The 56,247-nt window shown below is 66.0% G+C and carries 49 protein-coding genes (1 of these 49 cut by a window edge); 22 read left to right on the top strand and 27 right to left on the bottom strand.

Going from position 1 to position 56,247, the window contains the following annotated elements; genetic code table 11:
- Window positions 1-76 precede the first annotated feature (76 nt).
- Both EWM57_RS21080 and EWM57_RS05800 read right to left on the bottom strand, forming a co-directional pair.
- On the bottom strand, window positions 77-706 hold the full coding sequence (locus EWM57_RS21080; RefSeq protein WP_165370426.1) for a hypothetical protein: 630 nt from the start codon (window positions 704-706) through the stop codon (window positions 77-79).
- A gap of 61 nt (window positions 707-767) precedes the next feature.
- On the bottom strand, window positions 768-1,187 hold the full coding sequence (locus EWM57_RS05800; protein ID WP_129920199.1) for a DUF3060 domain-containing protein: 420 nt from the start codon (window positions 1,185-1,187) through the stop codon (window positions 768-770).
- Between the two features lie 145 nt (window positions 1,188-1,332).
- Here EWM57_RS05800 and EWM57_RS21525 point away from each other — a divergent pair, with 145 nt between their 5' ends.
- The 6 genes from EWM57_RS21525 (at window position 1,333) to EWM57_RS05775 (ending at window position 6,966) form a co-directional block, all read left to right on the top strand.
- Entirely contained in the window at window positions 1,333-2,055 is a 723-nt protein-coding gene (locus tag EWM57_RS21525) for a type IIL restriction-modification enzyme MmeI (protein ID WP_242509993.1), read from the top strand.
- Window positions 2,056-2,061: 6 nt separating this feature from the next.
- Window positions 2,062-4,818: a class I SAM-dependent DNA methyltransferase gene (locus tag EWM57_RS05795; RefSeq protein ID WP_242509992.1), complete on the top strand. Its 2,757-nt coding sequence runs from the start codon at window positions 2,062-2,064 to the stop codon at window positions 4,816-4,818.
- A gap of 117 nt (window positions 4,819-4,935) precedes the next feature.
- Window positions 4,936-5,151 carry a hypothetical protein gene (locus EWM57_RS05790; RefSeq protein WP_129920198.1) on the top strand — a complete coding sequence of 72 codons (216 nt, stop codon included), beginning with the start codon at window positions 4,936-4,938 and terminating at the stop codon, window positions 5,149-5,151.
- Window positions 5,152-5,263: 112 nt separating this feature from the next.
- A complete protein-coding gene (locus tag EWM57_RS05785) occupies window positions 5,264-5,629 on the top strand; it encodes a hypothetical protein (protein ID WP_129920197.1) in 366 nt (121 codons plus the stop codon).
- A 130-nt stretch (window positions 5,630-5,759) separates the two neighbouring features.
- Window positions 5,760-6,401, top strand: a complete 642-nt coding sequence (locus tag EWM57_RS05780) for a helix-turn-helix transcriptional regulator (RefSeq protein ID WP_129920196.1) — start codon at window positions 5,760-5,762, stop codon at window positions 6,399-6,401.
- Window positions 6,402-6,600: 199 nt separating this feature from the next.
- Window positions 6,601-6,966 (top strand): hypothetical protein, encoded by a 366-nt coding sequence (locus EWM57_RS05775; protein ID WP_129920195.1) that lies wholly within the window; start codon window positions 6,601-6,603, stop codon window positions 6,964-6,966.
- Between the two features lie 121 nt (window positions 6,967-7,087).
- Here the strand turns inward: EWM57_RS05775 and EWM57_RS05770 are convergent, their stop codons facing one another.
- Window positions 7,088-7,573 carry an META domain-containing protein gene (locus EWM57_RS05770; RefSeq protein ID WP_129920194.1) on the bottom strand — a complete coding sequence of 162 codons (486 nt, stop codon included), beginning with the start codon at window positions 7,571-7,573 and terminating at the stop codon, window positions 7,088-7,090.
- A 144-nt stretch (window positions 7,574-7,717) separates the two neighbouring features.
- Between EWM57_RS05770 and EWM57_RS05765 the strand changes: the two genes are divergently transcribed.
- A complete protein-coding gene (locus tag EWM57_RS05765) occupies window positions 7,718-8,140 on the top strand; it encodes a pyridoxamine 5'-phosphate oxidase family protein (RefSeq protein ID WP_129920193.1) in 423 nt (140 codons plus the stop codon).
- A gap of 313 nt (window positions 8,141-8,453) precedes the next feature.
- Here the strand turns inward: EWM57_RS05765 and EWM57_RS05760 are convergent, their stop codons facing one another.
- The 4 genes from EWM57_RS05760 to EWM57_RS05745 form a co-directional block, all read right to left on the bottom strand.
- The gene (locus EWM57_RS05760; protein WP_129920192.1) at window positions 8,454-9,104 is read right to left on the bottom strand and encodes a zinc ribbon domain-containing protein; all 651 of its coding nucleotides are present in this window, start codon (window positions 9,102-9,104) and stop codon (window positions 8,454-8,456) included.
- Between the two features lie 223 nt (window positions 9,105-9,327).
- Window positions 9,328-10,728, bottom strand: coding sequence for an RtcB family protein (locus EWM57_RS05755; RefSeq protein ID WP_129920191.1), 1,401 nt, complete (start codon window positions 10,726-10,728; stop codon window positions 9,328-9,330).
- 1,382 nt (window positions 10,729-12,110) lie between these two features.
- Window positions 12,111-13,637, bottom strand: coding sequence for a TROVE domain-containing protein (locus EWM57_RS05750; RefSeq protein ID WP_129920190.1), 1,527 nt, complete (start codon window positions 13,635-13,637; stop codon window positions 12,111-12,113).
- Between the two features lie 59 nt (window positions 13,638-13,696).
- Entirely contained in the window at window positions 13,697-14,998 is a 1,302-nt protein-coding gene (locus EWM57_RS05745; protein ID WP_129920189.1) for a PcfJ domain-containing protein, read from the bottom strand.
- Between the two features lie 877 nt (window positions 14,999-15,875).
- Between EWM57_RS05745 and EWM57_RS05740 the strand changes: the two genes are divergently transcribed.
- Both EWM57_RS05740 and EWM57_RS05735 read left to right on the top strand, forming a co-directional pair.
- Window positions 15,876-16,778 carry a histone deacetylase family protein gene (locus EWM57_RS05740; RefSeq protein ID WP_129920188.1) on the top strand — a complete coding sequence of 301 codons (903 nt, stop codon included), beginning with the start codon at window positions 15,876-15,878 and terminating at the stop codon, window positions 16,776-16,778.
- A gap of 44 nt (window positions 16,779-16,822) precedes the next feature.
- Window positions 16,823-17,797 carry a hypothetical protein gene (locus EWM57_RS05735; RefSeq protein WP_129920187.1) on the top strand — a complete coding sequence of 325 codons (975 nt, stop codon included), beginning with the start codon at window positions 16,823-16,825 and terminating at the stop codon, window positions 17,795-17,797.
- 87 nt (window positions 17,798-17,884) lie between these two features.
- On the opposite strand, the gene EWM57_RS05730 is transcribed toward EWM57_RS05735, so the two are convergent.
- Complete coding sequence (locus tag EWM57_RS05730) at window positions 17,885-18,349, bottom strand: hypothetical protein (protein WP_207218270.1); 465 nt, start codon at window positions 18,347-18,349, stop codon at window positions 17,885-17,887.
- Window positions 18,350-18,423: 74 nt separating this feature from the next.
- Complete coding sequence (locus EWM57_RS05725; protein WP_129920185.1) at window positions 18,424-19,332, bottom strand: alpha/beta fold hydrolase; 909 nt, start codon at window positions 19,330-19,332, stop codon at window positions 18,424-18,426.
- Window positions 19,333-19,525: 193 nt separating this feature from the next.
- Between EWM57_RS05725 and EWM57_RS05720 the strand changes: the two genes are divergently transcribed.
- Window positions 19,526-21,637: an ExeM/NucH family extracellular endonuclease gene (locus EWM57_RS05720; RefSeq protein ID WP_129920184.1), complete on the top strand. Its 2,112-nt coding sequence runs from the start codon at window positions 19,526-19,528 to the stop codon at window positions 21,635-21,637.
- 69 nt (window positions 21,638-21,706) lie between these two features.
- Here the strand turns inward: EWM57_RS05720 and EWM57_RS05715 are convergent, their stop codons facing one another.
- Together EWM57_RS05715 and EWM57_RS05710 are read right to left on the bottom strand one after the other, a co-directional pair.
- Window positions 21,707-22,018: a hypothetical protein gene (locus tag EWM57_RS05715; protein ID WP_129920183.1), complete on the bottom strand. Its 312-nt coding sequence runs from the start codon at window positions 22,016-22,018 to the stop codon at window positions 21,707-21,709.
- Complete coding sequence (locus EWM57_RS05710; protein WP_129920182.1) at window positions 22,015-22,401, bottom strand: hypothetical protein; 387 nt, start codon at window positions 22,399-22,401, stop codon at window positions 22,015-22,017. Before EWM57_RS05710 ends, EWM57_RS05715 begins: the two co-directional genes overlap by 4 nt.
- A 639-nt stretch (window positions 22,402-23,040) precedes the next feature.
- Between EWM57_RS05710 and EWM57_RS05705 the strand changes: the two genes are divergently transcribed.
- The 4 genes from EWM57_RS05705 (at window position 23,041) to EWM57_RS05690 (ending at window position 27,748) form a co-directional block, all read left to right on the top strand.
- The gene (locus EWM57_RS05705; RefSeq protein WP_129920181.1) at window positions 23,041-24,579 is read left to right on the top strand and encodes a SulP family inorganic anion transporter; all 1,539 of its coding nucleotides are present in this window, start codon (window positions 23,041-23,043) and stop codon (window positions 24,577-24,579) included.
- Window positions 24,580-24,666: 87 nt separating this feature from the next.
- Window positions 24,667-25,584 (top strand): pirin family protein, encoded by a 918-nt coding sequence (locus EWM57_RS05700; RefSeq protein ID WP_129920180.1) that lies wholly within the window; start codon window positions 24,667-24,669, stop codon window positions 25,582-25,584.
- 135 nt (window positions 25,585-25,719) lie between these two features.
- A complete protein-coding gene (locus EWM57_RS05695) occupies window positions 25,720-26,499 on the top strand; it encodes an oxygenase MpaB family protein (RefSeq protein ID WP_129920179.1) in 780 nt (259 codons plus the stop codon).
- 397 nt (window positions 26,500-26,896) lie between these two features.
- Window positions 26,897-27,748: a universal stress protein gene (locus EWM57_RS05690; RefSeq protein ID WP_129920178.1), complete on the top strand. Its 852-nt coding sequence runs from the start codon at window positions 26,897-26,899 to the stop codon at window positions 27,746-27,748.
- A gap of 111 nt (window positions 27,749-27,859) precedes the next feature.
- Here EWM57_RS05690 and EWM57_RS05685 read toward each other — a convergent pair whose 3' ends face one another.
- Window positions 27,860-29,461, bottom strand: coding sequence for a protein adenylyltransferase SelO (locus EWM57_RS05685; protein WP_129920177.1), 1,602 nt, complete (start codon window positions 29,459-29,461; stop codon window positions 27,860-27,862).
- Between the two features lie 283 nt (window positions 29,462-29,744).
- Here EWM57_RS05685 and EWM57_RS05680 point away from each other — a divergent pair, with 283 nt between their 5' ends.
- Window positions 29,745-32,399 (top strand): PAS domain-containing protein, encoded by a 2,655-nt coding sequence (locus tag EWM57_RS05680; RefSeq protein WP_129920176.1) that lies wholly within the window; start codon window positions 29,745-29,747, stop codon window positions 32,397-32,399.
- Between the two features lie 85 nt (window positions 32,400-32,484).
- Here EWM57_RS05680 and EWM57_RS05675 read toward each other — a convergent pair whose 3' ends face one another.
- From EWM57_RS05675 to EWM57_RS05640, 8 genes are all read right to left on the bottom strand, one after another.
- The gene (locus EWM57_RS05675; protein WP_129920175.1) at window positions 32,485-33,087 is read right to left on the bottom strand and encodes a hypothetical protein; all 603 of its coding nucleotides are present in this window, start codon (window positions 33,085-33,087) and stop codon (window positions 32,485-32,487) included.
- Window positions 33,088-33,164: 77 nt separating this feature from the next.
- On the bottom strand, window positions 33,165-33,587 hold the full coding sequence (locus EWM57_RS05670) for an STAS/SEC14 domain-containing protein (RefSeq protein WP_129920174.1): 423 nt from the start codon (window positions 33,585-33,587) through the stop codon (window positions 33,165-33,167).
- Between the two features lie 272 nt (window positions 33,588-33,859).
- On the bottom strand, window positions 33,860-34,591 hold the full coding sequence (locus EWM57_RS05665; protein ID WP_129920173.1) for a hypothetical protein: 732 nt from the start codon (window positions 34,589-34,591) through the stop codon (window positions 33,860-33,862).
- A gap of 49 nt (window positions 34,592-34,640) precedes the next feature.
- On the bottom strand, window positions 34,641-34,793 hold the full coding sequence (locus EWM57_RS05660) for a hypothetical protein (RefSeq protein WP_242509991.1): 153 nt from the start codon (window positions 34,791-34,793) through the stop codon (window positions 34,641-34,643).
- Window positions 34,794-34,827: 34 nt separating this feature from the next.
- Complete coding sequence (locus EWM57_RS05655) at window positions 34,828-35,607, bottom strand: hypothetical protein (protein ID WP_129920171.1); 780 nt, start codon at window positions 35,605-35,607, stop codon at window positions 34,828-34,830.
- Between the two features lie 21 nt (window positions 35,608-35,628).
- Window positions 35,629-36,579, bottom strand: a complete 951-nt coding sequence (locus EWM57_RS05650; RefSeq protein ID WP_129920170.1) for a hypothetical protein — start codon at window positions 36,577-36,579, stop codon at window positions 35,629-35,631.
- Complete coding sequence (locus EWM57_RS05645) at window positions 36,576-37,274, bottom strand: hypothetical protein (RefSeq protein ID WP_129920169.1); 699 nt, start codon at window positions 37,272-37,274, stop codon at window positions 36,576-36,578. The genes EWM57_RS05650 and EWM57_RS05645 overlap by 4 nt, the downstream gene beginning before the upstream one ends.
- A complete protein-coding gene (locus EWM57_RS05640; protein ID WP_129920168.1) occupies window positions 37,271-37,816 on the bottom strand; it encodes an RNA polymerase sigma factor in 546 nt (181 codons plus the stop codon). Before EWM57_RS05640 ends, EWM57_RS05645 begins: the two co-directional genes overlap by 4 nt.
- Before the next feature lie 380 nt (window positions 37,817-38,196).
- On the opposite strand from EWM57_RS05640, the gene EWM57_RS05635 reads away from it, so the two are divergent.
- A complete protein-coding gene (locus EWM57_RS05635) occupies window positions 38,197-41,532 on the top strand; it encodes an AsmA-like C-terminal region-containing protein (RefSeq protein ID WP_129920167.1) in 3,336 nt (1,111 codons plus the stop codon).
- A gap of 98 nt (window positions 41,533-41,630) precedes the next feature.
- Here the strand turns inward: EWM57_RS05635 and EWM57_RS05630 are convergent, their stop codons facing one another.
- Window positions 41,631-42,008: a cupin domain-containing protein gene (locus tag EWM57_RS05630; protein ID WP_129920166.1), complete on the bottom strand. Its 378-nt coding sequence runs from the start codon at window positions 42,006-42,008 to the stop codon at window positions 41,631-41,633.
- Window positions 42,009-42,168: 160 nt separating this feature from the next.
- On the opposite strand from EWM57_RS05630, the gene EWM57_RS05625 reads away from it, so the two are divergent.
- On the top strand, window positions 42,169-43,131 hold the full coding sequence (locus tag EWM57_RS05625) for a helix-turn-helix transcriptional regulator (protein ID WP_129920165.1): 963 nt from the start codon (window positions 42,169-42,171) through the stop codon (window positions 43,129-43,131).
- A gap of 116 nt (window positions 43,132-43,247) precedes the next feature.
- Window positions 43,248-43,766 (top strand): DinB family protein, encoded by a 519-nt coding sequence (locus EWM57_RS05620; protein WP_129920164.1) that lies wholly within the window; start codon window positions 43,248-43,250, stop codon window positions 43,764-43,766.
- 558 nt (window positions 43,767-44,324) lie between these two features.
- Here the strand turns inward: EWM57_RS05620 and EWM57_RS05615 are convergent.
- Window positions 44,325-44,639, bottom strand: coding sequence for a hypothetical protein (locus tag EWM57_RS05615; protein WP_129920163.1), 315 nt, complete (start codon window positions 44,637-44,639; stop codon window positions 44,325-44,327).
- A 223-nt stretch (window positions 44,640-44,862) separates the two neighbouring features.
- Here EWM57_RS05615 and EWM57_RS05610 point away from each other — a divergent pair, with 223 nt between their 5' ends.
- Window positions 44,863-45,888 (top strand): zinc dependent phospholipase C family protein, encoded by a 1,026-nt coding sequence (locus EWM57_RS05610; RefSeq protein WP_165370425.1) that lies wholly within the window; start codon window positions 44,863-44,865, stop codon window positions 45,886-45,888.
- A gap of 187 nt (window positions 45,889-46,075) precedes the next feature.
- Here the strand turns inward: EWM57_RS05610 and EWM57_RS05605 are convergent, their stop codons facing one another.
- Entirely contained in the window at window positions 46,076-46,762 is a 687-nt protein-coding gene (locus EWM57_RS05605) for a response regulator transcription factor (RefSeq protein ID WP_129920161.1), read from the bottom strand.
- Between the two features lie 9 nt (window positions 46,763-46,771).
- Window positions 46,772-48,157, bottom strand: a complete 1,386-nt coding sequence (locus EWM57_RS05600) for a sensor histidine kinase (protein ID WP_129920160.1) — start codon at window positions 48,155-48,157, stop codon at window positions 46,772-46,774.
- Window positions 48,158-48,337: 180 nt separating this feature from the next.
- Here EWM57_RS05600 and EWM57_RS05595 point away from each other — a divergent pair, with 180 nt between their 5' ends.
- Window positions 48,338-51,328, top strand: a complete 2,991-nt coding sequence (locus EWM57_RS05595; RefSeq protein WP_129920159.1) for a glycosyltransferase family 117 protein — start codon at window positions 48,338-48,340, stop codon at window positions 51,326-51,328.
- Between the two features lie 90 nt (window positions 51,329-51,418).
- Here the strand turns inward: EWM57_RS05595 and asnA are convergent, their stop codons facing one another.
- From asnA to EWM57_RS05580, 3 genes are all read right to left on the bottom strand, one after another.
- Entirely contained in the window at window positions 51,419-52,426 is a 1,008-nt protein-coding gene (gene asnA, locus EWM57_RS05590; protein WP_129920158.1) for an aspartate--ammonia ligase, read from the bottom strand.
- A gap of 463 nt (window positions 52,427-52,889) precedes the next feature.
- A complete protein-coding gene (locus EWM57_RS05585; protein WP_129920157.1) occupies window positions 52,890-53,597 on the bottom strand; it encodes a PD-(D/E)XK nuclease-like domain-containing protein in 708 nt (235 codons plus the stop codon).
- Window positions 53,598-53,798: 201 nt separating this feature from the next.
- Window positions 53,799-54,812, bottom strand: a complete 1,014-nt coding sequence (locus EWM57_RS05580) for a S41 family peptidase (RefSeq protein ID WP_165370424.1) — start codon at window positions 54,810-54,812, stop codon at window positions 53,799-53,801.
- Between the two features lie 208 nt (window positions 54,813-55,020).
- Here EWM57_RS05580 and EWM57_RS05575 point away from each other — a divergent pair, with 208 nt between their 5' ends.
- Window positions 55,021-55,731: a M48 family metallopeptidase gene (locus tag EWM57_RS05575; protein WP_129920155.1), complete on the top strand. Its 711-nt coding sequence runs from the start codon at window positions 55,021-55,023 to the stop codon at window positions 55,729-55,731.
- Between the two features lie 98 nt (window positions 55,732-55,829).
- Window positions 55,830-56,247 carry the 5' portion of a 3' terminal RNA ribose 2'-O-methyltransferase Hen1 gene (locus EWM57_RS05570; protein WP_129920154.1) on the top strand. The gene runs 998 nt beyond the window's last position, so 418 of the gene's 1,416 nt are visible here — the first part of the coding sequence; the start codon lies at window positions 55,830-55,832; its stop codon lies beyond the right edge, outside the window.

Below are 56,247 nucleotides of genomic sequence, written 5' to 3'. Positions count from 1 at the left end.
GGTGGTAGATACGGGTCACGAAGGTACGCTACGGCCTCCACAAACCACGCCGACGCGGACCTAGCGGCTCGTGCCTTTACTCCTGCTCCGGGCGGTCCACGTCGGTGAGCTGGCCCTTGTTGCGCATGATGGTCAGGTCGAGCTGGGTGAGGGTGAAGGGCTCCTTGCTGTACTTGTCGGTTTGGTTGAGCTCCTCGAGTGGGTGCCGGTCGTCGATGTCGTAGTTGTTGGCCACCAGCTCCACGGTGTTGCCGTGGGCGGCCACCACCTTCAGCAGGGAGTAGCGCCGGGCCGTGTCGCTGTCGTGGACGGTGTAGACGTCGCCGGCCCGGGGCGCGGCCAGGAACGTGGCGCTGTCCTGGTCGTGGCGGCGGCCGGCCACCAGGGCTACCACCAGGCCCAGGGCCAGCACCACCAGGCCCGACCACTGCCACCAGGGCGCCGTGGTGTGCTGGCGCAGCAGCTCGGCGGCCTGCTTGAGCTCGGCGGCTTCGGCGGGCAGCTCCTTTTCGGCCCAGGTCCCCTTGCAGTGCGCGCAGTGGGCCACGGCGGGCTTGCTAAACGGGAACAGAGGTACCCAGTACACGTGGGCGTAGCGGCTGAACACGTTCAGCCACATCTGGTCGGTGGTGGAGCAGGCGGGGCAGGTCAGGCCGGGGGCGGCCTCGGTGCGCCGCAGCGTGGCCTTGGTTCCGTAAATAATCATGGGGAAAGAGGAGGATGGCGACTAAAGGGTGGAAAGCAGAAAGGAACAGCCCGTCTACCGGCTATTCGGCCTTAAGGATACGGTTACCGGTGCCCACGTTGCTGATTTCCGGCTTGGTGCCGCGCCAGGTCACGGTGTTGTTGCTGCCAATCAGGCTGATGGAAGTCACGTTTTCCAGGCTCACCCGGTTGTCGGCGCCCATGACGGTGGCCTCCCCGCAGCGGCCGGTGAAGGTGGCTTGGTTGGCGTTGCCCACCACCTGCACGTCCTGCCCGGTACAGGCCCGGGTCTGCACGGTTTTGTCGCCCGTAATGACGATTTCCCCGTCGCTGTCGACCACCACGGCCCCGTGCTTGTTGCCGGCCTCGATGGTGGTGTGCGTTTCCTGGTCGGCCTCGTCGGGGGCGTTGGAGAAGCAGGCGCCCAGGGCCGGGGCGAGGACAACGGCCAGGGCCAGCCGGGCAAGTGGGTAGCGGTTCATCGGCAGGTGGTATGGAGGGGCGAAACGGCAACAAGGTAGCAGCTTCGCGCCAAGCCGAGGCCGGCCCGCCGTCTTTTCTGGGCTCCGTACCGTCCCGGCTGCTTATCTTCCCCACCGCTAACTATCTATCCTAGCTACTTCCCCCTTGACTTACTCCGACTTCGAAGCCCGCTGGCAGAAATCCGGCGGCGCCGAGCGGGCCAACTACGGCCTGTTTCTGCAAGACCTCTGCGACCTGCTCGGCGTACCCCGCCCCGACCCCACCACCGACTCCCCCGCCCAGGACCAGTACGTGCTGGAGCGCGCCGTGCAGTTCCAGGACGGGGCCAAGAAGAGCACCGGCCGCATCGACCTGTATAAGCGCGGCTGCTTTATCCTGGAAACCAAGCAGGGCACCGACTCGGCCGACGCCCAGCAGAAAGCCCAGCAGGCCGACCGCGCCGAGCTGGGCCTCCCCGCCGAAAAGCGCCGCAAGGGCCACGCCCTGCGCGGCAGCGTGAAGTGGGAGCAGATGATGCAGGCCGCCCGCCAGCAGGCCCTGGGCTACGTGCGCGCCCTGCCCGCCGACGAGCCCCGGCCCCTGTTTGTGCTGGTCGTGGACGTGGGCTACTGCCTCGACGTGTACTCGAACTTCGCCGGGGTCGGCGACTCCTTCGTGCCCTTCCCCGACCAGGCCCGCTTCCGCCTGCCGCTTTCGGCCCTGGCCGACGAGGGCACCCGCGCCCTGCTGCGCGGCATCTGGCTGGAGCCCCGGGAGCTGGACCCCAGCCGCCGCGCCGCCCGCGTCACGCGGGAGCTGGCCGGCTACCTGGCCGGCGTGAGTGCCCAGCTCGAGCGGGCCGGGCACGCGCCCGAGGTGGTGGCCTAGTTCCTGATGCGCTGCCTGTTCACGATGTTCTCCGAGGACGTGGGGCTGATTCCCAAGACGAGCTTCACGGGTATGCTGCGCACCTACTCCACCCCCGAGATGCGCGAGTTTCTGCCCGATGCCCTGAGCGGCCTCTGGCATACGATGGATACCGGCGGCTTCTCCCCCGACCTCAAGGCCCGGCTGCGGCGCTTCAACGGCAAGCTCTTCCACGACGCCACCGCCCTGCCCCTCACCCCCGACCAGATGGCCCTGCTGCTCAAAGCCGCCGAAGCCGACTGGACCGAGGTGGAGCCCGCCATCTTCGGCACCCTGCTGGAGCGCGCCCTCGACCCCCGGGAGCGGCACAGCCTGGGCGCCCACTACACCCCGCGCCGCTACGTGGAGCGCCTGGTGCTGCCCACCGTGCTCGAACCCCTGCGCCGGGAGTGGACGGCCGCCCAGGCCGCCAGCGCCCGCCGCCTCGACGAAGGCCAGCCCCGGGAAGCCCGCCAGGAGCTGGTGCGCTTCCTCACCCGCCTCACCGGGCTGCGCATCCTCGACCCCGCCTGCGGCTCCGGCAACTTCCTCTACGTCACGCTGGAGCACCTCAAGCGCCTGGAGGGCGAGGTATTGGCCGCCATCAACGCCTTCGGCCACACCGGCCTGCTCGACCTGGGCGGGGGCACCACCGTCTCGCCCCGGCAGCTGCTGGGCCTGGAGCTGAACCCGCGCGCGGCGGCCATTGCCGACGTGGTGCTGCGCATCGGCTACCTGCAATGGCACCTGCGCACCCACGGCATCACCCAGCTCTCCGAGCCCCTGCTCGACGAGTACCAGAACATCCGCCAGCAGGACGCCGCCCTGCGCCACGACCCGCCCACGCCCCGCCTCGACGCCCACGGCCAGCCCGTTACGCGCTGGGACGGCACTACCCGCCTGCACCCCGCCACCGGCCAGCCCGTGCCCGACGAAACCGCCCGCACCCCCGTGCTCGACTACCCCAACCCCCGCCCCGCCGAGTGGCCCGAAGCTGATTTCATCGTGGGCAACCCGCCGTTTGTGGGGCCGGCCCGCATGCGCGACGCCCTCGGTGACGGCTACACCGAAGCCCTGCGCAAAGCCTACAAGGGCAAGGTGCCCGACTCGGCCGATTTGGTGATGTACTGGTGGTACAACGCCGCGGCCGCCGTGCAGCGCGGCCCCGCCGAGCGGTTCGGCTTCATCACCACCAACAGCCTCAAGCAAACCTTCAACCGCCGCGTGATGCAGCCCTTCCTGGAAGGCGACCCGGCCCCGCTCACCCTCACCTTCGCCATTCCCGACCACCCCTGGGTCGATGCCGCCGAAGGAGCCGCCGTGCGCATCGCCATGACGGTAGCCGAACGCACCCTCACCGTAGCCGCGCCCGGCCAGCTCTGGATTCTGAAAACGGAATCCGTAGCGGAAGGCGACGAAGCGGCGGAAGTGACTTTTGAGGAACAGAAAGGCTTGATTCTTTCTGACTTGTCGATTGGTGCTGCACTGGATAGTGCTAATGCGTTGAAAAGCAATGATGGTTTATCTAATAGAGGTGTCCAGTTGTATGGCGCTGGCTTCATTCTAACGAAAGAGGAAGCAGCAGCATTTCAAAATGCCCATACAGACAGTGTAATCCGACCCTACTTAAACGGCCGTGATTTAGCTGGTAATTCTAGAGGTGCATTAGTTATAGACTTCTTCGGATTAAATGAAGGAGAAGCATTAGAGAAACACCCTTCGGTTTTCCAGCATATTTTAGAGAGAGTAAAACCCGAGCGTGACCTAAGCAAGGAGCCTCGTGTTAAAGCAAATTGGTGGCTTCACGGAAGAACGAGGGACGACCTTAGGGCTGCATTAGCTGGGCTTCAACGATACATAGCAACTATTGAAACATCAAAGCACCGGTTCTTTCAATTTATTGATGGGCAGGTATTACCTGACAATCGGCTAGTAGTCGTTGCACTAGACGATGCTTACTATTTGGGCGTATTGATGAGCCGTTTTCATACAGTTTGGGCTGCTGCTACTGGAGGAAGAATGGGCGTCGGGAATGACCTCATCTACAACAAAACCCGCTGCTTCGACCCGTTCCCCTTCCCCGCCGCCACGCCCGCGCAGCAGGCCCGCATCCGGGAGCTGGCCGAGCAGCTCGACGCCCACCGCAAGCGCCAGCAAACCCAGCACCCCGGCCTCACCCTCACCGACCTCTACACCGTGGTGGAGAAGCTGCGCGCCGCCCAGCCCTTGTCGGCCAAAGACCAGACCGTGAACCAGCAGGGCCTGGCCTCCGTGGTCCTCAGCCTGCACCAGCAGCTCGACGCGGCCGTGGCCGAAGCCTACGGCTGGCCCCCCGCCCTGCCCGACGCCGATATCCTCACCCGCCTGGTCCGCCTCAACCACGAGCGCGCCGCCGAGGAAGCCGCCGGCACCGTCCGCTACCTGCGCCCCGCCTACCAGGCCCCCGACACCGTGCAAACCAGCATCGCCCTGGCCGAGCAGGCCGCCAAGCCCGCAAAAGGGAAGTCGGCTGGCTCCCCCTCTCTTCCGGAGAGGGGGACGGGGGGTGAGGCACCCTTCCCCACCGAGCTGGCCCAGCAGATGCAGACCCTGCGCGACGCCCTCCAGCAGGCCGGCCAGCCCCTGACCGCCGCCCAGGTCGCCGCCCGCTTCAAGCGCCTCAAAGCCGACAAGGTGGAGCCCCTGCTGGCCACCCTGGCCGCCCTGAGCCTGATTCGCCTCACGCCCGAGGGCTACGCCGCATAAGGGACGCATACTTGCGTCTCGTCGTGCGCATTACCGATTTACTGTAGGCACCACCCTACTAGCATTACTATGCTTAAGTGATTGCCCAAAAGATTTTTCTATTACTGAGTTGAAAGAATGAACAACAAGAAAAAAGCTGCTCAGGTCTTATGGACGGGTAGCATCTTCTCCCTAATTACACTCTTTGTTGTTACCCGAACTGGCGGTCTTGTGGTGTTTGATGAGCACACAGCCCACGTCGGGGACACCATTGGCGGCATCCTGGGCCCAGCTCTTAACCTGACCGGCTTACTGGTACTCTATATATTCTCTGCGGGAGCAATTCGTAGCTAGCCGTGACCAGCGCCGTGGGCAACAGAAGGAAGCTTCCTACAACATAGCCCTGCGCCTGGTAGACGAAATCCGTTCCTCATGGAATGATATCCGTCAGAATCTCGAACACCTATTGCAGGAAGAAGACCAGCTTAGCTTGCTGGACCCCGACGCCTTTGACTACATGGAAGAAACGGAAGACACGCAAGAACGCTGGTTCGCACTTCAGGACCTACGGGCTAGTCTCAGCTTTTTTGAGGCTTTCCAAAACAACGCATCACCTCTGCCCCCTAGACTGCATCGCGCCATTCTAGGCATGTTCCGGGCCGTCTATTTCATGCCCTTGCGGCGGCTGCTTCATGCCAACTTCGAACAGCTAGCTTACGATGCGGACGAATATCGAAATGTGCATGGACAGCCTCCTCACTCCTCACCGTTGCGCAACGAAATAGCACGTCAATTGGCCTTGTTCGACAGTGTACAGCCAGCAGCGGAGTAGTCGCAGTTCAGGAAATACAACACGATTCCCTCTGGGTATCTTGAAGGGAATGTGAAATAAAACTTCAATTCCCCTTCAGCGTTGAAGGGAATCTGAAATATTTTTTCACATTCCCTTCAACCAGCTAGCTATGGCCCATGCCCTGCGCAACTCCATTCCCTCAACCAGCCTCTCGATGGCCGTGCGGAAGCACTTTGGGCTTACCCAGGCGGAGCTGGGCCGCTACCTGGGAGTAAGCGAGCAGCACATCGGCAATATAGAGGCAGGCCGCCGTACCACCACGCCCCAGGGCACCCTGCGCCTGGCCCGGCTGGCCCGCCTGCTGCCCCCGCCGGAGGGCGTGGGGTCGGCGGCGCCGGCCGAAGCCTACGCCCCGCCCGCCGTGCCCACCCGGTTGTTTGGCCCCGAGCAGGCCCTGCCCGGTCCGCTGGCGGCGGCGGCCCTGTTGAAGCGGCAGCGGCAGTGCAGCCGCCGCATCGGGCTGCTGCGGCGCGACCTGCACGTGCTCGGCCAGCGGGCCACCGCGCACGAGCGTCGGCGCTGGGCCCTGGCCGTGCTGCCGACGGCCCTCACGGCAGCGCCTACCGACCCGGCGACGCCCGCCGAGCTGGCGCACCTGGAGCACTGGCTGACTGAGCTGGCCGCCACCCTCCCCCCGGCCCCCGCCCTACGGCCCGATACCGCCACGGCCCTGGCCCTGCTGCTGGTGCGGCTGGCGGCCGTGGAAGCCGAGGCCGCCACCCTGGCCCAGCTGCTGACCAAGGCTGCCTGAGGCCCCCGGATCAAGCGCCGATCGGGGTTGTCTAAACTATTCAGGCCCTTCGGCATACAGGCTACCGGATATGTTAGTAACTATCGAGCAGCTTGGTCGCGGCGCGAAGGCCGGGCGGTTGTTTCTCTTCACTTTCTAACCACTACTACCAATGGCTTATCCCGTTCAATTATTGACTTCCGTCGCCTAGTGCGACACCTTGCTGGAAGCAGCCCAACAGGAGCTGCGCGACCTGCGCGTGCGCGAAACCGTGCTGAGTGCCCAGGGCGAGCGAACCAGCGAAAATGCCACCGACACCACCGCCGACCTGGCGGCCCAGGCGGCCATTATCAGTGCCCTCACCCCGGTCGTGGCCACGCTGCCCACCGGGAGCCGGGCGCGCATCAACACCGAGGCCGACCTGCGCCGCGCCACCCAGCGCCACCAAAATCTGACGGCCAGCCAGCAGCTGCGCGGCCCCGTGGCGGCCCTGAACCGGGCCCTCGACCTGCGGCAGGTGCAAGTCCAGATTGCCGAAATCAACTCCTTCGTAACGGAAGTCACGGCCAGCAAAGCGGCCCTGTAGCCTTCCGAGTACGCTTACCGCTACCACTCCTATTGCTATAAGCCTTCCCCTGCGCCGGGGGAAGGCTTTATTTTTTTGTCCTGCTCCCCCGTTTCCCGCGGAACCGCCGGCAGCGTGCGGCCTACTCCCCGGCCGTGGCCTGGAGCGTGGCCAGGGGCACTTCCCGGGTATCGGCGGCGTAGAGGCTCAGCGTATTGCCCTGAATGCGGTAGCGCTGGGCCTGGTTCAGGGCCCGCATGAAGGCGCCCTCCGTGGCCAGGTCGGGGCAGGCGCTGCGGGTCGTGACCAGGGGTCCCAGCCGCAGCCGTCCTTCGGCCGCCAGGGTGTAGGGGCCCGAGAAGCGGTTGCAGGCCGCTCGCCCCTCGGCCCGGGCCCGGCCGTCGCGCAGCACCAGGAAGGGACGCTGCTCGGTGGCCGGGGCGGGCTGCCCGTCCAGCTCGCGCAGCTCCCAGCGCACGTTGCGCAGCGGAGCACTGGTGGGCACGGGTCGGTCGGCCGAGTTGGCGGTGGAGCCCGCGTTGGGCCGCTCACTCAAATCGTAGCTGCAGGCCGGAGCAAGCAGCAGCAAAGCGGCGGCGGCCGCAGGGAGGCGAAAGGCAAGGGGCATGGCGACGGGCGTTGGCGTGAGGGGTGGCAGTGACTACTCCCCGGCTGTACGCAGCCGGGCCGGATTGGTGGCGCGGGCGCAGCGTCGGCTCAACCAAGCCCCCGGGGCTGCGTACCTCCCGTATTCCCCACCAACTCCGCTCCGATGCCCACCAAAACCCTCGCCGACATTGCCGCCAAGCTGGCCAAGCTTGACATTGCCATGCTCACCACCCAAACCAGCCGCGGGCAGTTCAGCAGCCGCCCCATGAGCAACAACGGGGACGTGACCTACGACGGCAACTCCTACTTCTTCACCTACGACGGCTCCCGCACCGTCCACGACATCGAGCAGAACCCCCACGTGGGGCTCACCTTCGAGGGGCCCAAGCGCCTGTACGTGTCGGTGGCCGGCACCGCCACGCTCATTCGCCACAAGCCCACCCTGCAGAAGCACTGGGTGCCCGACGTGGAGCGCTGGTACAAGGACGGCATCGACACGCCCGGCATCGTGCTGGTACGGGTGCAGGCCCGCTACATCAAGTACTGGCAGGACGAGGACGAAGGCGAGCTGCACCTGCCCGGCTAGTCCGGCAGCCGGCCCCAGCCTTCGCTCCGGCCGGGACATCGTTCTGCCGTGCAGCCGCTCATGACGGGCGGCGCGAAGCTATCCGTCCCGGACAATGCGCTAAGCCTGGTCAAACTAAAAAGCCCCGACGTCAGGACAACGTCGGGGCTTTTCGCTTAAAAGGAGTCTTCTACACTTGAGAGGACGGATTGCTTCGGCTTCGCCTCGCAATGACAGAACCGGATAGGGCCGGCTAAGGTCGGACAGGAGCAGACCGGGCCGCCAGAACGACAACTCACCATTTCACCATTTCACAAGTTCACCATCTCACCACCTACTGCTGCTTGCCGCAGCCGGCGCAGAACTTCTGGTCGGCTTTCACGCTGGTGCCGCAGTCGGCGCAGAACTTGTCTTTGACCTGGGCCGTGACGTTGGGCGTACCGCAGGTAGGACAGAACTTCTGGTCGGGCCCGAGCTTGGCCTGGCAGTTCTTGCACTGGCTGATGCTGCCGCGGCCGATGAAGTCGAGGTCCTGGGTGTAGTCCTGGGCGCGGGTTTTGGTGTAGATCTGCTCCCGGGCGGCCTGGGCCTGCTGGGAGGCCAACTCCTCGTGCTCGTCGGGGGCGCAGTCTTCGCAGAGGCCGGCCTTGCCGTTCCAGCACACGTCGGGGCACACCCAGTGCCCGCAGCGGGTGCACTGTTTGAAGAACTGCTTGCCTTCGAGCACGGCGCTTTTCAGGGCCTCGTCGTGGGCCGGGCCGCCCACGGCGCGCTGCATCTGGTAGGCCGCGTTGCCCGCGTCGTGAAACATGCCCCCAAACAGGCTGCCGGCCGCATTGAGCAGGCTCGTGGCCATGCCCATCTTGTTGATCTGAAACCGCGACATGTGGCCGTTGTGGCACTTGTCGCAGTAGAACTTGAACTGGAAGCCCTTGTCGGTGGACAGGTCGTCGTGGTTGGCCACAAACTGAATCATGTTACTCATAGCGCGGCGGGTGGGTTGGTTCAGGCCCTAAAAGTAGTGGTTCTGCATATGCGGGCGGCGTTATATAGAAAAAACACCCGCCGGAAAGCCCGACGGGTGTTTGGGGTAAGGGTGTAGAGACGCATACCTGCGTCTCAATCGTTGAACGATAAACGGGGCAATGCCGGGGCCGGCCGGCACGGACGACGAGACGCAAGGTTGCGTCCCTACAGCCGCGCTGACCTTATGCCCCGTCCATGCGCACGATTTTCGGGGTGAAGGAGCCGAGCACGTCCACCAGCTCCCGCTGGCTCTGCATCACGGCGTGAATGTCCTTGTAGGCCATGGGCGCCTCATCGACGCCCCCGCCCTGCAAGGCCACGTCGTGGGCCTTCAGGTACTGCCGCACCTGGGCTTCGCTGAGCTCCTGCTTGGCCCGGGTGCGCGACATCAGCCGCCCGGCCCCGTGCGAGGCCGACCCGAGCGACTCCGCCACGCCCCGCCCCCGAACGATAAAGCCGGGGGCCGTCATCGAGCCGGGGATGATGCCCAGCACGCTCGCCCCGGCCGGGGTAGCGCCCTTGCGGTGCACAATCACCTCCCGGCCGTCCTGCAGGCGCTCTTTCCAGGCGAAGTTGTGGTGGTTTTCCACTTTCGCCAATGGCCGTTCCCCGAGGGCCTTGGCCAGGCGCTGGTGGATGTGCTCGTGGCAGGCCGAGGCGTAGTCGCCGGCCAGGGTCATGGCCGCCCAGTACTCCTGCCCCAGCTCCCCGTCGAGGCCGAGCCAGGCCAGGTGCTTGGCTTCGGCGGGCAGCTGGCAGTTTTCCATGGCCAGCTTGGTGTAGTGGTTGGCCACCGAGGCGCCCAGGCCCCGGGAGCCGGAGTGCGAAAGCAGCCCCACGTACTGACCCACCGCCAAACCCATTTCATTCGAGGGGTCGGTGATATCCACGATACCGAACTCCACGAAGTGGTTGCCGGAGCCCGAAGTGCCAATCTGCTCGGCGGCCGTTGCCTGCTTGTTGCGCAGGAAGGGCACGTCGCGGAAGGTGTCACTCTCCAGCACTTCGTGGGTGAGCTTTTTGCCCCGGTCGAAGCCGGTACGGTTGCCGAAGCGGGTGTTGTCGAGCAGCAGCTTCTGGAGCTCCTGCACCCGCTGCCCGATAAACTTGGGCGGCAAAGCAAACACCGACAGCGCCATCCGGCAGCCGATGTCGACGCCCACGGCGTAGGGAATCACGGCGTTGTCCGTCGCCAGCACGCCCCCGATGGGCAGGCCGTAGCCGTGGTGGGCGTCGGGCATCAGCGCCCCGGCCACCGTCACGGGCAGCTTCATGGCCGTATCCATCTGGTGCAGGGCCCCGGGCTCGATGTGCTCGGCCCCGTAGAGGGCGTAGGGTTTGCGGGCCACCAGCTCGAGGTGGCGGGAAGGCGGGGGCAGCAGGGCCGCCGCCACGTGGCTCCAGTCGAGGTGGGTGGCGTACTCCTGGGGGGCGGCCAGCAGGCGCTGGAGCAACGCCAGCTGGTCGGAGTGAGAGAGTTTTTTCAGGTGCTTGCGCTGGAGCTGCGCCAGGGCAAGGCCGATGGCGCGGCCTTCGGGGAAGCCGAGCTGCCGAAGGTCGTTGCCGCGTAGTTGATTGGCCATAAAAAGCGTGGTCCTGAGGACCGTTGAGTTCATTGAAAGAAGAAAGACGGCCTCTTGCAAGGCGGCGGCACCCAGATTCCGGTGCCGCCGCCGGCCGCGTTGTTAAGTGAAAAAAGCGTTGCCAAAGCGCGCAAACGGGTAATTAGGCGGGAAGCCTTCGGATGTTGAGTTCTAAGTAAGACTCCCCCACGACACCGTTTACGGCCCGGCCCCCGCGTGGGCAACCAGGCGGGCCGCCACCATTACACTGCGCCCTAACCCCTAGGCTACTGCCCTTGCGGCAGGTGGGATTCGAACCCACGACCTCAGTATCCCGAAGGAAGGCGACCCTACGGCACCACGCAGGAAAACAAAGCTGCCTACCGGGGCAACGGGCGGAGGGCGACGCCCGGGGACCAGGCCCCGGGGTGCGGGAGTTGAACCCGCTCGGCTCCGCAGCGGAGCCTCACCGAAGTAGCGCCGTCCGACGGCACCCGGTAAGCAGTTGTAACAGCTCGTTGGGGCAACAAAGCGCCCAGCCCGTTATCCTGCTCTAACCAGCTGAGCTACCGCCGGCTTGACCACCGACGGGAGGGATTCGAACCCCCGACCCGGGCATTAACAGTGCGAAGTAAGGCTGAGCTACGGCACCCAACGAGGTATTCTCTGTTCCGTTCGGGGCAACCAGCGAAGCGCCCCACCCCCTGGCGCAGCCACCTTCCACCACTCGCCGCCGCTCACCAGCAGCGCGGTAGACAAGGGTCCCCGTCAGTAAGGTTCGAAGGATTGCGCCCCTACGGCACCCGAACAGAACAGTAGATCAATTCCACCGGGGTAAAAAGAGGAAAGCGCGTGCTCTACCAAGCTGAGCTGCCGGCACCGGCCGCCAGGACCGGTGCCCGCCAGGATTCGAACCCGTAACCCGAAGGAACGCTTCCCGACGACACCCGGCGGGAGTTTTTTGCAACAGCTCCACTCGTCGAGCGAGGGCAACAGGCGCCGGGCGTCGTCTGGGCTACCCGAAGGCAGCCCAGCGGGACTCGAACCCAGGCCGGACAGTCCGCAGACCACCGGCTTCACCAAGCGAAGGAACGCCCGGCTACGGCACCACGCCAAAGAGCGGGCTATTACAATCAGAAAAGGGCAACGGGCGGGCGGCGAAGTGTTTTCGTCATCCGCCCCCGGAAGGCCGGATGCGGGACTCGAACCCGCGCGATACCGCCGCCGAAGCAGCAGTAACCGAAAACGTTAACCACGAAGTATCGCCAGCCTACGGCACCTTTCCCGGTGTTTTCCCCAAGTGGCCGGAGGCAGGCCCAGCCCGATTGGCTGGGCATTTAGGCCCCCGACCTTGGGGTGATGAATGGTGAATAAAATGAAGTAGACAGTCCGGTAGCGAAGCCCTACGCCAGCTCGATTTTCCCGATTTCGGTCAGGGCCGAGCCGCCGTTTTCCAGGGCCGCCAGCACGTCGAACACTTTGTCGGACCAGCCGGCAATCAGGGCCGCGCCGTGGCCCTCGCGCACTTCGACGGGCGCGGCGCCGTGGCCGGCCAGATCGAAGAGGTAGAGCCGGGCCCGGGGCGCCACCGTGCGGCGGTAGTCAATCCAGGCCTGAGCCAGAGTGCCACCGTCGCCAGTGCTGTTCCAGAGCTGGCAGTCGGTGAAAATCATGACCTTATCCACCACCTCGCGGCGGCGCAGCAGGTCCTGAATCACCAGGTAGCCGTTGGTGCTGTAGCCGACCTCGCCTTCGCGGCGGTAGAACTCCTGCACGTTGTGCAGCACCCGGCCCCGGGGCAGGCTGACGCGCTTCCAGGTGTCGCCGAACATACCGGTGGTCACGTGGCCGCAGCGGCTTTGCAGCAGCATGCCCAGCACCAGGCCCACGTCGTAGAGCAGCACCTTGCTGCGGGCCGATACGGGCGTCTGCATCGAGCCCGACACGTCGCAGGCCACCACCACCCGGGTATCGAGGCCGAAGCCCCGCAGGTTGGCGGCGCTGTGTCCGATGGCCGTTTCTAGCGCCTCGAGCACCACCGCTACGTAGCCCGACTGCACCAGCAGCACCTCGCGGTACGCGGCCAGGAAGCGGAAGGGCAGCTGCTTGGCCCGGGCCACCGCCCCGGCATCGGCCAGGGTGGCGCACACCCGCTCCACCGCCCGGGCCGATACGTCGGCTTCGAGGATGTTGCGCAGGTTGCGCAGCAGGGCCATGTAGCCCAGCTTGCCCGAGCCGATGAGCGTTTCCCAGGCCGTGCGGAAGGCCGCGGTGCGGGCCTGGGCCGAAGCAAACTGCTGCTGCCCCAGGGCCGACAGCTCGGTTTCCCAGGTGTAGGGCGTGGGCAGCGTACCCTGCACGAGCTGGTCGAACAGATGCTGCTGCTCCGCGCTTTTCGCGGTGGGGTGCACTAAGAACAGCGCGTCGCGGAGGCGCACCCGGCCGGCGCGGTCGTACTTGGCCAGCTGGTAGCCGTCGAAGTTGTTGAACGACCGGGCCAGGCCTTTCTGCACCTGCTTGGAGAGGCGGCCCAGGGTTTTCACCCCGTCCCGCTCGTTGGCCTGGGCGTAGTAGGCCAGCAATTCGGTGATTTCATCGGCGCGCTGCACCACCCGGGCCACGAGGCGGCTCACCAGGCTGGTGCCGCGGTGGCGGCGGGCCAGCTCCACGGTGAGCACCAGGGGCACGGTGCGCAGGTAGAGCTGCTCCCGGGCGTAGACGGCCAGCCGGGCCACAAATTCGGGGTCGTTGCGAGCCACCAGCTCCCGCAAACGGAGCAGGCGGGCATCGGCCGTTTCGTAGAACTGGTCGCTGAGGGCCGCCGTGGCGACGGCCGCGTAGAGCTCCAGCTGGGGCGTGAGGGTATAGGCTACCGCCCCCTCGTGGTTGAGAACGGTCTTGGCTTTGCGGAAAGTAAAGTTGAAGCGCATGCGGTGGGAAGGGTGAGGTGGTGAAACAATGAGTTATTCAATTGGCCGCGGCGGGCGCTTTAGCCCAGCAAGTGCTTGGGCACGAGCAGGCGGTGGTCGGCGGCCCAGCGTTGAATCCAGGCGCCTTCCTCGTCGTTGGGGCGGCGGTTAAACACGCCCCGGGCCTGCACCACGGTGCGGTTGGCCTGCACTTCCAGCGTTACCCGACGCAGACCGTTGAGCGTGAGCGAGAAGATGCCGCTGCGGCCGCGCCGACAGGAGTCGAGGTAAGACGCCACGCAGTGCCGCAGCCCCCGCCCCTCCTCAACCAGGTCGCCGTAGGTGCGCAGCTGGGTGATGCGCACCGGGCACTGGTGCCCCCCGCTGAAGTCGGGCACCGGCAGCGGCGCCCAAGTGGTGGCCAGCGTGAGGCTGGGCTCAGCCGGCCGGTGGGCCGCCTGACTTAGCTGCCGGTGCCACTGCGCCGTCTGGATCAGAAGGCTGCTCATGGAGCGGCCCTTCAGCGAGAAGCCCGGCTGGGCCGGCTCGTCGCCGAAACCCACCGTCCGCTTCTGGTGAATCCAGTCGCACACGGGGCCCAGCTGGTAGGGGTCTACCATGGGGGCGGCGGCAAAGAAATCCACGACCCGCAGCCAGAATTCGTCGTCGCGGCCCAGGCAGCGGCCCAGGCGGGAGTCGAGCACCGGCCCGAGCCAGGCCAGCTGCCCGCGGGCGGCGAGCTGGGCGTAGCGCAGGGCCTGCAGGAAGGTGTAGCCGGCCGGGGCGAGGCGCAGGTAGTGCTCGACCCGGCGGCTGAGCGGCACCGGCAGCCCCGGGAAAGTGCGCAGGGCTTGTCCCCGGCCCAAATACACGGTCAGGTCCGCAATGCTGAGCCCGTCGCGGAGGCGGCCGGCGGTCCAGGAGTTGAGCACCCAGGCCGGCACGTCGTGGTAGTGGTCGAACAGGTGGCGCACCAGGCTTTCCAGCTGCCGAAACGGGTTGCGGCTGCGGGGCTGCCAGTCGGCCAGCTCCCGGCAGCGCCGGGGCAGATTGCGGGCCACGGCCGCCAACGCCGGGGCCAGCTCGGGTCGCCAGAGCAGTTCGGTGCGCTTGGCGGCCAGGCCGCGCAGCAGCCCGGCGCACTGCTGGCGCACCGGCTCTTGCTGCTCGTGCAGGCAGTGGCGGTAAAATACCGTCAGCACCGAGTTGTCGCCGAGCTGGGCTTCGAGGGCGGGCAGGGAACCGCGCAGGGCGAGCAGGTAATCGACTTGCTGGGGCAGCGACCAGCGGCGCCAGTCAAGACGCCTGGCCGCCGAGAGAACTATGCGGGCTTGCTGGGCTTGCCAGGCCGCGTGGGATAGGGGTTTGAGGCGGTTGGCCATCGGTGGGGGTGCCCCTGGCGGGGGCGGTTACCGAGTGAAGAAACGGGGCTGGCGGAGGCAGCCGAAAGAGGCGGGTGAAGCAGGAGGCGGAAGCTTTCGTACATAGCAGCGTTATTTTTGAGCGGATGTATTAATTTACAACGACGACAAACTGAATTAATTTTATCTATTTAATAATTATCAAAAAGACGTAGTTTTTCCACGACGCCGAAAATTATTTTTCAGCGAATAAATACTATGAAAAAGGCCCGGCATCTGGGGAGAGCCGGGCCTTTTTCACGAATGCGTCACGAGGAATCTACCTACGCGAATCGTTCGACAAAAAATCCCGGCCGTACCCGTTCCACTCCCGGCATATTGGCCGTTTGGGCAGTGGGTGGGCATAAGAGCAGTCCTGGAGGCGGAGCATGGCCGAAGGGAATAAGGGGCTGAAAAACAAACCACCCGAACCTTCTGGAGTTCGGGTGGCGGAAGTATCAGGGAAAAACCTGAGCTACTTAGCTATACCGAACCAGGACCGAAGCCCGCGGCTTCATATCCTCTTGTTTGCTGGTGTAGTTAAAGTGGCGTAGCATGGTTTGGGGTGTTGTTCTGTGGTTGAGTGATGCAAATATGGAGGGACTTTTTGTATCCACCAAATAAGTTCGAAAAATATTTTAATTATTTTATTGTTTAGAATAATTCAACGCAACCAATGCATTGTTTTAACTAGCTTATGCATTCCTTGATTCAGCAATTATCCCTTTAATCCCGGCAGCTATTATTGTGCTCTACTACGCTTGAAACGTTTCTTTTGGTGAAACCACGCCGGCTCCGTCAGCCGCCGTTTCCGCCCGCAGCTCGTAGAGGGGGCGTATTGTTGCCGCTTCTTTGACCCATGCCTTGCCTTGCCACTTCCGCCCGCTACACCCTCGAGCTGCCCACCGGTCACCGCTTCCCCATTGCCAAGTACGAGCTGATTCGGGAGCAGCTGCTCTGGCAAGGCGTGGCCCCGGCCCAGGATTTCTACGACCCCGGCCTGTGCGCCGAAGCCGACGTGCTGCGGGTGCACACGGCCGACTACTGGCGCAAGGTGCGCGACCAGCAGCTCTCAGTGGCGGAAGTGCGGCGGCTGGGCTTACCCCAGAGTGAGCGACTGGTGCTTCGGTCGTTGAGCAGCTCGGCGGGCACGGTGGAGTCGGCGCGGCACGCCCTGCGCGACGGGGTGGCCCTGAACCTGGCCGGCGGCACCCACCACGCCTTTGCCGACCGGGGCGAAGGGTTTTGCGTGCTCAACGACATTGCCATTGCCGCTGCCCACCTGCTGCACCACGGCCTGGCCCGACAAATCCTCGTAGTCGACCTCGACGTGCACCAGGGCGACGGCACGGCCAGCATTTTCCGCGCCGAGCCCCGGGTATTTACCTTCAGTATGCACGCCGGGGCCAACTACCCGCTGCGCAAAGAGAAGTCGGACCTGGACGTGGCCCTGGCCCTGGGCACCACCGACGCCGAGTATTTGGCCCAGCTCACGGCGACTCTGCCCGGCCTGCTGGATAGCGTGCGGCCGGATTTCGTGTTTTTCCAGGCCGGTGTCGACGTACTGGCCACCGACAAGCTCGGCAAGCTGGCCCTGACCAAAGCCGGCTGCCGGGCCCGGGACGAGGTGGTGCTGGGCTTGTGCCGGCAGCGGAGCCTGCCGGTGGCCGTGAGCATGGGTGGGGGCTACTCCGAGCGGCTGGCCGACATCGTGGACGCGCACTGCAACACGTTTCGGGTGGCCTACGAGCTCTACGGCTGAGGCGCGGCCGGGCGGCAGCAAGCGGGCCGGCGTATCTTTGCCCCATGAACCTGCACAACCCTGCCACCGACCTGCCCGCCGCCAATTCCCTGCCCACGCCCGCCCCGGCCCCGGCCCCGGGCACCCCGGCTCAGCAGGCATTCCGCCAGGCCGTGCTCGCCGTGGAAAACCTGCGGGAACGGCTGCAGGAGCTTGAAAACGGCCAGGCCGAAGCGCGCCGCCGCTACTGGCAGCAGGTCGGGCCCCTGGCCCAAACCGTGGTAGCGGCCCGCCGTAGCCTGTTTGCTCCGCTGGAAGAAGCCCTGCTGCTGCCCTACTTCAGCCGGGCCGAGTTGGGGCAGATTGAGGAGCTCATCGTCAGCAATGCCCACGCCCTGCGCGACCGGTTTGGGGAGGACGTAACCGATATTCTGCGGCGCCACGCCCCCGCTTCTGCTTCCCCAAGCCCCGAGGCCCGGCCCCACGCCGCACCCGAACCGGACACGGCGGACGCGGCTCCTGGTCCGCGCAAAACCAAGAAGCAGAAAGCCAAGGAAGCCGCGGCCCAGGCCGAGCAGAACCAGCTCTTGGGCAACACCAAAACCCTGTACCGGCAGCTGGCCCGGGCCAACCACCCCGACCTGGAGCGCGACCCGGCGGTGGCTCAGGAAAAGACCGCGCGGATGCAGCAGATAACCCGGGCTTACGAGGCCAATGACCTATACACGCTGCTGCAGCTACTGTCGGAGCACGCCCCGGGCCACACCGATTCGGAGTCGGAAAACCTGCTGACCAGCTACACCCGCGCTCTGCGCCAGCAGCAGGACGAGCTCAAGCAGCGCATGAACGAAATCAAGTACGGCACCACCAGCGCCTTTGCCGCCACCGGCAAAAAGCAGGAACAGGAGCTTCGCCAGATCAAGCGTGGCCTGCGCGCCGAAACCGACTACCTCCACCACCTCGGCCAGGTCCTCCAGTCGGTCGAAGGCCTGCGCGACGTGCTGCGCCAGCTCAGCGCCGCCGGCCAGGACACGATTTAGCGTAATGCTCTAGTGAGTTAGCAGCTTGGTGGGGGTGACGTGCTGTCTTTGCCTCGCCCTTACAATGAGAACCCACTGAAGCACCACTTATATCACCGCGTCGAGCAGCTCCACGTGGCCGCGCAGGTCCATCAGGAAGCTGCGCACGCGCAAGGGGCGGCCGTGCTGCTGGCCCCAGGCGTTGATTTTCTCGGCCAGCTTGTGGGCGTAGTCGCGGTGTTTGAGGCGTTCCTGCTCCTGGCCGGGGGCCGAGTCGTCGAAGGTACCGGCTTCGCCCAAAAACACCTGGTAGGCCCCGCAGTGGCGGTGTTCGAGCAAATACACGTCCTGAATGTTGTGGAGCTTGCAGGCCACGTCGAGGTGGTCGAAAAAGGCCGTTTCCCAGTGCTGGTTCATGTCGGCGCCCAAAGAGCAGCCGGCCAGGATAAACTGGTCGTAGCGGTTGAGCAGGTTGTCGCCAGCCATAAACTGCACGGTTTCATCGAGCAGGCGCAGGTCCATGCAACTCAGCAGCAAAACGGTGCCGCGCGGGGCCGGGTACGGACGATTCATAGGTGTCGGAAGTGTGGTTGGGGAAAACTTAGGGCGGATATTTCTGCTCATACGTAATTGTGCCCCGACGGGCCTTATTCCGGCCGCTCCGCGGAGTTTTCGGGACGTAGAAAAGCCAGCGTCTGCTCTATCACGGCGGCGTCGCGCAGAATGCGGTTGTGGCCCAGGCCGATGGTGGGGCGAAAGTCGAGGCCGGGCCAGTGGCGGGCAATGGCCTCGGCCTCCGCAAACGGGATGGTGTCGTCGGCGCGGTCGTGGAAAAGCAGGGCCCGGTGGGCGGGCACGGCGTGGTCCGGCCGGGTTAGGCTAAAGCTCTCGACCCGGCGGCCGCCCTGCTGTTCCACAAACGCCAGCATGCGGTGCGTCACGGAAGCCGATAGCTGCAGCAGTTCGGCAAACCGCTCAAACACGGCCGGGGTGCTGCCCGGCACGCTCAGCAGCACCAGCCGCGGCAGACCCTGATCCTGGTTGAACCGTACCGGCAGGCCCGCCGTGGCCGCCGCCCCGAACGAGTGCGCCACCACGCCCCAGACCGGCCCCACGGCTTCGGCCACGGCCTGAATGGCGGCCCCGAACTCGGGCAGGGTGGTGCGGCGGCCGGGGGAAGCGCCGTGGGCCGGGCCGTCGAAGGCAATGACGCGGTAGCCGGCCGCGCTCAGAGCCGTGGCAAACGCCCCCCAGAAGCTGGCCCGGTGCTCCCAGCCGTGCACGAGCAGGATGGCCGGGCCGGCCGCGGGGCCCCACTCGTAGGCGGCTAACTGCCCCGGTCCGAAAGGCACCTGAAACGGCCGGGCCGTAGCCAGGGTCGCCGCTTCCCACTTTTTGGGGGGCAGCCGACGCGGAGTGGTAAACACTCGCCACGCGGCCCGAAACGCCAGCTTCGTAGATACGGCCGACAGCAGCCGCAACCCCAGCCGCAGTCGGCGCAGGGCGGCGGGCACGGGCGGTGGCGAAGGCAGGACGGTGGTGAGAGCTGGATTCATGGCGCAAAGATGGGGCACCCGGCGCAAAACCCGGGTGCCAGCCCGCGGGGCGGCTTGCTGCGAAGAGCCGTTTAGCGGCGGGCTGGGCAATAATATTTCCCCACAAATATTACTTGAGCTTGTATGTAACTATTTTATTTATAAATAGCACTTTAATACCAAGCCTACGTTTCTCACCCATTGCACCGTTTTTATGTCTCGCTCCTTACCTACGCTTCCCACCACACTGCTGGCGCTTTGCCTGCTGACACCTTTGCGCCCTTGCCTGGCCCAGGCGGCAGAACCCGTGGAAGCCGCCAATGCCGCCGGCGTTACCCGCATCGGGACTATTCAGGGCGCGGGAGCCGCGGCCCGGCCCGGCACTTACACCATCGAGGCCATCGTGACGGGCGTGTATTCCGACCTCAACCCGGCCGGCTTCTACGTGCAGGAAATGGCTTCCGCCTCCGACGGCAACCCGGCCACTTCCGACGCGCTGTTTGTAGTGCAGCCCTCCCCCATCGTCAATATCGGCGACAAGGTGCGGGTGACGGGCACGGTGCAGGAAAGCGCCGTCGAGCCCTCGTTCGACCAGGCTGTGCTGACCCAGGCGCAGGTGCAGGTGTTGTCGAGCGGCAACGAGCTGCCCAGCTTCGTGCAGCTTTCGGCTACGTCCTTTACGGGTCCGGCCATGGAACGCTACGAGGGCATGCGGATTCAGCTGCCCGTGCCCCTGACCGTGTCGGAGGTCTACAACCTGCAGCAGCGCGGGGAGCTCACGCTGACTATAGGCGGCGTGACTTACCAGCCCACCCAGTTTATTGACCCCAACGACAACCCCGCCACCGGCACGGCCAGCACCGGCACCAGCAACGTGGCCGCCATCAGCGCCTACCAGGACGCCAACACCGAGCGCAGCCTGCTGCTCGACGACGGCAGCAGCGCCACCAAGCCCAAGCTCGTGCCTTACCTGAACCCAGCCATGGGCACCATCCGGGTGGGCAGCAAGGTGGCTAAGCTGCGCGGTATTTTGGGCTACGGCTTCAATAAGTGGCGGGTGCAGCCCCTGCCCGGGGCCGATGCGCCGGTGTTCAACGTGGTGCGGCCGGGCGTGCCCACCTTCGGCCGCTCCGACCTTAAGCTGGTCAGCTTCAACGTGCTCAACTACTTCAACGGCGACGGGGCCGGCGGCGGTTTTCCCACGGCCCGCGGGGCCAAGACGGCCGCCGACTTTGCCCGGCAGCGCAGCAAAATCATTGCCGCCCTGGCCCAGATGGACGCCGACGTGATTGGGCTGACCGAAATTGAAAACGACGGCACCGGTCCCAACTCCGCCCTAGCTGACCTCGTGGGGGGCCTCAACCAGGTGCTGGGTGCCAACACCTACACCTTCGTCGACGACGGCGGGCCTACTCAGCAACCCAACAACACCGACGCCATTCACTGCGCCATTCTCTACAAGCCCACGGCGGTGCGGCCCCTGGGTCCGGCGCTGGTGGCGCCCGTTACGGGCGTGTTTGAACGGCCCCCGCTGGCCCAGCTTTTCGCCACCCGGCGCAAGGCCCGGCCCGATACGCTGGCTTTGGTTATCAACCACTTCAAGTCCAAGAGCAGCGGCAGTGGGCTCAATGCCGACCTCAACGACGGGCAGGGCGGCTCCAACGAGCGGCGCCGCAACCAGGCCAACGCCCTGGTGCAGTTCATCAACACCACGGTGATACCGGCCGGCGCCACCCGGGTGGTCAGCATCGGCGACTACAACGCCAACTACGAAGAAGACCCCATCGACATCATGCGGGCCGCGGGCTTGGTGGTCGTGACGCCCCCGACCAGCGCCTCGTACGTATTTAAGGGCCTTACCGGCTCCCTCGACCACTGCGTGGTCACGTCCAACATGGTGGGCTTCATCGACGTGCACAAGTGGAACATCAACTCGGCCGAGCCCTACTTTCTGGAGTACGGCATGGCCGGCCCCGCCACGGCCGTCAACAGTCCCTTCCGCTCCTCCGACCACGACCCGGTACTGATCAGCGTGAACTTTTCGGGTATGACGCCGGCCAACGTGGCCGCCCCGCGCCTGTACGTGTATCCCAACCAGGCCGACGGCGCCCACCTGTTCAATTTGACCGGCGTACCGGCCTCGGCGGGTCCGCTCACGCTGGAAGTGCTGCTGCCCCAGGGGCCGCCCATGCTGCAGCTGCGCGGCCCGGTGGCGTTGCTCCAGAGTGAGCTGAGCCGCAACACGGCCCACCTGGCCCCCGGCATTTACCTGCTGCGCCTGAAGGGCCGCAACTTTGCCCAGACCCAGCGCGTGATGAAGGAATAGCCCAAGCCTAAACCCATAGAAAAGGCCCCGGATCCGGGGCCTTTTCTATGGGCTAACGAGGCAGCGCGTTCAGGGCTTACGGGCGTGGCAGGCCAGGCAGGCCGCCACCGAGGGATACGTGGAGAAATGCTGGGCCACGGCGCTTTCAGTGGCCTGCTGAAACGCGGCCAGCAGCTTGCTGCGCTCCGCGTCGGGCATGTTCTGCAGTACCTTCTCGAAGGCCAGGCGGTACACGTGCGCCATAAAGTGCGAGCCATGGGCCGCAAACAGCCCGTCGTGCATGCGGTCAAATGCTTCCTTTTCCGTGGTGGTGATGGAAAGGGAAAGCTCCTGCCAGGCCTTGGCGTTGTCGGCCAGGCGAAGCTGCAAGTCCTCGTTCATACGCTTGAATCTGAAGTAGTGAAGTCAACAACCCGCCCGTAGATCAGGCGCGGGGCGGCGGTAGTAGTGGGGACGGCCTGCTGGTACGGTGCTACCGCCCCGCGCCCGCCGTGGGCCGCGTAAAAGGCACAGATAGCCGTTTCCAGCGCGGACCGGTCGTGCAGGGCCACGGCCGCAAACACGTCCTGCGGCACCAGGGGCGCCGGCATCGTGCTCAGCCGGCAGCTGTCGATTCCCAGCGGGTGCTCAATAAACAGCCGGTGACCATCCGAGGTCATTTGCTCGTGCTGGTAGCGCCAGGCGTGGCTGAACGCGGGCCGGCCGGCATCCGGCTCCGACTCGGTGGTCGCAAAGCCGAGGCTCCGCAGGTAGGCATCCGTCATGGCAGTTGGGAAAAAGGGGATTGGGGGGAACCGGCGTTTCGGCGGGCCAGTTTACCTGCCGCAGCAGCACTCGAAACTCCGCCTCGGAAGCCAGGCGCCCCTGGAAGCTGTACAGCAGCCGGCTTTCCACGTCTTCCAGCAGCGTCATTTCGGCGTCGTCGTAGAGCACGATGGTTTCTCCTGCCCGCAGGCGCTGGGACGGCTGTAGCGGGCCTGGCCGGCCGGGGCCGAGTACCGCGTAAAGCCACACGCGCGCAACAGCTCGGCGGAGGGCTGATAGTAGGAAGCCATGAAGAAAAGAGCAGGTGGGCGCAGCAGCACCAGGCGCTACTCCTGACGGGGGTCAGTTCCGGGAAGGTCGGCATTTAGCGGGCTACTTCCTAACCTGAACCATGAGCGCCGGGGCAGCACTCCGGCGAAAGGCCCTCCCCGCGGCGGCGCCCGGCTTTTATTCGCGTACCGGCCTCCGACGAATTCCGGGGTTGTGTCCTGGGGCTCGTACTTTTGCAGCTGCTCATGCGCTACTTCCCTTCCCTGCCCTTCAAGCTCACCCCACCCTGAGGACTGGCTCCGCTGCCTGGTGCCGCCGCTTCCGGCCGGAAGCGGCCGGCTTTTTTCGTGCCTATTTCTCAGTTTAGTATGCTTCAGGTCCTGCCCTACTTCGCGCAGTATAAACTCAACGTTAAAAATGAAATCCTGGCTGGCCTGACCACCGCCCTGGCCCTGGTGCCGGAGGTGGTGGCCTTTGCGCTGCTGGCCCACATCAGCCCGCTGGTCGGCATCGGCTCGGCCTTTATCATCTGCCTGGTCACGAGCCTGTTCGGCGGCCGGCCGGGTATGATTTCGGGGGCGGCCGGCTCGGTGGCCGTCGTCATTGTCAGCCTGGTGGTGCAGCACGGGGTGGAATACCTGTTTGTGGCCGTGGTGCTGATGGGCCTGATTCAGATTGGCATCGGGCTGCTGCGGCTGGGTAAGTTTATCCGGCTCGTGCCCCAGCCGGTGGTCTACGGGTTCGTCAATGGGCTGGCCTTTATCATCTTCATGGCCCAGCTCGAGCAGTTCAAGGTGCCCGACGCGGCCGGCACCCTGCACTGGCTGACCGGCCCGCCGTTGCTGCTGATGCTGGGTTTGGTGGCCCTGACCATGGCCATTGTGTACCTGCTGCCCCGCCTGACCAAGGCCGTCCCGGCTTCGCTCACGGCCATTGTCGTGGTGTCGGCGCTGGTGATGCTGGGCGGGCTCGACACGAAGTCGGTGGGCGACATTGCCTCCATTGCCGGCGGGCTGCCCTCGTTTCATGTGCCGCAGGTGCCGCTGAGCTGGGCTACGCTTGCCCTAGTGCTGCCCTACGCCGTGATTATGGCGCTGGTGGGCCTCACCGAAAGCCTGCTCACGCTGACGGTGGTAGACGAGATGACCGACTCCCGCGGCCGGGGCAACCAGGACTGCGTGGCCCAGGGCCTGGCCAACGTCACCTCGGGGCTGTTCGGGGGCATGGGCGGCTGCGCCATGATCGGGCAGACCATGGTGAACCTGGAGTCGCGGGGACGCGGACGGCTCTCGGGCGTGGTGGCGGCCGGGGCCCTGGCTCTGTTCGTGGTGGCGGGCTCTTCCCTCATTGAGCGGCTGCCGCTGGCGGCGCTGGTGGGCGTGATGTTCATGGTCGTCATCGGCACGTTTGAGTGGGCCAGCCTGCGCATTCTGCGGCGCATGCCCCTGACCGACGTGCTGGTGATGGTACTCGTGACGCTGGTGACGGCCATTTCCCAGAACCTGGCCCTGGCCGTGCTGCTGGGCGTAGTGGTGTCGGCGCTGGCCTTCGCCTGGGAAAACGCCAAGCGCATCCGGGCCCGCAAGCACCTGGACGCGGCCGGGGTACGGCACTACGAAATCTACGGGCCGCTGTTTTTTGGCTCGGTGCAGGCTTTCACCGACAAGTTCGACGTGGCCCAGGACCCGGCCGAGGTGGTGGTCGACTTCCGCGAGAGCCGGGTGGCCGACATGTCCGGCATCGACGCCCTGCACAAGCTCACGGAGCGCTACCAGCGGGCGGGCAAAACGCTGCGCCTGCGCCACCTCAGCCCCGACTGCCGCCAGCTGCTGCGCAACGCCGGTGCCCTGATTGAAGTCAATATCCTGGAAGACCCCGAGTACCGCGTGGCCACCAGCGCGGGCTAGGCTAGTCCCGGCGGGCACGGTTCGCTTCGCCCGGCATCCGGTATATTGCTCTTCCAACGCGCTTCGGCCTTTCATTTTCCCTTTGCCATGCTCGACCTCATCATCGACGCCCGCCCCGCGGCCCTGAGCCCCGGTTTCGAGGTGCGCCGCATCCTGCCCTACCGCCTGCGCCGGATGCTGGGCCCGTTTATCTTCATGGACCACGCCGGCCCCGTGCAGGTCGCGCCCGAGCTGCTGCCCAGCCTGGACGTGCTACCCCACCCCCACATCGGCCTGAGCACGGTCAGCTACCTATTTGGCGGGCAGGTCACCCACCGCGACAGTCTGGGCGTGGAGCAGATCATCAAGCCCGGGGAGGTGAACTGGATGACGGCCGGCCGCGGCATTGCCCACTCCGAGCGGTTTGAGGACCCGGCTACGCTGGCCGGCGGCGCCCTGGAAATGATTCAGACCTGGGTGGCCCTGCCCGAGGCCGACGAAGAACAGGCTCCCACCTTTGCCAACTACCAGCCCCAGCAGCTGCCCATCTTCACCGACACGGGCGTGTGGATGCGCCTGATTGCCGGCGACGCCTTCGGCCTGCGCAACGACGTCAAGACCCATTCCCCGCTGTTTTACCTGCACGTGGTGCTCCAGCCCGGCGCCCGCTTCGGCCTACCCCGGGGCTACCCCGAGCGCGGCGCCTACGTGGCCAAGGGCAGCGTGGAAGTGGCCGGCCGCACCTATTCGGCCGGGAAGCTGCTGGTCTTCACGCCCGGCATCGACCCGGTGCTGGTGGCCCGTGAGGCCAGCACGCTGATGCTGCTGGGCGGGGAACCGCTGGGGGAGCGGTTTATCTGGTGGAACTTCGTCTCGTCGCGGCGCGACCGAATTGAGCAGGCCAAGGCCGACTGGCAGGCCGGCCGTATCGAGCTGCCGCCCACCGACAACGCCGAATTTGTGCCCCTGCCCCAGGACCGCACCCGCCCCGCCGGCTCCTCGCCCGCCCCGCAGGCGTTGTCGTAGCCAGTGCAAGAGCCCGGCGCCGGCGCACCGAGCCTATGCCCACGCACCATACGGGCCCTGGCATGAGCCTCCTAAAGCTGGCGCACGCGCGGTTATTACTCATTCTCGAACTCACCGTCAGCTTTACGCTTTATCATGGAATACTTCGTGCCGCCGGGCTCCATCGTGCGCACCATTTGGGGCAAGGCCGACACGGTGCTGTTCATCTTCGCCGGCGCGGCGGCCGAGTTTGCCCTCAACAAGGCTGTGGACTGGCTCTACTTCACCGGCCGCCTGCCGGCCGACCCGCTGGCCCGCCTGTTTTCCACCGTTGAGTACGCCCGCCAGATTGTGTTTGCTGAGCGCGCGGGCGCCGAGCGGGCCATTGACACCATTGCCGCCATTCACGGGGCCGTAGAAGCCCAGCGTGGCATGGCCATTCCGGCCTGGGCCTACCGCGACGTGCTGTTTCTGCTCATCGACTATTCCATTCGCTCCTTTGAAGCGTTGGAGCGCCCGCTCACGGCGGCGGAAAAAGAGGAGGTGTTCGACGTATTTGCCCGCGTAGGTCGGCGCATGGGGGTTGAGCAGGTGCCCGCCTCCCACCCCGCCTGGCTGCTCGTGCGCGAGCAGCACCTCGTGGCCGACCTCGAGCCCAGCCGCTTCACCGCCGACCTTTACCGGCAGTACCGCCGCCACCTGGGGCCGGTGCGCTACTGGCTGCTGCGGCACGCTCAGCGTCTGGTGGTGCCGGCGCTGGTGCGCGACCTGCTGGGGCTCGGGCGCCGCTCCTGGCTGCGGCCGGTGCTGCCCCTGTACCGCTACACCCAGCATCTGGCTCCGGGCCGCTGGGCCCGGGCGGCCCTGCTGCCCCCGGCCTACAAAGCCAAAATTCTGGCCCTGGACCACGAGCCCGCCGCCCGGCCGCGGAGCTAAAAGAACGGCGCATCGGCGTAAACCGGCCGGCAGCCACTTACACAAGGCCTTGGTTGAACTCCCGGGGCATCTTCGGGTAGATAATCTTGCCCCGCCCACAGTCTGCCTGTCGGGGCCGCCCGGGTAGATGCCACGGCCTTCAGGGCGGAGGGACGCCTGCTGCACGAAAAAGGCCCTCTGGCAAACTGCGGAAGTTGAAATCGACTCCCTGAGCAACCACGCCCTGGTGCTGCAGCTGTAGCTTCCCAGTTCAGAGGTTTCACTGATTCGTACGTGGGGACCTGATTTCACCTCACATTGCGACTAGATTTATACCATAATTTTTTTGTAATTTAATTGTCCCGGCACTGCTCAGGCGCGCCGCCTGGGCTCGGCTTCCTCCTTACTAGCCCTGGCCATGCAAAACATTCTTGTTCCCACTGATTTCACTTCCGAAGCGCACAACGCGCTGGAGGTTGCCGTGCAGCTGGCCTACCGCACCGGGGGCCGCATCACGCTGCTGCACGTGGTTGAAGCCCCCAGCGCGGCAGGGCTGGTTTCGACCGGCGGCGTGGCCCACGGCTCCTCCCGCGACGGGGTCTTTATGGTGCAGCTGCTCCAGCGCACCAAGCGCCGCATGCACGAGCTGATGGCCGAAGTGGCCCGCACTCACCTCGGGGTGCCCGTCCACGACGCCATTGCCACCGCCCCCGTAGACGAGGCCATCCTGGGCGTTATCCGGGAGCAGCACATCGACCTGGTGGTAGTGGGCACCCGGGAGCACGCCCCGGCCTTTCACCTGCTCACGCCCGACTCCCACGCCGAGCGGCTCGTGCGGCTGGCGCCCTGCCCGGTGCTCACCGTGAAGCATCCCGCCCCTGCTTTCGAAGTGCACTCCATCGTTTTCGCCTCCGATTTTTCCGCCGAAGCTGACCAGCTTGTGCCTTACCTGCGCCAGCTCGGACAAGCCTTTCCCGAAGCCACGCTCCACCTGCTCGACATCGTGACCCGGGCCGAGGACTACGCCACGGCCCTGGACCGGATTCACGCCTTTGCCAGTCGTCACCAGCTGGCCGCCTACGAGCCCGACGTATTCGATGCGCCCCAGGTGCAGGCCGGCATTCCGCGCTACGTCGAGCAGGCCCACGCCGACTTGGTCGTGATGCTCACCCACGGCCACAGCGGCTTACGGCACCTGCTGCAGCACAACATTGCCGAAAGCGTCGCCGTGCAGACGGCCGCCCCGGTGCTCACGTTTCACCCCCATTGAGTGCTGAATTTCTGCCCCATCCCACAAAATCCCGCCCCAAACCTGTCAATGGTTTGGGGCGGGTTTTTGTACCTGCTTCACCGGCCTTACTGAATTTGCCGCAGTGCTCTTTTAGGAACTGCACGAAAGCGTGGCGCTGCCAGGTTTGTCGCGGGCCCAGTCGGGGCGCTTGGCCGCCAGCTCCTCGTGCTCGGGCTGTTCGGCAAAGGGCGTCTGGAGCACGTGCAGCAGCCGCTCAATTCCGCTCAGGTCGCCGCCCTCGGCCGCTTCAATGGCCTGCTGGGCCAGGTAGTTGCGCAGCACGTACTTGGGGTTGACGGCCAGCATAGCGTCCCGGATTTCAACTCCCGAAGCCGGCTCCTGCCGCAGGCGCCGGGCGTAGCGCCCCAGCCAGGCCAGCAGGGTTTCGTGCACCGGGCCCGGCACCGGCACGTAGGAAGCGGCCGCCACCAGCTCCTGAAACTTCACTTCCTCTCCCGCTTCCCCTTCCCGCAGCTCGGCCGCCAGGTGCGACAGACGGCGGAAAAACACGGTCATGTCCACCTCGGAGGTGATGAGGCCCTGGTGAATGTCAGCCAGCAGCGCTGCATCGTCGGGCTGGGTGGCAGTGAGGCCTAGCTTGCGGCGCAGCAGGCTCTCCCGGGTTTCGGTGAACGTAGTGCGGTACCCTTCCAGCGCCGCGTTGAGGCCGGCCACGTCGGGCACCAGCGGGGTGAGGGCCCGGGCCAGCTGAGCCAGGTTCCAGAGCGCCACCTGGGGCTGCTGCCCGAAGGCGTAGCGGTGCTGGCTGAAGTCGGTGGTGTTGGGCGTCCAGCTCGGGTCGTAGGGCTCCAGCCAGCCGTAGGGGCCGTAGTCGATGGTCAAACCCAGAATCGACATGTTGTCGGTGTTCATGACTCCGTGCACGAAGCCCACGCTCATCCAGTGGGCCACCATCACGGCCGTGCGGCGGCACACTTCCGCAAACCAGTGCCCGTACACGGCCGCAGAGGGCTCCCCGAGCTCGGGGTAGTGGTGGCGGATAACGTAGTCGGCTAGGGCGCGCAGGTTGTCGAACTCGGCGGCGGCCGTCATCAGCTGAAAGTTGCCGAAGCGCACGAACGTGGGCGCCACCCGCGCCACAATGGCCCCGGGCTCGGGCAGCGGGTTGCCACTGTAGAACATGTCGCGCACCACCACGTCGCCAGTGCCGACCAGGCTCAGGGCCCGGGTAGTGGGCACGCCCAGGGCGTGCATGGCCTCCGAGCACAGAAACTCCCGCACCGAGGAGCGCAGCACGGCCCGGCCGTCGGCCCGCCGGGAGTAGGGCGTGGGGCCGGCGCCCTTGAGCTGCACTTCCCAGCGGCTGCCGTCCCGGGCCGTGAGCTCCCCCAGGGAAATGGCCCGCCCGTCGCCGAGCTGCCCGGCCCAGTTGCCGAACTGATGCCCTCCGTAGCGGGCCGCGAAGGGCTTCATGGATTCCGTCACGCGGTTGCCGGCCAACGCGTCCACGGCCGGCCCCTGCGCGGCGGGCCGGGCCAGGCCCAGAAAGTCGGCCAGCGGCACCGACCAGGCCAGCAGCCGGGGCGCCGCGACCGGCGTGGGCGCAATGCGGGAGTAGCAGTAGCCGGGCACCTGCCGGGGCCGGGCGTCGGCGGCTACCTCGCCGCGGAGCTCGTCCACGAAAGAATTCGAGAAATCAACCTGGTCAAACTGCAAAAGGGACTGCGCCATAATCGAGGGAAAGGGAAAAGCGGGGGAAGTGCGGCCCACAACCGGCCGCGGGGCCCCGCTGAGGCAAAGAAACCGGGCCGGGGCCCGCAGGTTTACGGCTCCCGGCCGCCGGGGATAAGCCGCCACCAGCGTCGGCGCCGCTCAATACCGGCGCTGACGCGCCGGAACCGGGTTTTTCCCAACTTTTCCGGTTGGGGGCAGTACTGATTTGAGTACCTTGCTGGACCCGTTGCCGGGGCGCCTAGCCCCGCCCACCGCCGCCGGCCTCTTCGTCTGCTCTTTCATGCCTGATTCCTTCGTTCCCGCTGGCCTGCCAGCCGACTTGTCCGCGCTGGTGCTGCCCGAGGAGCTGCTGGCGGGGATGCTGGAAGTTTCCCTGACGGCCGTAGCCCTCTACGAGCCCGTGTTTGGACCGGCCGGCAACGACACCATCGTTGATTTTCGCATTGTGCTGCTCAACCCGGTGGCCCGGCGCATTCTGCAGCTACCGGCCCAGCCGCCCGAGTTGTACCTGCATTATTTCCCCGGCACGCTGAGCACCGGCGTGTTCGACTTTCACTGCCGCGTGTTTCATACCGGGCAGCCCGAGCGCCTCAGCCTCAACTACCAGGCCGACGGCCTCGACAATTACTTCCGCCTCTCGGCCTGCCGGGTGGGCCGGCTCGTGCTGGTAAGCTTCACCGACACGGCCGACGAGACGCGCTCCGGCGTGGAGCAGGCCCTGCGCGAAAGCCAGGCGCGGGAGCGGGCGGCCCGGGCCGAAGCCGAGCGGCAGCGCACCCGCCTGCACGACACGTTTATGCAGGCCCCGGCCATGATCTGCATTTTCGATGGTCCCGAGCACGTTTTCGAGCTCGTCAATCCGCCCTACCAGCAGCTCGTGGGCAACCGCCCCCTGCTGGGCCGCCCGATCCGGGAGGCCATGCCCGAGCTGGCCGGCCAGCCCATCTTCGAGCTCCTCGATGCCGTGTACCGCACCGGGCAGCCCTTTCACGCCACTGAGATGCTGGTTCAGCTCGACCACGACAACGAGGGCCGGCAGGAGCTGGAAAAGCGCTACTACAACTTCATCTACCAGCCCCGCCGGGGTACCGACGGCCAGCCCGACGGCATCATGGTCTTCGCCTACGACGTGAGCCCGCAGGTGCAGGCCCGCCAGCTGATTGAGGACAAGGAACGGGAGCTGCGCGTGCTCTACACCCAATCCGACGACATCAACGAGGAGCTGGCCGCGGCCAATGAAGAGCTGCACGCCGCCAATGAGGAAGCCCTGGCCAACAATGAGGAGCTCTACCGCACTGAGCAGCTGCTGCGGGAGCTGAACCTGAAGCTGGAGTCGCGCGTGGCCGACCGTACGGCCCAGCTGCGCAACGCCCAGGCCGAGGCCGAGCGGCACCGCGCCCGCCTGTACCGCTTCTTCATGCAGGCCCCGGCCGCCATCTGCATCTTCGACGGCCCCGACCTGGTGTTTGAGCTCGTTAACGCCGCCTTTCAGCAGATGTTTGCCGCGCGCCAGCTGCTGGGGCGGCCCCTGCTGGAAGTGCTGCCCGAAATCCTGGGTCACCCGGCTTATACCACGCTGCGGCAGGTGTTCGACACGGGCAGCACCCACGAGGAAAGCAGCCGGCTGGTTCCCATCCGCAACCCGAAAACCGGGCAGCTGGAGGACCGCTACTTCAACTACATCCAGCAGGCCCGCTTCGACGAGCAGGGCCGCATCGACGGCGTGATGGTGTTTGCCCTCGAAGTAACCGAGCAGACTCTGGCGCGCCAGCAGGCCTCGGCTCAGCAGGAACAGCTGCGGGCGTTGTTTGAGCAGGCCCCGGTCGCCATTGCCGTGTTTTACGGTCCCGGCCACGTGGTGGAGCTGGCCAACCCCGCCATCTGCGCCATCTGGGGCCGCAGCCCGGCCCAGGTGCTCGGGCTGCCCCTGGTGGAAGCCCTGCCCGAAGTGGAAGAACAAGGCTTCGTGGCTTTGCTCGACGGCGTGTATCAGACCGGGATTCCCTACGTGGCCCAGGAGCACCCGACCACACTGGCCCGCCACGGCCAGCAGGAAGACATCTTTCTGAACTTCGTGTACCACCCCATGCGCGACGAGCAGGGCCAGATTACCGGCATCACGGTGGTGGCCATCGACGTGACCGAGCACGTGGCGGCCCGGCAGCTGCTGGGCATTGCCAACGACGAACTCACGGTCAGCAACACCGCCCTGGATTTGCTCAACCAGCAGCTCACGCGCACCAACCAGGACCTCGACAACTTCGTCTACACCGCCTCCCACGACCTCAAGCAGCCCGTCGATAATATGGCCGGGCTGTTTGACGAACTCAAGCACAGCGCTACTTTCCACGACCCGCAGGCCACGCTCATGATTGGCATGTTTGAGGAGGCCCTGCGCCAGATCGACGGCACCATTCAGGGCCTGACGGCCGTGGTGCAGACCGAGCGGCTGAGCGGGCAGATTCCGACCGAAACCGTGGAGCTGCTGCCCCTGACCCAGAGCGTGCTCCAGAGCCTGCACCACCAGGCCACGGGTCTGCACGCCGGCTTCGAACTCGACTTCACGGCCGTGCCCGCCGTCCACTTCGCCCGCCTCAACCTGCAAAGCATTCTGTATAATTTGCTCAGCAACGCCCTGAAGTACGCCCACCCCGACCGGCCGCCGCGGGTGCGCATCAGCACCGCTCTGAGTGCGGAGGGCGCGCCCGTGCTGAGCGTGCGCGACAACGGCCTGGGCTTGGACGTGGCCCGCTACGGCGCCGACCTGTTCCAGATGTTCCGCCGCTTCCACGACCACACCGCCGGCTCGGGCATGGGCCTGTACCTGGTCAACCGCATTCTGCGCCAGGCCGGGGGCCATATCGAAGTCGAAAGCACCGTGGGCGAAGGCAGCACTTTTCATATTCATCTGCCCCCAAGCGCCCGGCAGGCCTAGCCCGCGCGGCCCCAACCGCATAAAAAGCCCCTTCTGCGCGGCAGAAGGGGCTTTTTATATTTTATAGTAAGAGTACCAGCCGGCGCTACTTCTTCGTGGGGGCCACCTCGACTAAGGCGTTGGCAGGCAAATCCAGCTCCCGGGACGTCTGAAATTCGGGCACTTTCTCGGCATTTTCCTCCACCCGGCGCTGCACAATGCGCAGCTGGCGCCCTCCCACGTTCATCACGGCCAGATCCTGGCTGGTGCCCGAGCCGGGGTCGTAGCTGCGGAAGCCCAGCAGCATGCCGCTGGGGAAACCCGCCAGCTTGGCCTTTTCCTTCGTTACCACGTCGGGCTTGCCGGTAAACTGGCCCAGGTCGATATCCTGGGTTTTGCCGCCCGCCAGCAGCAGGTGGGCACTGGTTTTGGGGCCGCTGGGGCCGTCGGCGGCCGCGCCGGGTTTGAAGCGGAACGACACGCGCACGGTCTGGGGCGCGGCGGCGGCGGGGACCGTGGCGGGAGGCGGCGTTTCGGTGGCCGGAATCGTGCTGGCGGCCGCGGCCGAGTCGGGCGTGGGTGCCGGCGCGGCCGGGGTTGTAGTCGTGGTGGCGGGGGCGGACTGCTCGGTGGCGGGCGGCGTCTGGTTGCAGCCAGCGGCCAGTGCGCACAGCGCGGCCGCCAGGAGAGTTTGGGAAACGGATTTCATGCGCGAGAAAAGCAGAAGTCGGAAAAGTGGTTGCAAAGTGAAGAGTGGAAAAGGCTTTCCCCGGTGGGCACCCCCGGCTAAGCCGTAGCGGCGCGCTGGGCGGCGCGCAGCCACGCTTTGGCCTCGTCCACGTTGTCGAACATACGCATTTGCAGCCGCTCACCCAAGCCGATGTACATGGCCGTGGCCGACTGCGCCGCCAGCGAGTCCACGCTGACTACGTGGGCAAAATGCGTCAGGCCTTGGGCAATGGCGTTGTTGGCCCAGGTGGTCACAATCCACTCCACGGCGTGGTCCCAGGGCCCGATCACCTGGCGGTTGTCGTTGAGCAGGTAGGCGCACTGGTTTTCGCGCAAGGGCACCAGGCACGCGTCGGCCCCGGCCATGATGCCGGTATAGGTCTGGTAGCCAATCCAGTTGTTGTAGACCCACTCGTTGGGCGCATCGTAAGCAATGGTCAGGTAGACTTTACCAAATCCATTCAGCAGTTCCGTAGCCATAGGGCGGGTAGTGTTCGGTCAGGGGAGGCTGTAAAGGTAGGCGTAGTTGGGCAGAAGCAGGCAATAAGGAAAAAGCGCTCCGGGGGGAAGCTTTTCCCTTATTGCCCATGCCCCCTAGACCTGCGCCGCCGGGGCCAGCCGCTCTGGGAGTAGCGGGCCTGGTTTGCCCTCACGTTGTGGCTGGGTATGCCGGGCGTGCTCGTTTACCTGGCCCTACGTTATCCGTGGCGAGGTGCGCAGCCCGGCGCGGAGCCGGAGAGGCTGGTCCCGGCCTACTTCCGCCAGGGCCGGTGCCGGTCGTACACCAGGAAACCCAGCCCGAAAATGGCCTGCCCCGTGCGCTGCCGGTAGGCGTAGGTGCGCTGCCGGTACGCAAACTCCCGGGTGTAGGGCGTCAGGCTGTGCTCGTAGCGGGCCGTCAGATCGAAGCGGCCCAGCTGCAGGCCCACGCCCAGCTGGCCCAGTATCTGCACCCGTTCCACACTTGCGGCCAGGCTGCGGTAGAGCTCAGCGGGCTTGAAGCTGGCGGCATACTGGTCTTTCTCGCGCTGGTTGAGCGCCAGCAGCGGCCCAGCCAGCACGGACAGGCGGCGGGTCAGGTGCGCGCCGCCCAGCAGGGCCACCTCGGTCCGCCGCAGCCGCGGGTAGAGGTAGCTCACGTCGGGGTAGACCATGTTGACATCAGGCTGGGAAAAGTACGTGATGCTCGACTGGTTGCCCAGCACCGAGGTGTAGGCCAGCTCGGGCTGCACGAAGACCTTGCCCTCACCCAACCTTAGTCGGGCGTAGGCGCTGAAGCGGTTGCCGGTGTCGTCGAGGCGGGAGCCGTCAGTGTCGGTTTGCAGCGTGTACTGCTCCACCTGAATTAGGCGCTGCCGGGCCCAGGTTTGGCTGATATTGAAGCTGGCCCCCACCCCAACGGCCTCCAGGCGCTGGGCGCGGGCGGTAACACTGGCAAGAGAAGCCAGCAGCAGGCCGGCTAGGCAACGGGAAAAGAATTTCATACAACGAAAGCAGAACAATAAAACGAGCAGCAACAATCAACGCGGGTACTTACTGCACCACCAGCGCCTGACGGGCAACGCCGGCGGCAGTTTCCACGCTGAGCAGATAGACGCCCGGCACCTGCCCGCGCAGATGCAGCGGCAGATCGGCGCCGCCGGTTGCCGCAACCTCCAGCACCGGCCGGCCCAGGGCATCCACCACGCGGACCGTGGCCGGGGCCGCGGGCAGTCGGAACTCACCGGTGGCGCTGGGGTTCGGAGCGCCCTAGGGCCAGCCCCAGGCGGATGTCGAGCAGAATGTGCAGGGTATTTCTGGGAAACAGCGGTCCGAGCGTGGGCAGCAGCGGCAAGGGCAGGGCGGCATTCACGTCGACGAAGCCGTAGCGGCCCAGCCGGCGCTGTAGTCCGTATACCACCGCCACCGAGGCCCGCACGGCGTGGCCGCGGCCATCGGTGGAGAAGGGCGTGCCCAGGCCGTGGCGGCCGTAGCCGGTGCCCAAGGCCAGGGACAGGTAGTTGGCGGAAAAGTTACTGGCGCTTTTGCCCTTGCGAATCCGCTTGTTAAGGTTGTAGTAGTAGCGCCCCGCCAGCTGCGACTCCAGGTTCAGGCCCTGCCGACGCGAGTGGTCGGCGGTGGAGGTGCGGTAGCGCAGGTACTCCGGGGTCAGCTCGCCCAGCACCGACCAGCTCGGATGCTGCCGCAGCTTCTGCTCGTAGCTGAACTGCAGGCCCAGCACGGTGGTGCCCTGACTGCCAAACTCAAAGTTCGTCAGCCCGATTTTCCAGAGCTGCTGCTCCTCGATTTGAACGCGGGTGATGCGGCGCAGCTGCCGCCCCAGGTTGGCCTCGAAGGCGTAGCCCGCCGAGTCGGGCGCGGTTTCTTCGCTGTAGCGGATGCGGGCCGTGTCGGGGGCGGCGGGGGTTTGGGCGGCGGCAGGCCGGGCCAGGCTCAGCAGCAGACTGCTCAGCAGCGGCCGGCCCAGGCGGCAAAAACGGGAAAGGCGGGTTGGGGACATCGAACAGAAACGGAAGAGAAATCAGCGTTGAATAAGCAGCGGCTGCACCCGCAGCGTGACGGGCGCATAGGAAGTCACGACCCGGATCAGGGGCAGGCGGGCTTGGTTGGTGACGTCGAGCACGGCGCGGCCCAGGCTTTTGCGCTGCCCCTCACTCAGGCTGGCCGGCACCGTCAGCTGGCCTTGGGCAGTGCTGAGCAGGTAGTTGAACGCGCCCAGTTGGGGCACGCCGATGGTTACCTCGGTGCGCTCGGCATCCACGAAGGCACTTTTCAGCTCGGCCGTGGGCTCCAGCAGCACGCTGCCGTAGCGGTTGCGGATGGAATAGCGCCCCCCCACCCCGGTCAGGCGCACCGCCGACTTATCGGCCTCGCAGTCGAAAGTCAGGTTCAGGTTGGTGCCGGTCAGGTCGGCGTAGCGGGCCGTGGCCGTGAGGCTGCCGCGCAAATTCTGGAGCTGAATCTGCCCGAAGTTTTGCTCGAGCTTGATTTTGCCCGTCAGGTCGAGCAGGGTGGTCTGCCCGTAGGCATTCACCAGCTGCAGGGCGTTGGCCGCGGGCATCAGCACGGTAAACTCGGCGCGCAGGTCGCTGCGGATGGCCGGGGCCCCGGCGGGCAGGGCGAAGTAGTTGACCAAGTCAATGACGCTGCCGTCCTTCTCAATCTGGTAGCGGGCCACGGGCAGCTCCTGCTCGGCAATGGCCCGGTCGGGGTGGCGGGCACTCAGGCGCAGCACCACCTGCATGGTGGGCTTGTCCCAGCCCTGGACCCGCAGGGTGGCTTTTTCGGCCCGGATGCGCACCAGCGTACCCACCGGGCAGGGCAAGGTCTGCTCGATGGTGCGCGTGAGCACCTGCACCTTGCGCTGGGCCCGGGCCGGACTCAGGGCCGCGCCGCCGAGCAGCAGCGCCAGCAGCAGCCGGCCCAGCCAGGCGCCCGGGGCAGAGGGAATGACGTGATTCAGAGAATTCATGAGATGAGTAGTTGAATTAGCTCCCGGGTGACGGAGGCTTTCAGGGTGGTTACCTGCACCTGGTGGCGCACCAGCTCGGGCGTGGGACCCAGGCGGCGGGCGTCCTTCTGCAGGCGCTGCTCCTCGGCCTCAAGCTCCGTGAGCTGGGTGCGCAGCTCCTGAAACTCGTCGGACTGGCACACGCTGGGCAGGGAGGTGCAGTGGGCATCAATAAAGGCCAGGCCCTGCTCGTCGAGCGGGTCGAAGGAGGCCAGCCCGGCCCGGGCCTCGGCGGGCTCTTCCACCACTTCTTCGGAGTAGGTGATGGTTTCGCGAGGCACGACGCGGGAGGCCGCGGGGCGCGACCACTGGGCCCAGAACACTCCGGCCAGCAGCAGAATGGCGGCGGCCAGGCCGGCCACGCGGCGGTAGGCGGGCCAGAGCGGCCGTACGGCCAGCGGGGCGGGTTCCGGCGTAATGGTCAGCGGGGAAGCGGCCGGCGCGGCATCGAGCTCGGCGGTAATGGCGGCCCAGAGGTCGTCGGCGGGCTCGTGGGCGGGCAGGGCGGGCAGGGCGCGGGCAATGGCCTCCTCCGCCCCCAGCTCGGCGTCGATGCGCGCCCAGAGGCTGTCGGCGGGCTCGTGGGCGGGCAGCTGGTCCAGGGCCCGCTGCAGGTTCGGCCGCCCGGCTTCGAAATGATTCGGGGTCTGGCTCATAGGTAGAGGTGATGCAGTTTGACTTGGAGCAGGCGCTTGGCATTGTGGAGCTGCGACTTGCTGGTGCCCTCCGAAATACCCAGCAGCTCGGCCACTTCGCGGTGCAGGTAGCCTTCCACCTCAATCAGGCAGAACACGGCCCGGTAGCCGGCCGGCAGCTCCCCAATGGCTTTTTCCAGGGCCTCACCGGTCAGGCTGTCGTGCCAGGCCACCAGGGGCTCGGGGTGGCGCTCCGGGCTGTAGACTTCCATGCGCTGCTCGCGCCGCAGAATCCGCAGGGCCGCCCGCACCACGATAACCTTGATCCAGCCGCCCAGCGTCGACTCCTGCCGGAACGAGGCCAGCTGCCGAAACACCTCCACGAAAGCTTCCTGCAGCGCGTCCTGGGCTAGGTCCCGGTCGTTGAGAATGCGCAGGGCCGTGGAAAACATGGCCGACTTGTACCGCTGGTAGAGCTGGTACTGGGCCGGCCGGCTCTGGGCCAGGCAGCCCGCCAGCAACTGCTGTTCGGCGGAAGAGTCGGAGGCGTAGGACAGGGTCACGGGAGGGAGCTTTGGCCTAGAGTGAAGCCTGGGCCCCCAAAGGTTGGTTGGGCGCCGAAAAAAGTAGCGGACCCTCCCCCCAACTTCTCCTACCTCCGGTTAAAAATCCGCTTCTGCTGAGCTTCAAAGCAGGTTTCCGCTTCAAAAAATATTTTTCACGTCGGTGGGCTGCGCGGGCGTGGACCACCGCCTGTGGGCCGCCCGGCAGGGCCTGGGGGCCGGACCCAGGCGCCCGGCGGGTTCTGGGAAAAAGCTTAGCCAAGGCTGGCTGGCCGGCCACTCCGGTTCAGCTTAGCCACAACGGGCTCTTTCCCCGTATGCCCACCAACTCCGGCTGCCTAACTTAGGGCGCCAAGCCCGCTCCCCGGAAACATCCCCGTATGAAATGGTCAACCCTGCGGCGCGTGCTGCTCGCCGGCTTTCTGCTGCTGTTACTAGCCCTCGGGGTGGGCGCGTGGCTGCTGGGCTCAAGCTACGGCCACCGCTACCTGGCCCAGCAGCTCCGGCAGCGGCTGGCCCGCAACTCCGAGTTGGTGCTGGCACCCTTCGAAGTGGAGCTTTCCCCCTGGCGCGACTTTCCCCACCTCACGGCCTCGCTGCGCCACCTGGCCCTGACCGATACGGCCTACCGGCAGCGCGTGCCCGTGTTTCGGGTGGGGCGGGCCGATGCGCGCCTGGAGCTGGCCGACCTGCTGCGCGGCCGGGTGCGCGTGACGCGCCTGACCGTGTCGGATGTGGAATTCAACGAGCGGGTCGACGTGCACGGGCGCAGCTGGGGCCTGCACGGCAAGAAGCGCGGCGACCGGACCGGCCGCGGCCCCACCTTCGACCTGGCGCTCGACTCGCTCATCGTGCACCGCTTCCGCATCACCTCGCGCAACGAGTACGCCCGCAGCTCTTTTGGCGCGAGCGTTAAGCTGGCCCGCCTCACGGTGCAGATTCGGCGCGGGGTGCTCCACACCACCGGCACCCTCGACGGCGCCCTGGACTATCTGCGCAACCCCGGCGGGACGTTGTTTGAGCGGGAGCCGGTCTGGGCCCGGGTGCACTACCAATACGCTTTCCGCCCCCACCAGGGCACCATCTACGCCACCCGCGCCACGCTCAACGGCGACACCATCCGCATCCGGGGCACCCACGCCACGGCTCCCCACCAGCCCGGCACCCGCCTTCACCTGGAGTTTGCCGGCTACCAGCCCCTGACCGAAGTACTGCGGGCGGCGTTGCCCAAAACCATCCATCCCTACCTGGCCGGGGCCACCAGCCCCAGCAAGGCCCACGTGCGTTACACCATTCAGGGACTGAGCGGGCCCACGGTCAGCCCCCACAACGTGTTGAAGTTCGGGTTGCGCGGGGCCCGCCTGCTCTGGCCCGATTCCACCCGCCGCATCAACCACTGGGACTTGCTGGGCACCTACGACAACGGCCCCGGCCACAGCCCCCAAACGACCTCCCTGACCCTCAACCACTGCCGCATCAACTCCTCGGCCGGCACCCTCGACGCCTCCATGCTGCTGCTCGACTTCACCCGGCCCTTCGTGAGCGGCCGGGTGCGGGGCCGCACCGAGCTGGCCCAGCTGGCGGCCCTGGTGTCGCCGGGGGTGTGGCGGGCCCGCCGGGGCACGGCCGAGCTGGACGTGCGTTTGCGCGGCCTGCTGCCGGCCGCCCCCACCCAGCGCATGACCGGACCGGCGCAGAAAAGCATGGCCGTGCGCGGCACCGTCACGCTGCGCGACGCTTCCTTCGTGGTGCCCGACCGGGGTGCCGATATGTCGGCGCTAAACGTGCGCATTGGGCTGCAAAATAACGTCTGGACGCTGTCCAACGCGTCGGGAGTGCTCAACCGGATGCGGTTTCGGGCCGCGGCCACCACCACCGACCTGTTCGACTACCTCATCGACCAGCACGCCACCACCCGTATCCGGGGCAACTTCACCGTGGACGAGCTGCGCGTGGCCGAGCTGCGGGAGCTGCTGCGGCCCATTCCCCGGCGCCGGCTGCCCGGCGGCATCGAGCGGCGGCGCCCCCGCCCGGCCCCGGCGTCGGTGGCCAACCTGGGCAGTGGCCTGGTGCCCCCGGGCATGCTGCTGAACGTGCACCTGCGCTGCGGCCGTCTGCTGCTGCCCGCCGACACGCTCACCAACCTGGCCGTGACCGTGCGCCACGACGGCCGCAGCGTGCAGCTCACCGACCTGGCCGGGGAGCTGTGGGGCGGCCGGGTGCAGGGCACGGCCTTCTGGCCCACCGACACCACCCGCCGCGTGGCGCCCATCAACTTCCGGCTGGGCGTCCGGTTTGGCACCATCAGCTACCGGCGCTTTCTGGCCAAGCTCACCCGCCCGCCCCAGCGGCCGGCTAAGGCTCCCGCCAGCCCCGCTCTGCGCGAACTGCTGCTGGCCGCCAACGGCCGCCTCACCTGCGACGTGGCCCGGGTGCAGCTGCCCGACGGCGAGGACCTGCGCGGGCTGCATCTGACGTTGAACAAGGCCGGCTCCACGGTGCAGCTGCCGCTGCTGCGCTTCACCACTACCCGCGGCGGCACCGGCCGGGCCTCGGCTTCGGCCCGGGTGGAAGGCAACCGCCTGGTGGCCGCCGACGCCAGCCTCGACCTGCGCTACCAAACCCTCGACGTGCAGAAGCTGCTGCTGCTGGCCAGCTTCAACCCCAAAACCGACCCCGACGACGAAGACGACGAGGAGCTGCTGGCCGGCTCCGACAGCACCAGCCAGGCCCTCACCCAGGGCCTGGACCGCCAGGCCCGCCGCGCCGCCCGCCAGGCCCGCCGCGCCCAACTCAACAGCCAGCCGGCCCGCAAACCCGCCGGCACCATCATTTCCAACGGCATCCTGACGGCCGTGCTGCGGGTGCAGGCCGACAATGTGCGCTACGCCGCCCTCACCGGCCGCGACTTCCGCCTTGTGTCGCACCTGAGCAAGGGCGAGGCCCGCCTCGACGACTGCTCGCTCGAAGCCCTGCGGGGCCGGCTCTCGCTGCGGGGACGCATGATTACCGACGCCGGCCGCAACCACCACCCCCTGCACGTGCAGATGCTGCTCCAGGACATGCAGCTCACGGACCTGTTTGGCGACCTGACCGCCATGAAGCTCAACGTGCTGGGCGCCGATAACATCCGCGGGACCCTGCGCTGCGCCGCCGACGTGCGCACGGACCTCGACGCGACCTTTCTGCCCGTCTTCGACCGCACCCTGGGCTACCTCAAAACCGACATCCGGGACCTGGAGCTGCTCAACGTGGAGGCGCTCAGCCAGGCCCTCAAATTCATGAAGCAGGAACGCACCGGCCACTTGTTCTTCGAGCCCGTGAGCACCCAGTTTCTGCTCAACCGCGGCGAGCTGCTCATTCCCGACCTCGACCTGAACAGCAACCTGAGCAACCTGCAGATCAGCGGCCGCTACTCCCTCGACGGCCGCGCCGACCTGTTCGTGGGCCTCAACCCGCTCCAAGCCCTGTTTGGCAACAACGCCAAGCGCGTGGAGCGCATCCGCAACAACGAGCCCGTGCGCCGTACCGGCCGCCTCACCTACCTGAGCCTGCGCCGCACCGAGCCCGGCACCAAGTACAAAGTGGGCCTGTTTAAGCGCGCCGAGCAGCGCCAGCAGCAAGCCGAGCTCCTCGAACAGTGCCGCCAGCTCCTGCGCACCCAGCGCCTCGACACGACCCTGCGGCTGCTGCGCAATAGTGAGATAGTGAAATAGTGAAGCGGTGAGTTTGATGTTCGGGCGGCGCTAGTGGCGCCGCTGGCGCAAACCCGCCCCTGCTGAACGACAACTCGCTATTTCACCACTTCACCACCTCACCGCTGAATAAGCCCCAGGCGCTGGACGGTTTCGCCTTCGAAGTCGAACTCGATGAGCACGGCGGCCACCTCGCCGACCACCCAGCCCTCGTGGCCCGGGGCAATGGCCACAACCTGGGGCGCCACAAACGCCACCACTTCGCCGTCGGCGTACTCGATGTTGATCTGGCCCTGGGCTAGGAAACCCACGTGGGCGTGCATGCACAACTCAGTGCCTACCACGGGGCGCATGTCCCGCGACCAGCGGAAGCCGGCCGGGTACACCACCCGCTTCACTCGCGCGTCGCCGGTGCGGACCATGTCAATCTGCACGCCGCCGACCTCGCGGTGCTCAGCGCCGGGCATGGGTCCCAGTAAGGAATTGTTCTGGCTCATATTCTTGCAGTTTTTAGGCTTGAAATATTTCGAGTGGACTCTCCCGCCGCGCATTCCGTTCGGAGTCAAGGTAGAGTTTCCGCGGCCAAAACCCTAGCGGCGGGCTCGCGGGCGGCCGTCGGGGCGGCGCTGCCGGGCGAATAGCTATTTTGCGGGCTCTATGAACCGCTTCGACCGTATCACCGCCATTCTGATTCAGCTCCAGGCCCGGCGCGTGGTGCGGGGGCAAGAACTGGCCGAGCGTTTTGGGGTGAGCCTGCGCACCGTGTACCGCGACTTGCGCACGCTCGAGGAAGCCGGGGTGCCGCTGAGCGGGGAGGCCGGCGTGGGCTACTCCCTGGCCGAGGGCTACCGCCTGCCGCCGGTGATGTTCAGCCGGGAGGAAGCCACGGCCCTGATTACGGCCGAAAAGCTCGTCAGCCAGCTCACCGACGCCCACACCGCCCAGCTCAGCCGCGCGGCCATGGACAAGCTGCGCGCCGTGCTGCGCCGCCCCGACCGGGACTACCTCGAGGAACTCAGCCCGCACATCACCATCCTGCCCGCCCGCAGCCGGCAGGCGGCCCCGCCGCTCACCCCCAACACCCACCAGCTGCTGCTGACCAGCATTGCCGAAAAGCGGGTGGTGGGCCTCGACTACCGGGCCGGCTACCACGGCGCGCCCACGCACCGGGAGGTGGAGCCCATGAGCCTGTACTTCGGCCAGTACTGGCACGTGGTGGCCTTCTGCCGCCTGCGTCAGGAGTACCGCGACTTCCGCCTCGACCGGATTGCGGGCCTGCACCTGCGCGCCGAGCAGTTTGTGCCCCGCCTCGAATCCTTGCACGAGTACTGGGCTCAGCAGGCTCAGCAGCGGCAGGTGGAGCCGGTCGTGGTGCGGTTTGCGCCCGGGGCCATGCCCCACGTGCAGGAAAACAAGCACCACTTCGGCTGGGCTCACGAGCATGCCGTGGCCGACGGCCACACCGAAGTCACGTTTCTGACCAGCCACCCCGGCTACCTGGCCCGCTGGCTGCTGCTCTTCGCCGGGCAGGTGCGTATTGTGTCGCCGGCCGGGCTGCGGGCCCAGCTGCGCCAGCTGGCCCAGGCCGCCCAGGAATCCTTCGGGGAGCCGGAGGACTAGCCGGATAGCGGCGGCTTGGTTGGAAAAAAACGGCTTGGGCCACTTTCCTGCTGACATACCGCTGTCAGTACCCGGCCCTAGGTTTGGCTTATCATCCACCAAACCTCTGTCCAGCCATGCTGACCGCCACCCTTTCCCCGCTTGCCCAGACCCTGCTTCCCGAACTCGACCACGAGCTGCTGCTGACCCGGCGCGTGCTGAAACGGGTGCCCGCCGCCCACTTCGGCTGGCAGCCCCACCCCAAATCCATGACCCTGGCCCACTTGGCTTCCCACACCGCCGACCTGCTGGGCGGCATTGCCACCACGCTCTACTCCACCGAGCTGGACCTGGCCACTTATGCGGACCAGCGCCCCGCCGCGCCTACCACCACGGCCCAGCTGCTCGACACCCTGGCCGCGGCCGGCGACAAAGCCCGCGCCGCCCTGACCGCCGCCGAGCCTGAGGATTTCGACCAGACCTGGACCCTGCGCCACGGCGACACCACGATTCTGAGCCACTCCCGGGCCGAAATCGTGCGCCACCTGATCAGCCACACCGTCCACCACCGCGGGCAGCTGAGCGTGTACCTGCGCCTGCTCGACGTGCCCGTACCCTACATCTACGGCCCCTCCGCCGACGAGCCCAGCTTCTAGCTTCTGCCTCGAAGCTCACCAAAAAAGCCCCGACCATTACGGCCGGGGCTTTTGCCTTTTTACTCGGGGACTATCTTCCTACCGTTGCCGAGCCCGGGTGCTAAGCGGCGTGAACGACCTACTGTGGGGTGTGATTGGCTTACTGGCGGGCGTGAACCATCTACTGATAGGTGTGAACGACTTACCGCGGGCTGTGAAGGAGCTACTGGCCGGCGTGAGTCATCTGCGAAGCGTCGTGAACGAACTACTGCGGGCCTTGAATGCCCTACTGTGCGGTGTGAACGAGCTACTGCCGGCCGGGAACGAATGCAGGGAGCGTGAGAATAAGCGCAGGAAGGGCGTGAACGAACGCAGGGACAGTGGGAACCACCGCAGGGAAAGCGTGAACCGGTTTAGGAGCGGTGAGGATGAGCGCAGGAAGGCCGTGAACCAGCTTAGGGACGCCGGGAACGAGCGTAGAGCCGGTGGGAATGAGCGTAGGGACGCCGGGAACCAACGTAGGGGCAACGTGAATGGTCGTAGGGCCGGTGGAAACGAGCGCAGAGGCGGCGGGGCGACTTACAGCGGGTGGGCGTCGTTGGTGGCGCTGGCGCCGGGGTCGGTTTCGCCGCTGGTATCGGGCTGCACGGGGGTCGTGGGGTCGGTCAGCGCCTCTTCGCCGTCGGCCTCCTCGGGCTCGGGAGTGGGCGGCACCGGGGGCTGGGCGGGGTCGGGAGTGGCTGCCGCGGGCGCCGGGTCGGGCGTGGGGTCGGGAAGGTTGGGCGCGGGCACGACGGGGCCGGGCTGCTGGGGGGCGTGGTCGTCGTAGACGGTGCTCTTGGTGGCCGGGCCGGTGGGGGCCGGGGTGGCGGGTTGCTGAGGCTTGGGGTCCATGGGGCGGGAAGTGAAGGCGAAAGAAATGGCGGAATGGGCGCTTGGCCCGCTTTCCGTCAACGCAAGCCGCGGCCTCGGGTTGAGCTTCGGCCCGCCGCAGGGGGTTAGGTGCGGTAGAAAAATTGCCGGCCGCCTGCATTTTTCCAAGGCGGCCGGCTTTGTTCCTGCCCGCAAAGCGCAGAACTTCGCTTTTCGTTTCTCACCTATTTGCCTCGCTTTTCTCATGTTCAACCTCTCTCGTCGGGTGCGCCGCTGGCTGCCCGTCACGGCCCTGCTCGTGGCCGCCCCTTCCCTGTTGTCGGCCTGGGGCACCTGGGGGCACCAGCGCATCAACCGCGCCGCCGTGCTGGCCCTGCCCCCGGCCTTGCGCACGCTCTTCTACAACCACATCGACTTCATGGTGGAGGAATCAGTGATTCCGGACCTGCGCAAGTACACCATCAACGACCGGGCGGAGTTTCCGCGCCACTTCATTGACCTGGAAGACTACGGCCCCGGCCCCATCAGCCAGCTGCCCCAGACCTCGAAGGAAGCCTACGCCAAGTACGACCCGGCGTTTCTGGACAAGAGCGGCCGCCTACCCTGGTACATTCAGGACATGATGGGCAAGCTGACCCAGGCCATGAAAAACGGGCGCAAGGATGATATTCTCTTCATTGCCGCCGACCTGGGCCACTACCTCGGCGACGCCGTGCAGCCCCTGCACACCTCCGCCAACCACGACGGCCAGCTCACCGGCCAGAAGGGTATCCACGCCTTTTTTGAGTCGCAGCTGGTGGAGCAGTTTGGCAGCAGCTACAATTTCAAGGTGGCCCAGCCCAAGGTCATTGACCCGGTAGCCGAAACCTGGCGCATCCTGGCCCAGAGCCACGCCGCCGCCGACACCCTGCTCAGCATCGAGAAAACCCTGGCCGCCGCCACCCCGGCCGCCCAGGTCTACGCCGTGGATGCCCAGGGGCAGATCAAGAAGAACGTGTTCAACAGCCAAGTGCACGCCCTGCCCTACGCCACGAGCTACCACACGGCCCTCAAGCACATGGTGGAGCGCCAGCTGCGCACGGCCACCCAGGCCGCGGCCGACTACTGGTACACCGCCTGGGTGAATGCCGGCAAGCCCGACCTGGCCAAGCTTGATACCGAGTACACCACCCGCAGCAACGCGAAAAACCTGAAGACCGAGCTCAAGCTGATCCAGAAAGGCAAGCTCGTGGACTTCTCCTCCTTCCCGGAGTTCGAAACCCTGAAGTAGGCCCGCCCCGGCCCCTTGCTGACGTCCGTCAGGCTGAGTTTGCTCCGCCTGACGGACGTTTTTTGTTTATCACCAGCAGTCAGACCGATGTAGAGACGCAACCTTGCGTCTCATTCGTTGAACGACAATCGTTACAAAGATCAGACGGCGCGGACCCCGAGACCCAGGGTTGCGTCTCTACACCCGTTCAACACAGCAGCTTGTAGCCGATGCCGCGGATGTTGAGAATTTGCACCTCCGGGTCGGCGCGCAGGTAGCGGCGCAGGCGGGTGACGAACACGTCGAGGCTGCGGCCGTTGAAAAAGTGGTCGTCGCCCCAGAGCTCCCGCAGCACCGCCGAGCGTTCGAGCACCTGGTTGCGCTGGTCGTGGAGGCGCTTGAGCAGCTCGGCTTCGCGGTTGGTGAGTTGCACCTCCGCCTCGGCCAGGCGCAGCTTCTGCTGGGCGTAGGCAAACTCGTAGCGGCCAATGCGCAGCAGCTCAGGGCTGGCGGCCGGAGCCGGCGGCGCCAGGGCAGCGCGGCCGAGCAGGGCCCGGATGCGCACCACCAGCTCGTCCATGCTGAAGGGCTTTTTCAGGTAGTCGTTGCCGCCCAGCTCGAAGCCCCGCACCACGTCGGCGGGCTGCGACCGGGCCGTGAGGAAAATGATGGGCACGGTCGGGTTTTCGCGGCGCACCTGCTCGGCCAATGCAAAGCCGTCGAGGCGGGGCAGCATCACGTCGGCCACCACAATGTCGGGGGCGTGCTCCCGAAACAGGCGCAGGCCCTGCTCCCCGTCGGCGGCGTGCTGCACCCGAAAGCCGCGCACGGCCAGGCTATCCTGCACGATGAGGGCCAGCGCCGCCTCGTCTTCCACCAGTAGAACCGTTGCCATCGAGCGCACTTACAGGGCGGGAAGCCAGAAGGAAAAGGCGCTGCCCCGGCCCGGACTGCTGTGCAGGCGCAGCTGCCCGCCGTGGCGCTCAATGACCTGCCGCACGTAGTAGAGCCCCAGCCCGAAGCCCTTCACTAGGTGCAGATTGCCGGTGGGCACCCGGAAAAAACGGTCGAAGACGGCCGGCTGGTAGTCAGCCGGGATGCCGATGCCGTCGTCAGTGACCGTCAGGCGCCAGCCCGCGCTTTCGGGCTGCCCCTGGATGGTAATCGTGACCTGGTCGCGGGAGTACTTGATGGCGTTGTCGATCAGGTTGCTGATAACGTTGCGCAGGTGGAGCCGGTCGCAGCGGATGGCGGCCGGGGCCACCTCCACGGCGAAGCGCACGGCTTTGGCGGCCGTGAGCTGGTGCTGGGCCACGAGCTCAGCCACCAGCTCGGCGGGGCGCACCGTTTCGGGCGCCAGCTGCAGCGGCTCCCGCTCGGCCACGGCCATGTGCAGCACGTGGTCGACCAGCCCGGAAAGGCGCTCCAGCTCGTGCCGGGAAATGGCGAGGTAGGCCTGGGCCTTGGCAGGGTCTTGCAGGGCGCCGAAATGTTGGAGCGCCTCCACGGCCGCCGTCACCGTGGCCAGCGGGGTTTTCAGCTCGTGGGTCATATTATTGACGAAGTCCTCCCGGATTTCGGAGAGCTTCTTCTGGCGCAGAATGGTGGCCAGCATCAGCCCGAAGCAGGCCGTGGTGAGGGCCAGCAAAGCCACGGAACCGGCCAACAAACCGCCCATCTGGCGCAGGGCGTAGAATACCGGGGGCTGAAACGAGGCCTGCACCGCCACCCGAGGCAGGGCCGGCAGGGCCACGGGGGGCGTCTGCACGGCGTAGCCAGCGGGCAGAACCAGGGCGCGCCGGGGGCCGGCCGTGGCCACGGTATCAAACCGGAAGGCAGCCTCGGCCCCGCGCAGGCGCAGCTCGGTCTGGTAGGCCGCGGCTAGGTGCGAGAGGTTGAGCGTGGGAGCCGTGTCACTACTCTGGAGCAGAAAGTGCAGCAGCGCCTGCGCCACGCTGTCCTCCTGCCGGCGGGCGGCCACGGCGCTGGCCGGCACCCGGCGGCCCACCTGCAATAGCTGGCGCAGTCGGGTGCGGCCGGCAGCATCCAGCTGGCGCACGGGCAGGGCCACGCGCCCGTAGGCTTCGGGCCCGGCGGCGGGCCGGAGCAGGGCTTGCAGCTCGGCCAGCTGCTGGCGCTGCAATACGGTGAGCAGGGCCTCGTGGGCGGTGCGGGCAAACTGGGCCGTGGTGAGCTGGTAGGTGGTGTAGAGCCAGTAGCCCTGGAAGCCGTTGATGCCCAGCATGCACAGGCTCATCAGCCAGAAGATGGTACGCAGGCGGCTTTTCATGGCAACGGGGCAAGGGGTGAGCGGGCAGTCCTTCGAAGGTACGGGCGCGGGACCGGCCCAACCAAGCGCTTAACACTCCTTAACACAAAATAACAGTCGTTTACACCCCGGCGGCGGTCCTTTGCCCCGTGGCCGCCGCCGACTTCCGGCACCCCGGCCCCGTACCGTTTTCGTCCTCGTATGCGCTCCTTTCGTCGTTTGAATAATCTGGTGGGCTGGCTGGTGTTTGCCCTGGCCACCCTCACTTACCTGCTGACCTTGGAGCCGACGGCCTCGTTCTGGGACTGCGGCGAGTTCATTGCCTGCTCCTACAAGCTGCTGGTGCCCCACCCGCCCGGCGCGCCCACCTTTCTGCTGCTGGGCCGCCTGTTCTCGCTCTTCGCCTTCGGCGACGTGACCAAGGTCTCGGTGCTGATCAACACGCTCTCGGCCCTGAGCAGCTCCTTTACCGTGCTGTTTCTGTTCTGGACCATCACCATGCTGGCCAAAAAGCTCGTGCTGCACCGCCCCGGCCTGCCGAACGACCGCCTCGCCGAGCCCACCGGCGGGCAGACCGCGCTGATTCTGGGCGCGGGCGCGGTCGGGGCGCTGGCCTTCGCCTTCTCCGACTCGTTCTGGTTTAATGCCGTCGAGGCCGAGGTCTACGCCATGTCGGCCCTGTGCACCTCCGTGGTGGTGTGGATCATGCTCAAGTGGGAAAACCGCGCCGACGAGCCCGACTCGGACAAGTGGCTGCTCTTGATTGCGCTGGTCATCGGCCTGAGCATCGGCGTGCACTTGCTCAACCTGCTGGCCATTCCGGCCCTGGGCTTTATCTACTACTACCGCCGCCATGCCGCCCCCACCCTGGCCGGGGGCATGCTGACGCTGGTCGTCAGCAGCGTGATTGTGGGCCTGATTCTGGCCGGCATCATCCCGGGCCTGCCCACGCTGGCGGGCGCGTTTGAGGTGTTCTTCGTCAATTCAATCGGGCTGCCCTTCAACTTCGGGCTGGTGATTTTCCTGGTGGGGTTCGTGGGCCTGATCTGGTTCGGGTTTCGCACCTCGTTTCGCACCCACAACCGGCTGCTGAACACGGCCCTGCTGAGCTTCGTGTTCATTCTGATTGGCTACTCCTCCTACCTGATTGTCCCGATTCGCAGCTCCTACCACCCGCCGGTCAACCAGGACGCGCCCGACGACGTGCTCAGCTTCGTGAGCTACCTCAAGCGGGAGCAGTACGGGTCCCGCCCTTTGCTCTACGGTCCGCACATCTTTGCCCAGCCCGTGGCCCAGCAGGACGCCGGCCCGCGCTACGTGCGCCAGGACGGCCGGTACGCGGTGGCCGAGCGGAAGCAGGAGCTGGTGTACGCCCCGGAAGATCAGATGCTGCTGCCCCGCATCTACGCCGACGGCGGCCCGTCCAGGCTGCCCTACTACCAGCAGTGGGTCGACCTTCAGGAGGGCGTGAAGCCCACGATGGGCCAGAATCTGAGCTTTCTGTTCAGGTACCAGGTTGGCCACATGTACTGGCGCTACTTCCTCTGGAACTTTGTAGGCCGGGAAAGTGACGTCCAGCAGGCCGGCGTGCTCTGGCCCTGGGAAAGCAGCCGCGCCGAGTTGCCGGAGCGCATTGCCGACAGCAAATCCCGCAATAATTTCTACGCTATTCCGCTGATTCTGGGCCTGCTGGGTTTGTTCTACCAGGCCCGCCGCGACGGGCGCAACGCCTTTGTCGTGGGTCTGCTGTTTGTCTTCACCGGCCTGGCCATCGTTATTTACCTCAACCAGCCGCCCATCGAGCCCCGGGAGCGGGACTACACCTTCACCGGCGGCACCTACGCCTTTGCCATCTGGATTGGCCTGGGCGTGCTCGGCTTAGCGGAGTTGCTCAAATCAATCCTGAAAGCGGATACCACCCGGGCTACTGTGGCGACCCTCGTGGGGTTGCTAGTCCCGGGGCTAATGGCCGCCCAGGGCTGGGACGACCACGACCGGTCGGACCGGTACACGGCGGTGGACTCGGCCAAGAATCTGCTCAACTCCTGCGCCCCGAACGCCATTCTGTTTACCAACGGCGACAACGACACCTTCCCGCTCTGGTACGCCCAGCAGGTCGAGGGCTTCCGCACCGACGTGCGCGTGGCCGTGCTCAGCTACCTCAATACCGACTGGTACATCAACCAGATGCGCCAACAAAGCAACGCGTCGGCGCCGCTACCCGGCACGCTCCCGGCCGCCGACTACGCCCAGGGCACCAACGACTACCTACCCTACGTGGCCAATCCGGCCGTGCCGAGCGTGAACCTGCCGGAGTTTATCGGCTTGGTGGGGCAGCGCAGCGACCTGCTGAAGGTTAGCTACGGCCAGGGCGACCCGCTTCTGTCTTTCCCCTCCCCCAACTTCTACCTACCCGTGGATACGGCGGCCGTGAAGGCCCTGGGTATCATCCCGCAGGACCGGCGCCGGCAGCTCGTGAGCCGGCTGGAGTTTAACCTGGGCAAAGGGGCGCTGGAAAAGAAAACGCTGTTTATTCTCGATATGCTGGCGGCGAATCAGTGGAAGCGGCCGGTGTACTTTGCCACCACCGTGGCCCGGTCGGAAGACCACCTGGGCTTGGAGCCCTACTTCCAGCTCGAAGGCCTGGCCTGGCGGGTGCTGCCGCTGCACAACCCCGATTATTCCCCGCGCGGGGAGCCCGGCTACGTGGCCAAAGACCTGCTTTACCGGAACCTGATGCAGAAGTTCGCCTTCCGGGGTCTGAACGACGGCAGCCTGCTGCACGACGAGCACAGCCTGCTGTTTCCGGCCAATTACCGCGAGAAGTTTGCCCGCCTGGCTTCGGCCTACCTGGCCGCCGGCGACGTGGCCACAGCCCGGCGCGTGGCCGACCGGTGCCTGGCCGTGATGCCCGACCAGGCCATTGCCTACGACTACTACTCGCCCCAGCTCGTGCCCGCCCTGGTGGTCGGCGGGGAGCGGCAGCGGGCCAACAAGCTGCTCGACGTACTGCTCGACCGGACCCGGCGCGGGCTGCTGTACTACGCCAACGGCGCCCACCCCTTGTTCGACCGGGAGCTGGGCCAGCACGTGGGCACGGCCCAGCAGCTCTACCTAGCCGCCGAGCAGGTCGGCGACTCGGCCCGGGCCCGGCAGGCCCTGGTACTGCTGGAGCCCTATCTGCGCCAGTAAAGCCGCGAACCTCGGTTTCGCCGCAACGCCCAACGGGGAGAGCAGCCGACGGTCTGCTCTCCCCGTTGGGCGTTGCGGCAAAGGCGCTGCCTACAGCAGCTCCACGCCGGTACCCACCAGTTCCCGGCGGACCGACTCGGGCCAGATGCTGACCTGCACTTCACCGATATGGGCCTTGCGCAGCATAAACATGCACACCCGGGACTGGCCGATGCCCCCGCCAATGCTCTGGGGCAGCTGGTCGGTGAGCAACAGGTCGTGGAAGCGCAGGGTGCTCCGCTCGGAGCAGCCGCGCAGCTCGAGCTGCCGGGCCAGGGCGTGCTTATCGACCCGGATGCCCATCGACGACACCTCAAACGAGGTTTGCAGTACCGGGTGCCAGAGCAGAATGTCGCCGTTGAGCCCCTGGTGGCCGTCTTCGTTGGGGGTGCTCCAGTCGTCGTAGTCGGGGGCACGGCCGTCGTGGGGCTCGCCGTGGGTCAGCTCCCCGCCGATGCCCATCAAGAACACGGCGCCGTACTGCCGGGTAGCTTCGTGCTCCCGCTGCTTGGGCGTCAGGTCGGGGTATTGGCGCAGCAAATCCTCGGCGTAGAGAAACGTGATTTTGCCCGGCAGCACGGGCGTAATTTCGGGGTACTCAGCCACGACCTGGGCCTCGGTGGCTTGTAGGGCGGCGTAGATTTTCTCGACTGTAGCCTTCAAAAACGCAATGGTGCGCTGCTCGGGGGCCATGTGCTGCTCCCAGTCCCACTGGTCGACGTAGATGGAGTGGATGGGGCTGTAGTCTTCGTCGGGACGCAGGGCGCGCATGTCGGTGAGCAGGCCCCGGCCCGGCTCGATACCCAGCTCGCGCAGGCGCACCCGCTTCCACTTGGCCAGGGAGTGCACCACCACCGCGCGCTGCTCATCCAGGGCCTTGATGGGGAAGCCCACGGCCCGCTCCACCCCGTTCAGGTCGTCGTTGATGCCGGTGCCGTCGAGCACGGCAATAGGCGACGACACCTTGCTCAGGTGGAGCTGGCGGGCCAGTTCACGGGCGAAGGTTTCTTTCACGAATCCAATGGACTCTTCGGTTTTCAGGAGTTGCGGGGCAGTCATGGCAAAAGGGTTTAGGATGAATATTCGGAGGTGAAAAATGCTTGAGTTTGGCGCAGAGAATTACCGTTCCCCGGGTGGGTAGCTTTTTTTGAGAAACCGGTAAGTGCCGCGTTAAAAAACGACGGAAGATGCCGCCTTGGGAATTTGCAGAATGCTGCGGGTGGGAAGTGGCGGGCGCAAAAAAAGAGCCTTCCCGCTAACAGGAAGGCTCTTTTTGTTAAATATTGTTCTCTCGTTTTTCCTTTGGAACAATAGCCTCCCTGTCTCGAAATAAATTATTATTCGAGTTATTATTCTGGAAGTTATTGCTGAGGAAAAGCGTCATTTTCGAATGCTTTTTGAGCTGATGTTGGCAAGTATAGGCTAACCAGAAATTACATCCAAATTAAATCGGGCAAATTTTTCTCAGAACGGCGAATCCGCGCAGCATTTCCCGGTTTTGTCCAGCCGGCGCCGGGGCGCGCTACCCACTCAGGCCCTGGGTGATGTCGCGCACGGCATCCGACAAATACGAGGGCACCTGGGCCGCGGGCTGCAAAAACCGCAGCAGCCGCAGGTACTTGGCCCGTCCCTCCTCGAGCATGTGCGGCGATACTTCCACGGTGAACACGCTAAAAGGCTCCACCTTCTGCACCCCCACGAGCAGAAACCGGTCGGCCCGTAGCGCGTCGAGGTAAAAGGCGGCCTGCCGGTCGTAGTCGTAGCCGCTGCACTGGGCCAGGAAATGGTCGTAGTCGCGGGCGGCGGTAGTTTTAAAGTCGATGATGGTGTAGCCCTGGTCGGTTTCGGGCACCACCAAGTCGGCGCGCAGCTTGCAGAGGGTGTTGGTCGTCGGCTCGGTGAAGATGCAGCTGGGCTCGGGCGTGCCCGCGTCGAGCAAATCGACGAGCTCGGGCTTGAGCCGCACGCCTTCCACCATCCACCACACCAGCGAGTCGTTGATGCCGGGCTGCCCGCCTTCGTAGAGGTCGGGCTCGAGCAGGGCCGTGTGAAAGGCCGTGCCCAGCCCCAGCGCCCCCGACATGGAGGCGGGCTTTTCGTAGCGGCCGTTCAGGGCATCGCGCAGGCGGGAGAGGTCGGAGTTGGCAATGGCGGGCAGGGCCCGGTAGTCGTCGTAGGGAATCCGGAGTAGGTCGGGGCGGTGGTAGGGCTCGGGGGAAGGAGAAGTCACTGGGCGAGGGAGCAAAAGAATGGGTGGGCGGTCTGGGGGACCTACTAAACAACACCAGCGGGAGCATTCGGGTGCCCGCCGGCGCGCTTAGTTCAACCAATATACAGATAGCGGCGGATTGTGTTGGGGCACCGGGATGCCCACCCCGCACAATCCGCCGTTCCCGCCTCGTAGTCCTCTCACTATCAGGCCAATTGCGCCTTATTTACCGGGCCGGGCGGTTTTGAGCCACCGCAGCGCCGCGGCCACCTTGGCATCCTGGTTGAGGTCCAGAAAGTTGTCGCCTTCGGCAATAAGCACGTCGGGCACGAGGCGGGTGCGGTAAGCGGTGCCCTGGCGGTCGGCATCGAGCGTGCCGGCAATGGTGAGGTAGGACGTGCCACTAATGCGGTAGCTTTCGTTGGCGGTGGTAGCACCGTAGGTGGGTTCCCCGAAGAAGCGCGTGGCCGGGCGGCCCTTCAGGCTAATGGCCACAATCTCGCCCGAGCTGGCGGTGCGGCCGCTGAGCAGCACGGCAATGGGCCGGGTGGTTTTCTTGCCGGGCCAGCAGGCCGTCAGATCCGTTATCTGCAACGTGTCGAGGTAGAAGTTGCCCTGTTTGAGGTACCACTGCTCCTGGGGCTGACCATTCTGCCCCACGAAGCCGCCGAGGTGGCCGTCGCCCAGCAGCGGGGCCAGGCCGCCGAGCATGGGCGCCATGGCCCCGCCGTCGTTGAGGCGCAGGTCAAGAATCCAGGCCTTGATCTTGTCGGGCTGGAGGCGGCAGACCGAATCCCGCACCACCTGGGCCGCGGCGCGCTGGGCGGCCATACTGCCCCCGGCATTGATGCCCGGCAACTGGATGTAGCCCACGTTGCCCGGCAGTCGTCGCACCCGTATGCCCGGCTTCTGGGCCAGGGCCGCCTTCACGGCCGCGTTGGCGTAGGGCACGCGGGCGGGGTTGCGCCACTTGTAGGTTTTGTCCTGGTAGGTCAGCCAGCCGTGGTCGTCCTGGAGCTGCTCGAAGATAAAGGGGTAGATGGGCAGCAGGTCGCGCACGGTGCGGGCGCCCTGGGCTTTCTGGTACACTGCCTGGCGCAACTGGGGCCAGTCGACGCGGCGGCGCTCCAGGGAGTAGGTCTGCAGCAGGCTCAGGCTTTTATCGAGGTAGGCCTGCAGAGAATCCGGCAGCAGCGCGGGGGCGGACTGGGCCCGGACGACCAGCGTACCGGTCATAAATAAAAGGAATAGCCATAATTTCTTCATACCGGCAAGATGCGCAGAACAACTATGGCGTTGCCTGGCCCAGCCGCTAGCTACCCAGTCGTTCCGGATTAATCTGGCCGCCGCGGGCTGCAGGAATGAAATCCGGCGCGTCACGGTTTCAGGGCGCCGGGCTGTACTTTTACTCCTGGCTCCGTCTGCTCCCCTTCGTTTTTTCCGCATGCCCCAGTTCACCGTCGACGACCTGCACGTCGAGTTAGTCCGCAAAAATATCCGCAGCCTGCGCCTGACCGTGTATGCCACCGACGGGCGGGTGCGGGTGGCGGCCCCCCTGCGCACCCCCGACGAGGCCATCCGGGCCTTTGTGGCCGCGCGCCGGGCCTGGATTCGCAAGCACCAGCAGCAGTTTGAGGCCCGCCCCAAGCTGGCCGTGCCCGAGTACGTCAGCGGGGAAACCCACTTCTACCTGGGCCGCCCCCACCAGCTCCACGTGCAGCCGGCGGCTGGCGCCGCCCGCGTGGTGCTGATGGCCGACGACGCGACGCTGGCCCTGTACGCGCCGGCGGACAGCACCCGGGAGCAGCGCGAAAAAGCCCTGCACGCCTGGTACCGGGCCCGCCTCAAGGAGCAGCTGCCGGCCGTGGTGGCGCAGTGGGAGCCGGTGGTGGGCGTGCGGGCCGACACCTGGGCCGTGAAGCGGATGACCACCCGCTGGGGCACCTGCAACATCCGCGCCCGGCGCATCTGGCTGAACCTGGAGCTTATCAAGCACGCGCCCCACTGCCTGGCCTACGTGGTGGTGCACGAGCTGGTACACCTGCACGAGCGGCTGCATAATCCGCGCTTCTGGGGGCTCATGGACCAGTTTATGCCCGACTGGCGCGCAGCCCAGCAGTTGCTTAAGTCGACCCACCTGAAGCCCTGCTCCTAGCGGCGCGGCCGGGGCCGGCGGGCTGCCGTATTTCCGATAACTTGCGCGGCTGGCGGGCCTGACTTGCCCGCTCCCGCTTATATCCTTCGTGCCTTGCTATGCTGCTTACTATTACGACTACCCACCAGCCCGCTACCGACCTGGGCTACCTGCTGCACAAAAACCCCGCCCGGCTCCAGACCCTGGACATTGCCTACGGTCAGGCCCACATCTTCTACCCCGAAGCCACCGCGGAGCGCTGCACTGCCGCCCTGCTACTCGACATTGACCCCATTGCGCTGGTACGCAACCACCACGGGCCGGCCGGGGAAGGCTTCGCGCTGGAGCAGTACGTCAATGACCGGCCCTACGCGGCTTCGTCGTTTTTGAGCACGGCCCTGAGCAAAGCCTTTAACACGGCCATGAACGGCACCTGCAAGGACCGCCCCGAGTTGCCCGAGACCCTACTGCCCCTGGAAGTCCTGGTAGCCGTGGTGCCCGCTGCCAATGCCGAACAGCTGCGAGGTTTGTTTGCGC

The sequence above is a fragment of the Hymenobacter persicinus genome (genome assembly GCF_004167665.1).
Classification (GTDB): Bacteria; Bacteroidota; Bacteroidia; order Cytophagales; family Hymenobacteraceae; genus Hymenobacter; species Hymenobacter persicinus.
This window is presented reverse-complemented; position numbering and strand designations above follow the sequence as displayed.

Excerpts from the sequence above, each read along its gene's own strand:
- EWM57_RS05685 (WP_129920177.1), bottom strand. The coding sequence starts at position 29,461 with ATGGCGCAGTCCCTTTTGCAGTTTGACCAGGTTGATTTCTCGAATTCT.
- EWM57_RS05625 (WP_129920165.1), top strand. The coding sequence starts at position 42,169 with ATGAACCGCTTCGACCGTATCACCGCCATTCTGATTCAGCTCCAGGCC.
- EWM57_RS05780 (WP_129920196.1), top strand. The coding sequence starts at position 5,760 with ATGGCCCATGCCCTGCGCAACTCCATTCCCTCAACCAGCCTCTCGATG.
- EWM57_RS05595 (WP_129920159.1), top strand. The coding sequence starts at position 48,338 with ATGCGCTCCTTTCGTCGTTTGAATAATCTGGTGGGCTGGCTGGTGTTT.
- EWM57_RS05705 (WP_129920181.1), top strand. The coding sequence starts at position 23,041 with ATGCTTCAGGTCCTGCCCTACTTCGCGCAGTATAAACTCAACGTTAAA.
- EWM57_RS05670 (WP_129920174.1), bottom strand. The coding sequence starts at position 33,587 with ATGGCTACGGAACTGCTGAATGGATTTGGTAAAGTCTACCTGACCATT.
- EWM57_RS05700 (WP_129920180.1), top strand. The coding sequence starts at position 24,667 with ATGCTCGACCTCATCATCGACGCCCGCCCCGCGGCCCTGAGCCCCGGT.
- EWM57_RS05725 (WP_129920185.1), bottom strand. The coding sequence starts at position 19,332 with ATGAATCCAGCTCTCACCACCGTCCTGCCTTCGCCACCGCCCGTGCCC.
- EWM57_RS05740 (WP_129920188.1), top strand. The coding sequence starts at position 15,876 with ATGCCTTGCCTTGCCACTTCCGCCCGCTACACCCTCGAGCTGCCCACC.
- EWM57_RS05800 (WP_129920199.1), bottom strand. The coding sequence starts at position 1,187 with ATGAACCGCTACCCACTTGCCCGGCTGGCCCTGGCCGTTGTCCTCGCC.
- EWM57_RS05795 (WP_242509992.1), top strand. The coding sequence starts at position 2,062 with ATGCGCTGCCTGTTCACGATGTTCTCCGAGGACGTGGGGCTGATTCCC.
- EWM57_RS05735 (WP_129920187.1), top strand. The coding sequence starts at position 16,823 with ATGAACCTGCACAACCCTGCCACCGACCTGCCCGCCGCCAATTCCCTG.
- EWM57_RS05615 (WP_129920163.1), bottom strand. The coding sequence starts at position 44,639 with ATGGACCCCAAGCCTCAGCAACCCGCCACCCCGGCCCCCACCGGCCCG.
- EWM57_RS05655 (WP_129920171.1), bottom strand. The coding sequence starts at position 35,607 with ATGTCCCCAACCCGCCTTTCCCGTTTTTGCCGCCTGGGCCGGCCGCTG.
- EWM57_RS05650 (WP_129920170.1), bottom strand. The coding sequence starts at position 36,579 with ATGAATTCTCTGAATCACGTCATTCCCTCTGCCCCGGGCGCCTGGCTG.
- EWM57_RS05600 (WP_129920160.1), bottom strand. The coding sequence starts at position 48,157 with ATGAAAAGCCGCCTGCGTACCATCTTCTGGCTGATGAGCCTGTGCATG.
- EWM57_RS05695 (WP_129920179.1), top strand. The coding sequence starts at position 25,720 with ATGGAATACTTCGTGCCGCCGGGCTCCATCGTGCGCACCATTTGGGGC.
- EWM57_RS05710 (WP_129920182.1), bottom strand. The coding sequence starts at position 22,401 with ATGACGGATGCCTACCTGCGGAGCCTCGGCTTTGCGACCACCGAGTCG.
- EWM57_RS05765 (WP_129920193.1), top strand. The coding sequence starts at position 7,718 with ATGCCCACCAAAACCCTCGCCGACATTGCCGCCAAGCTGGCCAAGCTT.
- EWM57_RS05610 (WP_165370425.1), top strand. The coding sequence starts at position 44,863 with ATGTTCAACCTCTCTCGTCGGGTGCGCCGCTGGCTGCCCGTCACGGCC.
- EWM57_RS05720 (WP_129920184.1), top strand. The coding sequence starts at position 19,526 with ATGTCTCGCTCCTTACCTACGCTTCCCACCACACTGCTGGCGCTTTGC.
- EWM57_RS05760 (WP_129920192.1), bottom strand. The coding sequence starts at position 9,104 with ATGAGTAACATGATTCAGTTTGTGGCCAACCACGACGACCTGTCCACC.
- EWM57_RS05605 (WP_129920161.1), bottom strand. The coding sequence starts at position 46,762 with ATGGCAACGGTTCTACTGGTGGAAGACGAGGCGGCGCTGGCCCTCATC.
- EWM57_RS05790 (WP_129920198.1), top strand. The coding sequence starts at position 4,936 with ATGAACAACAAGAAAAAAGCTGCTCAGGTCTTATGGACGGGTAGCATC.
- EWM57_RS05715 (WP_129920183.1), bottom strand. The coding sequence starts at position 22,018 with ATGAACGAGGACTTGCAGCTTCGCCTGGCCGACAACGCCAAGGCCTGG.
- EWM57_RS05755 (WP_129920191.1), bottom strand. The coding sequence starts at position 10,728 with ATGGCCAATCAACTACGCGGCAACGACCTTCGGCAGCTCGGCTTCCCC.
- EWM57_RS05750 (WP_129920190.1), bottom strand. The coding sequence starts at position 13,637 with ATGCGCTTCAACTTTACTTTCCGCAAAGCCAAGACCGTTCTCAACCAC.
- EWM57_RS05630 (WP_129920166.1), bottom strand. The coding sequence starts at position 42,008 with ATGAGCCAGAACAATTCCTTACTGGGACCCATGCCCGGCGCTGAGCAC.
- EWM57_RS05745 (WP_129920189.1), bottom strand. The coding sequence starts at position 14,998 with ATGGCCAACCGCCTCAAACCCCTATCCCACGCGGCCTGGCAAGCCCAG.
- EWM57_RS05770 (WP_129920194.1), bottom strand. The coding sequence starts at position 7,573 with ATGCCCCTTGCCTTTCGCCTCCCTGCGGCCGCCGCCGCTTTGCTGCTG.
- EWM57_RS05730 (WP_207218270.1), bottom strand. The coding sequence starts at position 18,349 with ATGAATCGTCCGTACCCGGCCCCGCGCGGCACCGTTTTGCTGCTGAGT.
- EWM57_RS05620 (WP_129920164.1), top strand. The coding sequence starts at position 43,248 with ATGCTGACCGCCACCCTTTCCCCGCTTGCCCAGACCCTGCTTCCCGAA.
- EWM57_RS05580 (WP_165370424.1), bottom strand. The coding sequence starts at position 54,812 with ATGACCGGTACGCTGGTCGTCCGGGCCCAGTCCGCCCCCGCGCTGCTG.
- EWM57_RS05690 (WP_129920178.1), top strand. The coding sequence starts at position 26,897 with ATGCAAAACATTCTTGTTCCCACTGATTTCACTTCCGAAGCGCACAAC.
- EWM57_RS05635 (WP_129920167.1), top strand. The coding sequence starts at position 38,197 with ATGAAATGGTCAACCCTGCGGCGCGTGCTGCTCGCCGGCTTTCTGCTG.
- EWM57_RS05675 (WP_129920175.1), bottom strand. The coding sequence starts at position 33,087 with ATGAAATCCGTTTCCCAAACTCTCCTGGCGGCCGCGCTGTGCGCACTG.
- EWM57_RS05645 (WP_129920169.1), bottom strand. The coding sequence starts at position 37,274 with ATGAGCCAGACCCCGAATCATTTCGAAGCCGGGCGGCCGAACCTGCAG.
- EWM57_RS05665 (WP_129920173.1), bottom strand. The coding sequence starts at position 34,591 with ATGAAATTCTTTTCCCGTTGCCTAGCCGGCCTGCTGCTGGCTTCTCTT.
- EWM57_RS05575 (WP_129920155.1), top strand. The coding sequence starts at position 55,021 with ATGCCCCAGTTCACCGTCGACGACCTGCACGTCGAGTTAGTCCGCAAA.
- asnA (WP_129920158.1), bottom strand. The coding sequence starts at position 52,426 with ATGACTGCCCCGCAACTCCTGAAAACCGAAGAGTCCATTGGATTCGTG.
- EWM57_RS05680 (WP_129920176.1), top strand. The coding sequence starts at position 29,745 with ATGCCTGATTCCTTCGTTCCCGCTGGCCTGCCAGCCGACTTGTCCGCG.
- EWM57_RS21080 (WP_165370426.1), bottom strand. The coding sequence starts at position 706 with ATGATTATTTACGGAACCAAGGCCACGCTGCGGCGCACCGAGGCCGCC.